Below are 57,671 nucleotides of genomic sequence, written 5' to 3' on the forward strand. Positions count from 1 at the left end.
AGATGATTCCAAAATACGTCCCTGGCGTTTTTATGATGACGCTTGTGATGAACGGTAGCCAGAAGGGTTGGCAACAACGTCTTATATGAGAATGAAAACAATTCGCCCTTTATTAGAGCATATCTATATAAAAAATCGCACTATCTGTTCCGGTTACGAATTCAGTAAACTGGTAAAAAATGAACAGCAACAAGAACATCCATGATGAAAAGCCTTTCTGATGTGAACACAGCGTTTGCCGAGTCCAGTGTTGACGACATCATTCAACATGCGCTGGAGCTGGCCCGCAAACCGGTGATCACCACCAACTTTGGCCCCCATGAAGCCGCGATACTGCACATGGTCGTGCAAAAGAAACCGGATATTCCGGTGATCTGGATTGACTCCGGCTATGGCACACCAGCGACGTATAAATTTGCTGATGAGCTGATTCGCAGACTGAACCTGAACGTTTACATCTATCACCCAAAGCACAGTCGCGCTTTTAGAGAAGCCGTCCATGGTGATATTCCTCAGGTAGACACCTCGGAACATGATGCCTTCACCCAGGAAGTGAAACTGGAGCCTTTCAACCGGGCCATGACTGAATTTGCTCCCGATGTCTGGTTCACGGCCATTCGTAAGGAACAGACCGCTTTCCGCAATAATCTGGATATTTTCACTGAAACCCAGGATGGTCTGCTGCGCGTTGCGCCACTGTTCCATTGGACTGAGCTGGATCTGGAAGAGTATCTGGTCGGCAATGATCTGCCGATCGAAGAGGACTACTTTGATCCGACCAAAGTACTGGGTAACCGGGAGTGTGGCCTGCACACCAGCCGCTGATTCTGATTATCTGAAGAGCCGGATAGCCAACCAATAAAAAACGGACGCGATGTCCGTTTTTTATTGGATTTGAAAACGTATTTACAACAAAGCGGTCAGGCGTTGCTGCCACCTTTGCAGTTCGGGCTGGCAGTCACTTTGCCACCCAGGCGATCCCACTCTTCACGGGTATGGGTGTGCAGTGCCAGTGCGTGAACGGCAGATTGCATTTCATCCGCCAGTACCTGGTAAACCTGCTGATGACGCTTGACCGGAAGCATGCCCTGGAAGGCATCACTGACCAGCACCACTTTGAAATGGGTTTCAGAGCCTTCCGGCACATGGTGCATATAGCTTTCATTATCGACGGTCAGCACTACCGGCTCAAAAGCTTCGGTGAGACGCTGTTCAATTCTGGCCTGTACTTCCATTGCTTGATACACCTCCACAGTCTTACCGGCAGATAATACCACACTTACAGCCCGTTGAGGCCATCAGACCAGCCGATCAGAAGCGCCAGCGCAGCCCTGCACCAATACTGTTTACCCGATTAATCAAACGCCCTTGAGCGCGCACAACCACATCTTCATCCGGTGTATTGGCATTCTCGGTTATATGCAGAGTCGTGGTCCAGGTATGTTGAACGGCCATATCGATGGCCAGATCTTCATTCAACTCCCAGGTTGCGCCCAGTGAGAGTGCCCGGTAATCATTAATGGCAAAGTCCAGAGTAGCGGTATGGTTGGGTATGGGTGTGTTGTCTTTTGCAATGCCTGCACGCAACAGCCAGGAAGGCGTCAGACGATATTCCGCCCCGATAGCAAAACGCCAAGTATTACTCCAGTCCATCACCTGCACTTCATCCTGAGTAAACACCTGACCATAAGTTTTAGGATGGAAACGCAATTCATCAATGCAGTCCCATCGGGTCCAGGTAGCATCAGCTTTGATCGTCCAATCTTCGTTGAGTTGATGGGCGGCACTTAAAGAGAAGGTTTCGGGAATTTTTAGCCCCAGGTCGGCTTTTACCTTTTCTGAGGAGGCCAGCGTCACAGCCTCGGGCACATCAATTTCCATATGCCCTTTCAAGGTATGACGAATAGCACTGCGGTAATGCACACCAAACTGCCAGTCCGGCAGAGGCTGATAGTGAACACCGGCTGTCCAGCCTACGGCAACATTATCCCCCTGACCTTTGAAGTGTCCATCATTCGCCGGATCAGGGGCTCCCAGCAAAACTGATTTTTTCATAACCCCATCAGCATACTGGGTGACCAGACCACCACCAATGGACCATTCATCGGATATTTTCCAGCCGAGCACCGTGAGCAAATTTACCGTCAGCAAACGGCTCTCCACCGACTGATAACGTCCTAGCCACTGCTTGTTAAATGTACTTCCCGAGCCCCAGGGGGAATTCATACCAGCTCCAAACCACAGCTGCTCGGTGAGCGGCAGCGCCACATAGACATCTGGCACCAGCTCGGTACCGGTCCAGTGCTTATTTCTGCCGGTTACCGGATGAATCGCCTCCTCATCCTGAACCAAATTCACCTCGCCTTTGAAGCGGGTGTCATGGGGAATGGCAATGGCGCCTGCGCTGAGTTGGGCCTTATTCAGATGTGTTAAAGCTGCCGGGTTGTACCAGACCACACTGGCATCGGTACTCTCTGCCGCGCCTCCGGAAAAAGCATCCCCCAGCCGACGTACAGACATTTCATCAATACCCAGACCTGCCGCCCAGACATCGGCAGCCCCACCCAGCAAAGCCCCGCTCAGCAAGCCAGTCGCACACAACCCTTTGGTAATAACTTTCACAGCCTTCCCCCATTCCCATAGCAGTGAATTGGCAGACCGGCGCTGGCCCGCGGCGCCAGTGATATAGATGGGAATCAGGCATTTCACAAGGGACTGTCTACACTTGCGCGGCCTCGCCAGATCAACAGTGAGAAGACATCATGGTTCAGAGATTAATAAACGCTGGTACTGATTTACTGCCCGGTTTACCAACGCGGATTCCGGTAATATCACGCACAATCGGCCTGCTGCTTGTCTGTATCAGCAGTTCGCTGGCCCTGGCCGGCCCCAAAGATATAACCGGTTACTGGGATGCTTTTACCAGTGACAAGGCGCTGGATACCACTTTGCGAATCAGCCCGACCAGTGAACCGGATGTTCTGGAAGCTCGCATCGCCAAACTGCATCTGGCAAAAGATCAGGGCGCGGTTTGTAACGTCTGCCCGGATTACCGCAAAGGCCAGCCATTACAGGATATGGTGATCGTCAGTGATCTGCGCTGGAATGACGGCAAGAAGGGCTGGTATGGGCAGGTATTGGATCCCGAATCAGGACGCACGGCTGATGTGCGCCTGCGCCGCATTGAAGGCAAGTCTGCTGAAAAGAACGGCATCGAGCTTTGTGCGTTCTTTGCCTCAGACTTCGTTTGTCTGTTCAAAGACACCTGGAAGCCAAGCCAGCTGACCGAGTAGATACTCTAGCCTTCCTGCTCCTGTGGGAGTCGGTCTTGGTAGTTTTTCTGCCACACCTCGGCTCCCATAGACGCAATCTGATGCTCAATCATGGACTCAAAAGCCTGCAGCATCTGCCGGCAGGCATTCTGGCTATGCCCTGCCTGTTCAAGGACAGCCACAACAGCTTCAACAGTTGAAAGAAAGCCCTGCCCGGGCACCTTGCGTAACCGATAACGGGAAGCCATTGGCTCGGAAAGAGAAATACGGGGCAACTCAGCCAGACGCGGAAACAGATACAACATCTTGCGGGACTTCTTCCAGGTCGCATCCAGAACAATCAGCAACTGTTCGTTGCTATCTGGGCTTTGCTCAGCTCTACGAACAGAGAGAACATCGGGTTCGTCGACCTGCTCACCTGGATACAACAACCAGCACCGTCCCTGATAGAGCTCTAACAGCTTTAACAATGCCTCATTACTGGAAAAATCTTCACCCTCAAGAATCTCACAATTGCTGACGGCAAGATCAACAATACCTCCGGTATTCAGAGCATGCTTTTTCTCTTTGCCCGGCCGGAGTATTACTATCCGAAAAGGTGCAGCACAGGTATCCAGCCCTGAACAATAACAGGCAGACACCGGTCGATGACAACGAGAGCACAGGGCTCGCTTGGATGAGGCAACAGTCACAGGGGCAAACACGCAAAATTATTTGCCCCGATTATAACCCGACTCAGCGTCGTTCCCGCGAGACAATAAACGGGTTGCTGTACCCCTGATAGGGCACATGTTCACCGGAGGCACTACGCCAGATGCCCTGATGCCCTATCCGATAAGAGCCTTCCGCAACACCTCTGGGAATATCCCAATCAATACAGGCTTCGCCATCCGTCGAGCCGGATACCCAGTTAGCCTGCCAGTGAAAGCGGGTATCCCAGCTGTCATCAGTGGCGACCGTAACCCACCCTCGATCCTGCTGCCAGTGCTCGATGGTTAATAATGTCTTCAGCTGTCGAACGGTCAGGTTGGGATGAGAGGCGGTAAAACAGGCCGTCACCGTCTGCCCGGCCAGCCACATACTGTGCACATCAGCCGTCACCTCACCATGTTGTTCCAGCGTACCGGAACAAGGCACACAATCCGGTTCCAGCTGTTGATAAAACTGATCCAGATTGTCGGGTTGCGCACTCTCCAACAGCCCGTCAGGCTGACCGATCAGCTCTGTGGCCAGAGAGGTAAAGATCTTCTGGTAAGCCGGCAGAGTGTTCGGGCCAAACAGCGTGGCACCGCCTTCATAAAGCTGTTCCTGATACTCTTCCGGCGTAGTGACATAAAGGCTGTAGTCATTACTGTAACCGGCCACCATCAGATGTCCGAACGTATTTCCGGTAAGAGCCCGAACTGTTTTTTTCAACCGGTCACCAGCGGTAATCGTGAACTCGGCAGGTACGGCTAATAAGCCCAACTGGCCGATTTTGAGAATGGAGACGGGCAGCACTTGCGGTGCCCAGCTGTAGGTCGCGATCTCCTTGGGAACCGCCCCACCCATAAAGGTGCTTACAACACGATTGATATAGTGAAAATCATGCTCGCCACCCAGGCCCAGCAGGCTGACCTTGGGCATCTGGCAATCTTTCATCTCCTCCGTGAGCCCGGTCAGCCAGATACTCCCCCAGTTAAAAGGCCAATAGTCCTGCTTCATATTGTCGTTAAAAAACCAGCGCCAGGGCTTGGGCCGGCCATCCACAGTGCCGGCCGCAAAACCATATCCGGCCACGGCTGGACAGGTATGGCGCTGAAGACTGTCGGCAGGCGCAGACTCGACGGCTACTTTTGATAGATCCACGTAATGATGCACATAGCTGAGCTCGCCCGTCACCTCCTCCGAAGCCTGCTGAAACAGCTGATAACCTTTGGCAAACTGCCGCCAGCCAATCATTCTTGCATTCAGTTCCGGGGTCATCTCCGGGCCCGTTCCATCAAGGAACAGATTCGGAGTCATATCACCAGCATTGGTCTGGGGAAATGCGGCAACGGCTCCCTCGCCCATCGCTTTCTCCATAAGCTGTGCGGCATAGGCTTTGTTATCACCGGAGATCAGGGTGTTGGTGATCGGGAATGACACTCCATGAGTGGCAAACCAACCCATCATGCCAATAGCTTTGCCATTCTGCTCAAAACGCAGCACCGTCATTTCAGGATCGATAGAAGGCCGGTCCGCAGCTTCCGGGTTACGTAAAAAAGCCTTAAGGGAACGGTTGGCACTGGCATTATTGAGCTGGCCAATATTCATCAGCACCCGTCCGGGCGCCAGGGATTCATGGGCCTGAACAATCGCCTCGACAATGCCATCCCGCATGGCGTTGTAAGCTAGTGACGAGTAGCCGTGAGTCGATAAGCTGAACAGGAGGTGACCACCCTGACCGCCATTACCACTGTGGGTATGATCGGCCATCAGCACAAGGTTGGCTTCACCATAAAGATCGCCGTAACGCTCCTGCAGCTTTTGGATAATCGCCCGGGTCACATCCCCAAAAATCACCGCCATGCTGGCAGAAACCATCACCACTCGCTGGCGGCTTTCAGGGTCAACAATAATAAAGGCGCGGGCCCAGAGCCGGTCATGGATACCGGTTCCCCGCTGACTGGCCTGCCCGTACCCCATAAACGGAATCCCCACAGGTGGGCCGGTGATATCACTCTTACCCACCCCAACCAGCCATTGCGCCGATTTATCCCCCAGACAATGCCCAGAACAAAGCAAAATAATTGGAAACAAAAGGAACGTTATTCTTTTTAGTTCCATCTGTATTACCACAGCTGCTGGAATCGGCGCACAGTATAGATGCACATCCCGGATATACATCCACCATGCTGCCGCCCGCCTGTAACACAGGATTATGAGCAGAAAAAATGAGTTGCTTACATAAGAGATGCGCCGAACAGGGAGCCATGAAAATAGACCAACAAGAACTTTAGTACCAAACCGATCCCTACAACGATCGCATCCCGCCAAATGAGAAGGCCAGACGGACCTCCGAAGGCTGGCTAAAAGCGAAAAGGCCATCCACCTGTGCATATAGCCAAAAGAAGCCCAAGAACAGAGCAAAGCTTCTCCGGCCATCGCATTGACTCCTCTCAGCAAACAGCGTCATCACAAAAGACAAGCGAACTACAGAATACAAGTACATCGTCGTCTTACACTTCTTGCTGATGCTTCTTGTTGTCCTGTCCAAATCCACCCTGAAGAACTGAAACAGTCAGCTATGCTTGTTTCCCCAACCTTCTGCTTCATCTATGCCAGGTGCTTACGGAAGCCCCAACATGGCAGCCATGGGAGTTCAAACCATGAAAGCAAACGACAGCAGCCAATTGGAACAGATAATCGCGGATGTCCAGCAGGCTCAGCTGCAATACGCCACATATACCCAGGAACAGGTGGATGCCATCTTCCGTAATGCCGCGCTGGCCGCTGCCGATGCCCGAATACGTCTGGCGCAGATGGCTGTCGAAGAGTCAGGTATGGGGGTGGTGGAAGACAAGGTGATCAAAAATCACTTCTCCTCCGAGTACATTTATAACAAGTACCGGGATGACAAAACCTGCGGCATTCTCGAACGAGATCCGGCCTTTGGTATTATCAAGGTTGCCGAACCCATAGGGGTAATTGCCGGAATTATTCCGACCACAAACCCGACCTCAACCGCCATCTTTAAGGCCTTGCTGGCCTTGAAGACCCGCAACGCTATTATCTTTTCGCCCCACCCACGCGCCAAAAACAGTACCTGTACCGCTGCACGTATTGTGCTCGAAGCGGCAGTGGAGGCTGGGGCTCCGCCTAACATAATTAACTGGATTGAGAACCCAAGTGTTGATGCTTCCAACGTGCTGATGAAGCATCCGGCAGTCAACCTGATTCTGGCAACCGGCGGCCCGGCGATGGTGAAAGCAGCCTACTCCTCCGGCAAACCGGCGATTGGTGTGGGAGCAGGTAATACCCCTGTCGTTATTGATGAAACGGCCGATTATAAGCAAGCCGTTAGTTCGATTCTGATGAGTAAGACCTTCGATAATGGTGTGGTCTGTGCTTCCGAACAGTCAGTCATTGTCGTTGACAGTGTGTACAAACAGGTCAAAGAACGCTTCACCAAACAGGGTGGTCTGGTGCTGAAAAAAGCCGATGCCACCAAAGTGGGTGCAATCCTGTTGAAGGACGGTCACTTGAATGCGGCCATTGTCGGACAGCCAGCGGTCAAGATTGCCAAACTTGCCGGCCTGACAGTTCCTCACGAAACCAAAGTGCTGATTGCGGAAGTCAACGATACTTCTGAGAAGGAACCCTTTGCCCACGAAAAACTCTCCCCTACTCTCGCACTTTATAAAGCCAAAGACTTTGAAGACGCCTGCAAAAAAGCGGCCGAGCTGGTAGCCCTTGGCGGCATTGGTCATACCTCTGTGCTTTACACCGATCAGGATGGTCAGAGCAATCGGGTAGAAGCCTATGGTCAGGCTATGAAAACCGCCCGTATTCTGGTCAATATGCCGGCTTCACAAGGCGCTATCGGTGATCTCTACAACTTCAAGCTGGCACCGTCTCTGACTCTGGGTTGTGGTTCCTGGGGCGGTAACTCCATCAGTGAAAACGTCGGCGTTAAACACCTTATCAATGTGAAGACAGTAGCCATGAAGCGCGAAAATATGTTGTGGCACAAATTGCCAGATTCCGTGTACTTCAAACGGGGCTGTCTGCCTATTGCTCTCGATGATCTGTCCGGCTGCAGCCGGGCGGCCATTATCACCGATGCCTACCTTGCCAGCAGCGGCATGGCCAGCCAGGTGACCAGCATTCTCCGTGAGCATGGTATACAGGTACGGGTATTCTCCGGGGTAGAGGCTGATCCGACGCTGAGTATCGTCAAGGAAGGCGCGGATATGCTGAATGAATTCCAGCCCGATGCCATTGTCGCCTTTGGCGGTGGATCACCGATGGATGCCGCCAAGATCATGTGGGTGATGTATGAGTATCCGGATGTGAAATTTGAGGAACTGGCTCTGCGGTTTATGGATATTCGCAAGCGGATCTATCCATTCCCGCATATGGGTATCAAGGCGAAGTTTGTCGCTATCCCAACATCTTCAGGAACCGGCTCCGAAGTCACACCGTTCGCAGTAGTGACCGATGAAAAAACCGGTATGAAGTACCCGCTGGCGGATTATGAGCTGACCCCGCACATTGCCATCGTTGATGCCGACCTGGTAATGAACATGCCGAAAACGCTCACTGCATGGGGCGGGATTGATGCTCTATCCCATGCAATGGAAGCCTATGTTTCCGTACTGGCAACTTCCTACACTGATGGCCACTGTCTGCAGGCGATTGCCATGATCTTCGAGTGGTTGCGTCCATCCTATGAAGAGGGTGCAGGTAATCCAAAAGCCCGGGAGAATATGCATAACGCCGCCACTATTGCCGGTATGGCCTTTGCCAATGCCTTCCTCGGCGTCTGCCATTCCATGGCGCATAAGATCGGCAGTGAATTCCATCTGGCTCACGGCCTGGCTAACGGTCTGCTGCTCAGCTATGTGATTCGCTATAACGCCACCGATAACCCGACTAAACAAGCGGCATTCCCGCAGTATGAACGTCCGATGGCCAAATGCCGCTATGCGGCAGTGGCCGACCATCTGGGCTTAAGCGGCAAGGATAATGAAGCGAAGGTTATCAGTCTGATCAATGCTCTCGAGGACTTGAAGCGTGATGTGGGTATTCCTGCCTCGATTCAGGAAGCCGGTATTCCGGAAGATCTGTTCCTGTCCAAACTGGATGAAGTTGCGGTCGATGCCTTTGACGACCAGTGCACCGGTGCCAACCCTCGCTACCCACTCATTACCGAGATCAAGGAGATCTTGCGTCGGGCTTACTATGGTGAGGACCCTCGCAAGCCGTTCTAAATAACCTGCAACCAATACACCCATACAAAAACGCTGGCCAGCATTTCGCAGACCAGCGTTTTTTAATAGATGGAACGATCAGGTTAACAAATGGCCATCATCGGTCAGGTTATTAATTAATGTGGTTGAGTCAGAGGTACCGTACTGGCTGGACAGGTCCACTCCATCAAGAACAATTTTCTGCACTGTATCGCCACCAGCCGTGGTCGAGATATTGATGGTAGTATCACCGTCTGCAAAATTAAACGACAAGTATTCTGTTAAATTACCCGCCGCGTTGTCAGGAAGCAGATCCCGCAAATCCAGCACATCCCCTTGATTCGCTTTATCAAAATCTGTCACGGTATCGATGGCAGGCGAGGCACCGGTTCCCACATCGGCAGCACGCCAGATAAAGAAATCTGCACCATTGTTGCCGGTTAGTGTGTCATTACCAGCGCCACCAATCAGTTCCTGATTATTCCCATCGGTATTGCCGGAGGAATTGGTGGCTGCAAGAGTATCATCGCCGTCGGTGCCGGTCAGAGTACCATCAATAGGCACCAGAGTGATTTCGATAGCCGTCAAGGTATCACGGCTGCCGATCAGATTACCGCTGTCGTCATACTCACTGACGGTCACGGTGACCTGCATCTCCTGTCCCATACTGGTGCTGCCGGTATTGTTGATGCCAGTCATGGTCAGGCCACTGGCACGGGCATCAAAGCTATCCAGCCCGGCATTATTTCCAGCATTAGCCGTCCATACCCAGTCTGCATAATTATTAGTCGCCGTGCCGATACTTGTTAGCGCATCCGGGGCATTCATGTCGGAGGAGTACATATTATCAATCCGTAGCCCGGTAATTTTTTCATTCACTGAATTGGTCGTGATATTGAAGTCGAGAATAAAGCTGTTATCCGAAGGACTTACATTATCAATGCGCTGGTAGGAGGTGAAAGTCGCTGGTGGTGCAACCGAGACCTCGTCGGAGCCATTCACGTAGAACGTTAATACGCTCTGACTCGATTCCCCATCGCCATTCAGAGCCGTGTATACAAAACGTTCATTGCCCGTCTGTGATCCAGTAAGGTTATTGGTGGCATCCCGGGTATTGTCCAACGCATAGCTATAGCTGCCATCAGCGCTGATGGTCAGTGTTCCATAGGTGCCCTGAACCACGGTATCGGTACCCACTGTCTGAGCGCTTCCACCATTGGCAGTTGCTATCTGGCTGACACTGGTAGCGGAGGTATCGTTGGTTAACAGATTTCCGGCCGTTTGTTCCGGCGTCACACTGGTCGCCGCCATACTGTGGTTTAGGGCTGTAAGTGTCGATTCCGATACAGAACCTGTTGTCGTATCAATCTGGTAGGCCGAAGTATCGTCCAGCCCATAGAGATTTCCCCCCAGTGAGACAAGCCCGCCAGAGACGTTACTCGGGAAATGCTGCTGACTGACCGTCGGAGTAAATGAACCATCGCTGACGTCAATTCCTACCAGAGCACTGAAGCTTTCTCCATTACCGCTCATGTAGGAGTAGGCGTACCCCACCGTATAGAGCTGACCGTCATGCCAGGCCAGATCACCGCCAAAACTGTCCAGCCCAGTAATATCTCCCAACAGCGTGGCCTCTCCTGTCGCAGGATCAACCGAACGTATTTCACCACTGGAGTGCAAAACGTAGAGCGTTCCATCGGGACCAAATGTGGTGCCTGAGGGTACCCCCTGCATTGAATGCGAACTGACTGCAGTAGCCTGAAGCGTAGAAGTATTGATCGTGTAAATCGTGTCATGGGTTACGGCATACAGTTCTCCGGAAGGCGACTGAGCCAGTGTATAAGCGGTATAACCAGAGGGTTGTACAAGCCCCTGAACATTGCCCAGCAGATGAACCTGTCCATTATCGAGGTTCACCATAGCCAAACGCCCCTGAGAGGTATCAAAACTGTAGGCGTAATTGCCTGGCATGGATGACTCATGGACAGTCGCAGAATCTAGCGTGGCAAAACCGGTGGCCAGTACATCCACGGTCAGTGTCGCCGTCCCGGTATTGGTGCCATCACTGACGGTATAGGTAAAGGTATCCGTTCCGCCTCCGGATGCAGAGTTCAGTGGCACATAGCTGTAAGTCCCATCCTGGGCGATCAGCAGGTTGCCATAAGTGCCCTGAATGGTGGTTGCGCCGGTCTTGGCAATTTCCGTACCACCCACATGACTGACCACCAGACTGGCGCCCTGCACAGTCGTAGAATCATTAGCCAGCAGCCCTTGGCTGGCCAGACTGTTGGTCACCGCCGATTGATTTGCCGCCACACTCAGCGTTTCCCCCTGAGCCGTTACCGGACCCGGTGGGGTTGTATCCGGCTGACTGGGAGTCTGCGCTGGTGGCGAAGCAGGTGCAGGAGTAGTTGGAGAGGAAGGGCTGCTATCAGAGATCTGCGAATCAGCTGCATTCGTGCTGGAAGTCGCTGGTTGAGTATTACTCGTACCAACAGCAGTCTGAGCCGAGTTTGGCGACAGTGACTGACCACTACTACCTGCTGGAGAGGTTGGCGTTGTCGCGGTTGTTCCAGCAGATGTTGGGCTGGATGCTGACACACTGCCCTGAGAATTATTCAGCGCAGCCTGAGTATTTAAGGTTCCATTTAAAACCGGTGTGGTGCTGCTATCACTGGCTAGCCCGGAGCTGGCTATAGCGGCACTGCCATTGCTTGCAGAGCCTCCGGATACAGAAACCGGAGCACTGATCACCGAACCAAAACTGCCGCCACTATAAGATAAATCTACCGGGCTGAGAGCTGGGGCGGAGAATGGCACACTGCCACTATCCAATGCAGATGAACGTTCCAGAGCAGGTGTCTGTCCGCCACGGCTTAGCTCACCACCACCAAGACCTCCGCCCTGAAAGCTGCTCTCGTTAACGATGGGAGCATTGCCGTTAGCTTGGGAAGGAGTAATTATCGGAGAAGAGTCAGGGCTCACATCCTGGGCAAGCTCAGACGCAAATAACGGAGCTGATGGATCAACCAGCCCCTCCTCAGAACTATCAGAAGTTTCCGACTCCTGCTCATCCGATGTCTGTGCCAGCGTTTCCGAAAGGCCTGAAAGCGCATCAGTGGGAAGTTGCAGAATCGTCCCATCAGCCAGTTGGACGATCAACTGTCCGTCAGGCCCAAGGGCAATCTTCTCACCGCCCTTCAGATCCGCTTCAATATCCAGAGGCTGAAGCGTGCCATCAGCCAGACGCAGCATCACGGCTCCGTTGACAATAACAGCCTGTCCTATAGCTGCGTAAGAATCTGCCACAACCCATCCTCCTGCAGATGTCCTTACCTTTAGGCTAATCAATGCCTCTGCCTTGGAAATAACCAAACGATATAATTTTGACCCACCTGATAACGCCAACCGTCAAATAGGCCACTTCACGCAGCACACCGGGCTTGGATACAATCACCCGCCCAGAAAACCCGAGGCAGGAGAGCACAATGGCTCTGGATAAACAGCAGCAGGATCAGTTGGATGCGGCGGTTTTTCGTCGTCTATTGAAGCATCTGGACGACAACAAGGATGTGCAGAATATTGATCTGATGATTCTGGCCAATTTTTGCCGGAATTGTCTGGGCAAGTGGTACAAGGCCGCCGCCGATGAAGCCGGTGTGGAAGTGTCCGATGACCAGGCCCGAGAGCGAATCTACGGGATGCCTTACAGCGAGTGGAAGAAGAACCATCAACAGCCAGCTACGCCCGAGCAGCTGGCCGCTTTTGAAGAACGACAGAAGAGCCGGGGTTAAATCCAAAACACCGGGTTGTCCAGAGACTCGACCAGCCGGGGCAGATCTGCTCCGGCCATAATGAAGGTTTTCTCGGGCAGCCCAGGCGTCCACAGCAACTCAGCATGGTCGGTCAGAGTTTTATCCACCACCAGCACGATGTCTTTATCCAGACCGAAGGGACAAACAGCCCCCGGCACACACCCGACTCGCTCTACCATCTCTTCATTACTGCAGATAGAGGGACGGCTGCCCAGCAAGTCCCGAATCGCTTTGCTATCCAGGCGGGTGTCCCGGTGGGTCAGGAAAATCACATAACGGCCATCTTTTAAACGCAAAAACAGACTCTTGGTCGGCTCTGCCGTCCAGCCCATGGCACTGGCCACCCGACTATCCGCTTCGTAATCCAGAATCGGCTCATGGTCAAAGCCCTGCCAGGCAATCCCGGCACTATCCAGCAGGGAAATATTATTTTGGTAAATCGCTTGAAGTTGCGTGTTCACAGGAAAGCCTTTCAATGTCTCAAGCCATGATTTTCACACAACAGAAGCTCTGTCAGCCAAAGAATCATTCTAGGGGTTAATCAGTTTGGCTAATACACCTGCCGGTAGGTGAGATTAATGCGCGGCCCGACCTTACGGGCCGTTTTGGTAATTTGATGCTGCCAGTGTTCCTGGATACCTGCCCCCATCAAAATCAGCGAACCATGGGGCAAGTCCAGGGTCAGTGTCTTTGTTTTATCGTCCACAGAACGCAGACGAAAACGACGTGTCTCCCCCAGACTGATGGAAGCGATAACTGGCCGCTCACCCAGCTCGGGTTCGTTATCGGCATGCCAGCCGTTGCTGTCCCGCCCATCCCGATACAGGTTTACCAAAACAGCATTAAATCTCTGCGCTGTCTGCTCTTGTAGCTGGTTCCGAATGCCCTTAAGTTCCGGTAACCAAGGCTGGGGCGATAGTGTCATACCGCTGTAACGATAGGAACACTGTGAATCGCCATACCAGGCCTGCAGCCGTGGCAGGGGATGTTCTTTCCCATAAATTTTGATCACGTCCTGCCGCCAGCCGACCACTTGCAAGAGCTGTGTATAAAGCTCATCGGCACTGGCGCTATCCAGCCACTCCGGCAGGAAATACAGCTGGCCGCCGGCCAACGGAATCACTTGAGCTGATGGGATTTCATTAATATTCATCAATCCGCTCTGGACAATCCGACAAAACAGAACTGTATTTTTATACAGTAGTTTGAAATAATGCAAATCGACCGTTGGGCTTTCGGGCCCATCGGACAACAAATTTACGGATAACAACGTATCAGAGGATCGCTAATGGCCGTAATCCCAATGTGGCAGTGCGACCGGGACGGAAGCATGTTTGCAGACAAGAAAGCCGCTGAAGAACACGATCGCATGCTTGAGCTGGCAGAGTGCCTGACCGGTTTCCTACAGAACCACCTGACTCTGGAAGATGATGCTGCCGAGGGTATCGGTCTGCTTCTGGCCCGCAACAAAGAACTGCTGGCAAAAGCTCTGAAGGGTAAGCCGGATGTTCTGCTGGAAAGTCAGCCGGAAGCAGAAGAAGCTTAAGGCTGAGGATTGAAGAGCAGCCTGATCACATCATCAGGCTGCAAATTCAGGCATCAATTACACGGTGCCGGCAAAGCGAAATTAAAGAAGTTAAAGTAGGTAATCGGTTCATAACCTGTACCATCATAGGTTCTGACCATCAGGGTTTCCCGGATCAGACAGTAGTCCTCACCGCTGACTTCCACCAGCAGCTCACCCTGAATCTGCTTCCGCAGTGGAATACCCAGGTCATTTTTAATAGTCGCCCAAGGTATATTCAAACGGGCTATCTTAACCAGCTCACTCCCCTCTTTCTCCATCAGCTGCTCGGCATAATCCTCAATTTCATCGGTGACCGAAGTAATATCGAGATTATCCCAGTCATTCCGCTCAACCGCGGTTTCCATAGCCGCTTCGGTGGCAGCTATAGCTTGCTCGAAGGCAGAGAATGATGGCACAGCAAGGTTGACAGCCTTGTGGCTTTGTATAACCAGAGAAGTCAATTCTTCCGCATAGTCCTCAATACCAGCAACATAACGAAGGTAATCGCTATGGTCGATTTTCCCTTCATTCTCCAGTCGAGCATTGATTCGCTGCACCTTCTCGGTGGCACGATTCAGGGCAACGGTATAGGTCGCAGCCGCAAAATGCCTGGCATATTCATCAGCATTCTCGGCCAGCTCACAGGTTTGCTGCTTCTCCGGCACCTGGGCAACGTAATCGGCGTATTTTCCCTTACAGTCCGCAGCAAAGCTTTTATACTGCGCCAGCCTTTTGTTAACGCTGTCCAGCTCATCGAGCTTTCCACCAGTACGCGCTTTGCCTTTTTCCAGAGCGTCCCAGAACCCTACCCGGTTAACCTGCTTGTTGAAGTCACCATGAACGGCTCTCCAGTTTGCCATGGCATTATGGTTCTGGGTAAAGGTCGCCTGAATAAATTCCGGCATGCCGCGCATCGCCTCATGGCGTGTAATCATCTCGGCAATCACCGGTTCACTGTGAAACTCCACAGGGATCGTGCCCTTGATCTTGTCCGCCTTGATCAGTTCCTGCTGGCACAGCCGACTATGGGTGGGCCTGTAGGCTTCCTGCTTTACACAGCTTCTGGTTTCCATATTCACCAGCTGCTTGTGATACATATTCGCAAATTTGTTGATTGAAGAGATACGCTCAGCAGCAGTGACCAATTCTTTCAATTGGTCGTGATGACTTTTCAAAGCGACAATAGCATCGGCAGATTTGATAGCCTCAGAGAACTTCTCATAACGCTTATCCAGACCTGCAACTTCTCTTTGACATCCCTTCAGTTTTAAAGCTTGAGGATTACAGTTTTTAGCAGCGGCCTTTCTGATGTACTTGTCGTAGGATTTCACAGCATTTTGAAGGGCACGCTCTTCTTTGGTTGCTGCGTTTGATTGTGTTGCCAGACCAGCGGTCGTCAGAGCCATAACACTGGACAATAGAAGATGGCGCCATTGTGTGGCGGATAGGATATTCAACGTGTAGTCCTTACATGTTGTCTGCGTGCATCATTGCACTTGTCAGAGTGCTACTGTTGAGTGGGTTACACATCACAGTAGATTTTTATTCGCACTTTGATGACTTAATCATCAAGCGGCGACAAGCGTAATAGCTCAACAGTACAAACTCAATCCAATATCCAATATCCACGCTGAAAGTTTTTAATAAAACCCGTAAGGGATTAAGTTTCTTTTATTCGGTGGAGATAAATCAGGCACAGTCGCAGCTAGGCAGAAACAGGGCGGATTTGGTCTGCACAATTGCCATGTTGCAGAATAGCACCACGGCATAGACTACGGCTGTCATCTAGAGATGCCTCCCACTCCAACATCTTTAGATTGTTCAGGTAAATCCCTGCTTAAGCCGGAAAGCACTATGCTTTCCGGCATTTTATTGCTTCTATTGTTTTCTAGCACCCCGCTCAAGAATCAAACGCTCAAGCTCACTCTTTATCACACCGATAGACTGATCCCGTGGCCCGTTATCATCCGGGTTCGGATTCACCAGCATATTCATACTGGCGTTCACCTCAAAAACCAGCAACTCGCCAGCCTCTGTCACGTGACAATCAATACCAAAGTAATCGAGCTGCATGGCCTCTTCTATCGCAGCCAGTTGTTCCTGTATCTGTGGCAACACTTGCTGCTGAAAGATCTGCAAGGTCTCAGCTTCTTCCCGGATCAAATCCTCTCTTTCGTTCATAAAAGTTCGGGACGAGGAGTGAATCATCCAGTGGTCGCTAATAATCATATGCCTGAGAAAGGCCTTGCCTCCCACCATGGCAATTCTGTACTTCCGGTAAAGCCCATCCGCCGAGCGATAATCAACGAAAGGGGTCAGGTAATACAGACTGCCATCCAGCGCATAGACATTCGCGGCCATCTGCACCTCCTGCTCATTACGCAGAAGAAACGTGCTTTTCCCGCCATGGTCACCGGCCTTACGTATAATGACCGGAAACTCCAGCCCCAGATGAGACATGGCAGCTAAAATACCGTCACTGCTCCGAGGCTGGATCAATGACGTCTCCGGCATAATCACCCTGTCAATGCCAACCAGTTTCTTGCTGACTTTATCTCTGCGGGAATTCAGTACCGCCACAGGATGATTGATCACCGGGCAATTCTGTTGCTGACACAGTCCAGCCGCCTTTTTCAACGCATTCACATGGGTGTCTGCATCGCTGATTTCATTAAAAATGACATCCGGCCAGAATGAGAATGTGTACTTCTGATCTTCTTGATGACCGGACAAATAAAACCGTTGGTACACGTCTTCCGGTTTCTGATTCAAAAATGGAAAGACATTCGCTGTTCCGCTGATCACCTGCTGCATCTTGCCTTTGTCATCAACAAAGGTCTGCAGCATTTGACTGTCTGGTAAACCACACAAAAAAAGCGCTTTCATAACGGCCTGCTGTTCTTGTTCTCATTAAAAAGCCCTGCCTTTCGGCAGGGCTTCATCATACTGACAGATGACGTTTATCAGAAGTCGTAACGAATCTTCGCCTGCAGCTTGTCAGACTTAAAGCCTGACGCCCAGCGGTGATCGTAGTTCAAAGACAGGCTGACATTGTTATCCATCCAGTAGGCGACCCCGACACCAGCTTCATAGTTAGTTCGCTCAGGATCAACACCACGGGTCTTGAAGTTGATTGGCAGACCAACAACCTCAGCGGAAACATCAGACGCTACCGCATTATTTTCAAAGTCGTGGTACACCATAAAGCTGGCTTCCGGCAGCAGAATACCGCTATCGACTTCGACCAGATGGCTGATGCGGACGCCGGCACCCAGCTCCAGTACCTTAAAGTCATCAACCTTCACCCGGGTAGGGGCACGGTTATCGCTGTACTTCTGGGTATAGGAACCGGTGTCCATCACGCTGTATTCCAGGCTGAGGCTTGGTTCAATCAGCGTGTCCTTGTTGTTGAACCAGAACTCACGGCCAGCAGCCACCCGGGCACCATACAGCTTGCTGTTGTAATCAGCAGTCGCCTTAACGGAGCCGTTATAGCTCGTGCTGTCGGTATCATTCACACCCAGGTTAATGATGGAATCAACAAACCAGTCATCACGCTGCCAGTTGCTGTACACACTAACCTGATAGCTCTTGATCTCCGTGCTGGCGGAAGACGCAGAAACATTCACATCAGCATCGGCATAACTAAGTGCTGCGCCCAATGTGTAAGAGTTGCTCAGATCCAGGTCGCCCCCCAGGGTAAAGCCGTTAAGATCACTACTGTACCCTTGGAAAGTCACACCATTATTGCGCTGACGATCCTGATCGGCTTCGGCACGAATAGCCTTGAACCAAACACCGCCACTTTGCAGCAGATCACCAGAGGAAACACCGGAGCGGCCGCCATCACGCTGATCAGCCAGATGCGCCAGAATGTTGGAGAACACTTCATTCTGAACCTGACCGGAAGCGGCCAGAGAAGCCTGCAGAGTATTCAGGTCCAGATCGGCAATAGCACGACGCAACTCTTCTTCAAGGTCGTCAGCATCCTCAACATCATCGAGGGAACCATCAGGACCAGTTTCATCTTCTGGCTCTGGCGTTGGTTCAGGTTCTGGAGTCGGCTCCGGCTCAGGGGTTGGCTCTGGAGTCGGTTCTGGTTCAGGCTCTGGCTCCGGTACATCCAGCGAAGCCACGAGCTGGTTAATGGTATTGGTATCCAGATAGTTATCAATCACATTGGCAGCAGCCTGCTGCTCAAGGCTTTCAATACTGTCCTGCAGAGCACCAGCAGCGGAAGCAACGTTCGCTTCTCCAGAGTTATCGAGAACAGCCTGCTCAAGATCATTGGTGCCGATAGTGACATCAATATTCTGATCATCAATTACAACATCATCGATCGTAAACAAGATCGAGCGTGAGCTGACGACAGGTTCGCCGGTGATACCATCTTCTGCCGTCAGTACTCGATACTCTTCGGTACCGCCGTACTCAAAATCACCCCGATAGTCCGGAGTCACGACCAGTTGAGCACCCTCTTCAAAGGTGGCGGCTGCGCCTGCAACCGTTACTTCACGAGCAGTCTCTTCTTCACCTACAACAGCGTTGAAGCTCTGCTGTTCCAGAGTAATACGGGCCTCGGTATTACTGGCCTGCAGATTATTGGAAGCATCCAGCATTACGGACAACGTACCCTGCTGGTTCAGGCTAGCCTCGTAGTAAATATTATCGCTGCCTGCGGGGGTATCCAGCCGACCGGATTCAGCAATATCCAACTGAGTCAGTGCGCTGACTTCCACAAAGGCATTCAACTGCTCTTCTGTTTCAAACATCAGAGGGCTGTCTTCACCATTATCGAATTCTGGTAACACGGCTCTTACTTCAGGAAGTGATTCTTCCTCAACCGGAGCACTAAAAATACGCTCTGGCGACAGGATATCTCCCGAGAACATTACGGTTCCGGTGATATCAATGGAGTTGGCGCCGGAAATATCACCATCGACGGAACCACCAGAAAGGATCAGAGTATTGCCTTCACCATTGGCTGGTTCAAAGCCATTCTCAAAATCCATTCCCTGGAAGAAGATCTCACCAGAGACAGTACCATTGGACGTGATGGTGTTGTTCTTTCCAAAAACTTCAACAGCGCGGGTAAATGACTCACGGCGATAGTCTTCGTTGAATTCACCATACTGCAGGCCGCCAATCAGTGAGCCGCTGTTAGTGATGGTGTTGCCTTCACCGACAACCTGAAGTGCGGCACTGCTTTCAGAGCTAATGGTGCCAGTGTTTACAAAGGTATTTTCGTTGGCTCGCTTCCCAAGGTTGAGAGAGCCAAGGCCAACACCGGAAGAGATACTATTAGCCTCATAGCCTGTACCATCGCCAATGACATAACCATAACGGCCACGTAAAAAACCTTCCTGATCATAGAGAACTTCAGCTTGAGCAAGATCGTCCAGCTGTTCTACAAAATCAAGTTCCGATGTTTGGTCCGATGTGAGAAATTCTGCTAAAGCTTCATCGCCCATCGAAGTACGGAAGAGTGTAACTTCAAAGACAGTACCGTCATCAAATTCATCAGCATCACCGATCAATACATAATCATCAGTGCCTGGCTTCCGCATCAATTGAGTAGTTTCATTATCAAATTCAACATCAACAGATTCGTATTGATAGAAATCAAAGTCATACTCTAATACTTCTATACGATCAGAGGGAGCCTCGGAAAAAATTTCGCCATTATTGATAATATTAACATTATCAGAGCTAAGTAAGAGAGCTGGAGTTTCTGATGCGTAGGTTCTTAAAACACCGGACTCATCATTCAATACATCCCCAATATTTTCACCATCAATACGCAGCGCAGCACGCGCTATAGATTCTACCGTTCCAGAGTTAGTGACAGATTCCACGGAGCCATCATTACTTTTGACCCGGAACGCAACAGACCACTGGGATGTAATATCTCCGGTATTGGTTATAGACCCAACTTGGGTATTTGCGCCGGTTTGCACAGATAGACCATAATCACGGGATTCTACTGTACCACTATTTAAAATGTCGCCGATGGACGCGTCTCGTCCACCGTCAACAATGATATTGATACCACTATCCTTTTGTGAGGAGATAGAGCCGATATTGGTTATATCTCCAGCCTGCGCCCCTTCATAAACTCGCACAATAAGGCCATCCCCTGCCGCCCTTATTGTGCCAGTATTCAAAACATCACCAACAAATGTGTCTTCATTGGCGGTCAGAACAGATATTCCAAACCCATAACCTTGTCCATCTTCAGTAACAACATCAACAAGACCGCTATTGGTGATATTACCCACGGAACTACGGTTCATTACTTCCGCAGATATTCCCCTATTTCTGGCATAGATATCACCAGCATTATCCAGCTCTTCAACAACACCACCGTTAAGGTTGATATCTATTCCTGTTGAACCACGGAAAACAGTTTCCTGACCTGTTTCATCATTCCGTTCTTTTTTTCCTATAGTGGCCCCTTCAAGATTGCGTATAGCTTCAGTTGTGCCACCATAGACTTGTGCCCAGATCGAAGCACCATTCGCGAGTATCTCACCACCATTTTCAATAGCGCGGATTGAGCTATCACTATTGTTTGAGTAAATACCGATTGAACTTGCATTGATCTCTCCGGAATTCTTTACAACCCCTGTTTGAGAGCCATCATTAATTTGAATAGATACACCTTGAGACCTTGCTTCAACCTTACCGCGATTATCAACCTCACCGATAGCAGCGTCACTTGCTTCAACGAAAACACCATAACCATCTGCATCAATAGTGCCGGTATTAATTACCTCACGAACATTTAGAACTTCACTATCAAATGCACCTGTGGTTTTAACATGAAGACCATTCTCATAAGGAGATGCCGTAGCAACAATATCGCCTTCATTAACAACGGACCCCAGAGAATTTCCGACTTCTTCATTAGCATCAGTTTCTATATAAACTGATCCGCAGCTATTCTCACCCTCTGAAGTCACAACATAATCTTCCCCTTCACCAGGCAATGAATTCGGTTCACTGCATGCCAATGCGGTATTCTGATAACTGGAAAGTGCCGTAACGATAGCTGCACTCAGCAGCGATCTTTTGAATACATCCATTTTTTTCATATTTGTTTTTCTTTTTAATTAAGAGAGACAACAAAAGACAACGCTGCAAGTATATTTGCCAGCTCCGAGGACGTCGCCTGTCCAGAAAGGACACCACCTGTCGCTTAAAGACAACTTCACAGTGAGAGGCAGTTCACACAAAAAGACCGACAAAAGCTGACAGCAAAAACAAGAAGCCTGACAAATGCTGACAATAAGAATTGTAGTTTCTTTGCAGTGATACAATTGCCACCAAAGTCTCTACATGTCGTGTGAATGTCGTATATTAAAAATAAGAAAAATCATTTTATTTCTTCCTACTGTCTAGGCGAACTGATCAAGAGCATTAATAATATTCTCCCTGAGCACACTCGTTACGGCTTAAAGAATAAAGAAGACCTGTCCGTCCAGGAGATAGAACATTTGCTTCTTCAAGCACGATCATCGGGAGTTTCCGAAGCAATTTTCTTGCAGAGTGGAGCTCAACTTAACTTTGGGACATTAGGATTTCCTGCCGATATCGCACGACTGGCAGACAGTCCTTATCATGCCTACAGTCTTTTTATTCATTATTCTCCCCTGCTGACCAATCTGATTAATATCCAAGTAAAGTCAAAACAAGGTCAACTGGTGGTGTCTCTGGATAATAACAACCTCTCCGATGATCTTTTCCGCAATCTGGCTGAATATTTTATCTGTGCACATAACACAGCCATTATGAAGGCATCACCTGATGCCAAAATCATCACACGGCTGGCTTGGGATAAACCTCCACAGACTTCTCTTGCACTATACCAAAACCTGCTAGGCCAGGAGGTCACCTTTGGTTGCCAAACGACTGAGATCTGTTTTCCAGAAAATGTAATCAAACTGCAAATGCCCCTCCATCGCATCAGGATGCGTAATGCTTTAATGCTGGAAGCAAATAGTCTTATGGAAGGGAATACGGATGAACAAGGTATTGTAGAAAAAACCCGCTCGACTATTTCTGAACTCCTGGGAAACCGGGCCCTATCTCTTTCCAGCGTTGCCGAAAGCTTCAATCTTACGACCAAGACTTTTCAACGCCGTCTGGCCGCAGAAGGAACCGTATTTAATGATGAGGTGAATGATATCCGTCGTGAAATGATGGAAGAGCTGATCGCGGACAAACAGCTCCCGTTAAAACAAATTGCAGTCAACCTGGGCTTCAAAGAACCCCGCTCATTCAACCGCTGGGTTCACCAGAACTATGGCAAGGCCCCGGCTGAGCTGAGAGCGCAATAGCAACAGGCTGATTAGGCCATCAATTCACCACAACCAGCGGCATTTTCTCATCGTCATCCGCCACCTGTACAGGTAATGAATAGGAGGCCTGCACCGGGCGCACCATCTTCTGCCCCTTGCGCGCCAGTTTGACCGCAGCCGCTGCCACAGCATCCACTATCACCTGCAGTTCATGCCCCATCCGAGCCGTTGCCACCAGCATGGTCAGTGAACCGGCCAGAGTCAGCAGGAGTCCGGCGACATGCGCCCGCTCCAGTACAATATCTTCCCCGGCATTACTATTAATCGCTCCGGCAAAACTCAGGGCATAACAGATGCTGGACAGAACGCCCACCAGCATCACGGTTTTGCGACAGCCGCTCTTCAAAAGCTGTTGAACACTTCCACACTGCCACAAAGCCTCACAATAACTGCGCATATCGCGCATAACCGCACGAGGCCCCTGCTGCATTTTACGTCCCAGTTTCTTCAGGCTGTCACCAAATACCTTCAGGTTGTCCTTAACCAATGCCGCCTGTCCCAGGCTGCGCCCGGCCATAAAGGCGGCAAAGATAACCTGCCAGCCGATATATATACCGGCAACGGCTAATGGAGATGCTCCAACAGAGGTAAAGGCAATCAACGGATTGATAACAGTTGCTGCCTCGCCCCAACTGGAGATACCAGTCAGCACAGCCAGGCCGACAAAACTCGCTGTTAACCAGGGCCATGACCACTGACTGCGGCTCAGCCTGGCATCGCTGGCCAGCTGTCGTATGCCTTTATCATTCAATCCGGCCTGACGAATTTCACGAATGGTATTTTTGGCTTTATCCCCCGGTGCCGCCAGACAGGTCCAGCGCAACAACTTCTGGAAGCGGGTTTCACTATCCGGTTCCAGCTTCAATACCTTGCGATACGCCAGCTTGCGACTTTCAGCGCCCTCATCGGCCAGACTGACATCTTTGCCCAGTTGCTCCAGAGCTTCTTTTAACAGATGCACTGATCGCTCTACCCGCTCCTCTTTGGCCTGATCCATTCCCATCCAGCCATAGGTACTGCGGTTAGCGAGAATATGGTAGAACGGAAAACTGCCAACCAGCTTCATCGCACCCACCACCAGTGCTCCGGTATAACCGAGTGGCTGAATCATTCCCCTGTACGCCATACCGGCAATGGCACTTGTTGAACAGAAGGCCAGAATGCCGGAAGCATAGAACCCCGGATGAGTACCTGGCCCTTCCAGACGCAAACGGTTCACACCAAACGCACCCTGCAGACCATCGGAGATATAAGCCAGACCGGTAATAGCGATAGACAACGGCATCTTGGCAAAAGGCGGGATAGGCAGAAAGGCGGCCAGTCCAGCAAGCCCAAACCAGCGATTGGAGCCATTGCCAAATAGAGCAATCGCACCCAACACGCCTCTGTGTACCCGGTGGTGGTTCAGCTGCTCATCCTTGGGTTCATTCACCATCTCCTGATGCACCTTATCCAGAGCCGACCAGATAGCTTCATCGTCAGCCTCGACTCCAAGCTCCCGGATCAGCGGGGTCAGATGCTTCTCTTTAAGCCCCTGTCGTTCAAACTGGTATTTCAAGCCGGCATTTAAGCCTTCAAAAAAACGCGCTGTGCGGGCTTCAGGAGTTTCCGGTATGAGTGAAGGGCTGCCTGTTGATGACAGCTCAACACTGCGCTCCATTAAAGATTCATTAGCAGGGCCATTAGCCTGATGCCGGTCCGGTTCCGGGCTCTGACGGGATGAAGATGAGACCGGAGAGACACCTTCCCGCTCACCGGAAGGAGAGGAGGAAGCGGATGACATTCCTCCACCACCGTTATTAATAAGCGGTGATGCCGCCATGTCCGATATCAGTCTTGATTCTGTATTCATCTCGCCCTCTGCACGTCAGCCTTATCTTGATCAGATATTGAGACTGACTCGCAGGGCTTTTTCTTCTTAATCCAAACATAACCGACAGCTGAACTAACAGCCCATCAATGCTTACCTTCTGCAAAAGGTGTCCCGGAAAACAGCAGAGCGGCGGGGTCGAAATTATCACTGGAACGTCGGGAACTGGATAAAGATACCGGTTCAGAATGAGATTGACGCTGCCCTCGTCTAGAACGGCCGTGGGCTGGTGCCGTTTGTGGTCGATTGCTACGGCTTTGCAAATACCTTTTCCGGATTGCCTGAACAACAGTATTACCGGCAAGCATCTCCTGCTCAGCCTCCAGCTGCAGCTCCTCCTGAGCGGCCTCATCAGCCTGAAAGTCATACTGGTAACGATCCACCCTCACGGCTCCATAACCACGTTGGGTGTAATCCTGAGACTCATAACAGTGATAAAAAGATTCAATGATGGATGAGTTGCTGCAATCATCATCGAGCCAGTTCACATGCACAACCTCTGGAATTTTCAAACGCTGATAAAGCTCCATATCTGTCCAGGCATCACCATAGGCAGCCACCACCTCAAAAGAATCGCGAATCCTGGTAATGGCCTCTTCCTTGCTGTTCATCATATTTTGACTAACCAGATCGTCATCCTCCCAGGCCTGAACCATCACATCAGCAAGCCTGTCGCGCATAAACAGCGGCCCGGGTGGCAAGCCCTGCTGCCTTAACCAGGCCTGACTGACCTCACGACCAGCGCCAGTGCGGGCGGTTACGTAAAAGATCGCAATACCTTCCGCTCGGTAACGAAGCACTTCTTCAATCATGGGAGGAAAGGGCGGATAGTCCCTCATAGGCACACTATCAGCGTGCATTTGGGTCAGAGTCTGATCAAGATCAAAAACCACAGCCTTGGGTTTTGGGCCTGCCTCTTTCAACGCAGGGTTGGTAAACGCCACCAGACTGACCGATTGATAGAGCGAACGACTGCCACCGTTATTGGTCATAATTTCCAGTCTGACCGGCGTAAAGCTAAAAGCGTCCTTAGCCTTCTGTCCCGGCACCAGCTGCCCTACCAGTTCAAAGACTTCTTCATTACCACACTGGAATCCATCTCTGCGATTGGTCAACACCCACTCCTGCTGCTCAAAATCAAAGACGGAAATACGTAATGAGAGGTCGTGCTGCTCCCGCTGATGGACCGGAGTCTCCTCTGTCCAGCCGCATAGAATAGCCAGACGATGCACTCCCGGCCCGGGCTTAATCAAAGTATCGCGGATATAAGCCTTTATCAGACCCGCGTCATAGGAAGAACTCTCATTGGGGGCAAAAGGAAATATTTTCGCCGCATACCTTTCCAGATTTTCGTAAGGGCTTGCCTGAAGGATGCCGCAGGGAACAAGAAAGAGGATCCAGAAGTACCGTCCCCAATTCAACCACCTTCTGCTTATCTCACGACTTTTCTTGTTATTGGCTCTTTTTTTCTTTGGAACAACACAATCCATAACAGCGGTTTCTCCCCGACCAACAGTTTTTTTGGTGTGACACAGTTATAGACAACGCTGACTCCTCATTCGCATTCATTCAGGCATTTTGTTGGCAGAACACTTACACTAGCTCCCAAAATAAGAAGGACATTCTCCTCGTCATGCCCGCAGATTTTCTGATTACCCTTTTGTTGGCCGCACCGGCTCTGGCAGTGTGGCTATGTATTCGCTTTCCTTTATTGGATCGTTTAGGCGCTGCACCGCTCTGTTTCGCTCTGGGTTTTAGCCTGGGGCAGATTCTTGAAGCCTTGACGGGTACAACCTCATTTCGCCCACTGGCCGGCGAAGCCTTGGGTATTGTTATAGCCTTCGCTCTGCCGATGTTGCTGTTCTCTTCCGACCTGCGTGCCTGGGTCAGGCTAGCCCGTACCACTCTGCTGTCCATGGCGTTGGCTATGCTTTCCGTAGCCACTCTCGCGGTGGTTCTGTCGTTACTGTTTCCCCATATCGTTGATGAGCTTCCTGCCGTTGCCAGTATGGCCGTGGGTAACTTCACCGGTTCTCTGGTCAATGGGGCAACTATTAAAACCGCTATCAATGCCAGCCACGAAAGCTTTACTCTGGTTTACGGATACGATGTGCTGATCTCCAGCTTCTATCTGCTGTTCCTGATTACTTTTGCCCATCGCTTTTGCCAATGGCTGCTGCCACGTTTTCAGGGTGTCGCCAACATGCCGGATAACGAAGACGACTCCTCGCTGTTTGAAAAACCAGGCATGCTGTTAGATAAAAAAGTCTGGAAAGGACTGTCTCTGCCATTGGTTGTTAATCTGGGCATTATTGGCCTGACGCTGGTGATCACTCAGCCTTTGAAGGGAGAGGTCAGCTCGGCTGTTGCCGTGGTTGCCCTGACAGTCTTTAGCCTGGTGGCCTCACTGAACACCCGACTACGTACGACCAAAGGCACCTATGCACTGGGCAATTATTTGATTCTGGCTTTCCTGGCATTGTCCGGTGCCATGCTTAACGAAGAGATACTGGAAAAAGCGACACTGGCTCTATTGCTGTTCTTTATTGCCCTGGCCGGCGGTGCCTTTCTGCTGCATCTGTTGCTGTGTCGTTTACTGAAAATTGATGCTGACACCTTTCTGATTACTTCCGTTGCCTCCATACTGTCTCCCCCGTTTGTGCCGCTGGCCGCCAGCGTAATGAAAAACAAAACCCTGCTATTAAGTGGTATCAGTGCGGGGGTTTTGGGCTATGCTTGCGGCAACCTGCTGGGTTTAATGACTTTCTGGATCATTCAACGGGCGATAACGCTGTAAGACACTGTGAGACGCTGTAAAAAGTTGTAAATAAACTGCTGCTGAGAACATGCGCCAGGCTCATTCCGGTAAGGAAATGGGCAGACTCTTGGGAAAAAGCCGCAATTTGTGGTCACACCTATATTGTCCTTTCAGTAAATTTCGCTAACATACCGGCCTTTTTGATTGATGGAGCAGGCAGAACAGATGGCATCTTTCGTCCCGGGACAACGCTGGATCAGTGATACCGAGATCGAACAGGGGCTGGGCACAGTTCTAACATTTGACGCCCGAACAATTACCCTGCTCTACCCCGCGACCGGTGAAACCCGGGTATACCGACTGGAAAACAGCCCGCTGACCCGCGTGCAGTTTGAACCAGGCGATTCCGTTGCCAGCCACGAAGGCTGGATTCTGACTGTCACAAGTGTTGAAGAAAAAAACGGTCTGCTGGTTTACACCGGTACCGATGAAACCGGTGAAGTCCGTGAGCTCCCGGAAGCCGGGCTCGATAATTTTATTGAATTCAACAAGCCGCAGGATCGTATGCTGGCGGGTCAGATCGACCTGAACAGCAACTTCTCCCTGCGCTACCAGACCCTGAGTCATTACAACCACCTGTGTCAGTCCCCATGGCTGGGCCTGTCCGGTGCCCGTGCCAGCCTGATTCCTCATCAGCTACATATCGCCCATGAGGTGGCTGATCGTTACGCACCACGGGTTCTGCTGGCCGACGAAGTGGGCCTGGGTAAAACCATTGAAGCCGGTCTGATCATCAACCGTCAGCTGCTCACTGGTCGCGCCTCCCGCGTACTGATTCTGGTACCGGAACCACTGGTGCATCAGTGGCTGGTGGAAATGCTGCGCCGCTTTAACCTGCGCTTCAGCGTATTTGATGAAGAACGCTGCCGTAATGCGGATGGCGATAACCCATTCTCCAGTGAGCAGCTGGTACTGGCCAGCATCAGCTTCCTGCGTAACAGCCCGGAACATCAGCAGCAATTGATTGAAGCTGGCTGGGATCTGCTGGTTGTCGATGAGGCCCACCACCTGGAATGGACTGTGGAGAACGGTGCCGGCCCCGATTACACGCTGGTTGAAAAGCTGGGTGAAGACACCCCGGGCATTTTGCTGCTGACCGCAACCCCGGAACAGCTGGGCCATGCCGGTCACTTTGCCCGTCTGCGTCTGCTTGATCCTGATCGTTTCCACAGTCTGGAAGCCTTCCGGGAAGAAGAAGCCCGTTACGAGCCAATCGCTGAAGCCGCCCGAGAGCTGCTCGATACCGGTCGTATCTCCGAACAGGCTGCAGATAACCTGCGCACTCTGCTGGGTACCGAGGCTGATGGCCTGATCGCTATTGTGAACGATCCGGACCAGACCGAAGAAACCCACACCAAGGCCCGTGAACAAATTATTCGCACCCTGCTGGATCGTCACGGCACTGGTCGCATCCTGTTCCGTAACACTCGTGCTGCCGTTCCAGGCTTCCCTGGTCGTGCGGTTCAGTCTTACCCTCAGGAACTGCCAGAGCTGTACAGCATTGCGCTGGAAGAAAATGCAGCCTCAGACCAACCGGTACTTAACCAGCAGGTCTTCCCGGAACTGGCCTACTCCGCCCATATCAAGGTGGAAGATATGGATCCGTGGTGGAAGGTTGATCCACGTACCGATTGGCTGGTGAACCTGCTCAAGCTGCTGCGCAAAGAAAAGGTTCTGGTGATCTGTGCCAATGCCAGCACCGCTATGGATCTGGAAAGCGCCCTGCGCATCACGGCCGGCACTCAGGCCTCCGTTTTCCATGAAGGTATGAGCATTGTTGAGCGTGACCGTGCAGCCGCCTGGTTCGCGGAGAAAGAGCACGGTGCTCAGGTTCTGATCTGTTCCGAGATCGGCTCTGAAGGTCGTAACTTCCAGTTTGCTCATCATCTGGTGCTGTTCGATATGCCGGTGAACCCGGACCTGCTGGAACAGCGTATTGGCCGTCTGGATCGTATCGGCCAGAAAGAGACCATTCGTATCCACGTACCTTATATAAAGGGCACCGGTCAGGAGCGCCTGTTCCACTGGTACAACGAAGGTCTGAATGCCTTTGCTGACACTTGCCCGGCCGGCAGCTTTGTATACTCCAACCTGCAGGGCGAACTGCAAGCCTGGCTGCTGGATGCCATGCCAATGGGTGAAGATGGCGAGCGTGAACAACCACCTGCGGACTGGAACTTCGACACCATCATCGCACGTTCCCACGCTATGAATGAAGAAGTCGCGCAGCATCTGCGTCGGGGTCGTGACCGTCTGCTGGAACTGAACTCCCGTGGCGCGGGCAGCAACCGTGACCTGGTGGGTGAAATCCGCAGTGAAGACACTCCGAAGACCCTGTCCAAGTACGCTGAAAAGCTGTTTGAAAGCTTTGGTCTGGACACTGAAGATCATTCCAAGAATGCTCTGATTGTCCGCCCGGGCAGCCAGATGAGCGTGACCAGCTATCCGGCTCTTCCTGAAGATGGCACTACTATCACCTTTGATCGTGATACCGCCCTCTCCCGTGAAGATATGCAGTTCGTGACCTGGGAACACCCCATGATTCGCGAAGCCATGGATATGCTGCTGACCAGCGAAACCGGTAACACCGCCTGTTGCGTGATCAAGAGCAAGGGCCTGAAGCCGGGTCTTATGCTGATGGAAGCGATCTTTGTGATTGAAGCCAGCGGCAGCAAGAACCTGCAGCTGCAGCGCTTCCTGCCGCCAACGGTTCTGCGTACCCTGATTGATCCTGCGTTGAACAATCTGGATGCCAAGGTACCGTTTGCCAGTCTGGATGCCCAGCTGCAGAAGCTGAAGACCAGCACCGCCCGCAAGGTGGTGAAGTCCCAGCGCGAAGCAGTGATCAAGATGACTAAAGCGGCAGAGAACCACGCCAAGGGACAGGTGGCGGATATCGTCAATACCGCCTGCCAGAACCTGATGAACAGCATCACCCAGGAGATTCGTCGTCTAGCCGCCCTCAAAGCGGTTAACCCGAATATCCGTGATGAAGAAATCGAGTTCCTGAAGCAACAGGCGGCGATGGGTTATCAGCAACTGCAGAAAGCCCAGCTGCGACTGGATGCGATTCGTCTGATCTTCACCACCTGAGATCAAACGGCTCTTTGCAGATAAAACAAATCCCGTTGCAGATAAAACAATCCCGGCTCAAGCCGGGATTGTTTTATCTGTATTCTCTTAGTGCCTAAGCCCCGTTGTTCGCAGCCGGATAACAAGCTCCCTATCCAGCTCCGCAATCACACTGTCCAGCTTATGCTCTCCATCCAGCTCAATACCGGCCTCTTTAAGAGCCAGAGCATAATTGACGTCTATTTTCAGAGTTCCTGTCGCAGCTGTGATAAATGACCGATCAGAGCTGGAACCCTGCTCAATCTTGGTGGCTACATACTCGATTATGCCCTTCATCTTCCCCAGAGTCGGCACTGTCAATGCCTTTTTCATATAGTCACTCAGACTACGACCGGCCGCTATCTCATCACAACTCATTTCACCGCCGTCACTATACCGCCTTGCTGGCATCATTGGTTTTTTGGGCTGGCCGGTGTCTATCTTTTTCACCGTGACGCTGGCACCTCGATAGGAACCTTTGGCTGGGAGCGGGTTATTCTTGGCCAAGCGAGCCTGACGGCTCTGAGAGCGGGTGACAACCTTCGGCATAATCTCTTCTCCTGCAATCTAACTAAGAACCGGTGAGAGAAATATTCCAACACCCGAGAAACTCTGCCATGCCGCATGACAGAGATGACACAAAGTAAAAATAAGTGGACGTCTGTTAACTATCCTTTCCCTTTCGAGTTCGGGTAACCAGCTCAAGAACAATAGCCGTTTTAATATCCAAAAGGCTGTGGGAACCATCCAGTGTTGCCCCCCACTCCTGAAGTCGTTCACAGTAATTCAGCAACATCTTCAAGCGCGCAGTCTGAACCCAACTAAAAGGCCTCAGTTCAAAACCGACATCTCGCATATGCACCTCTGCGGCACCCCGCAATTCCGCACACATCTCAGATGCAGTTTTCGATCCCAGAAGCATTTGCTGACCACTGTCCAGCGCCTTAAGCTTTCTGACTTCTGTAAGCGTTATAGGTCGATCATTGAACGTTTCAACAGGAATCCCTTCCACATACGACGCCTTGCCATCAGCAGTTTTCTTAACACCACGACCTTGATGAGTTCCTTTTTTGGGTGGTACGGGATTAATTTCAGCTTTTCGTGCCGCACGGGCAGCAGAGCGGGTAACAGCCTTGGGCATAACGTCTTCTCCTGATGAAACAATGGACAACTACAAAAGAGAGACGTTTTTTAGGGAAGGTTCCGCCGTCAGAAGACGTTGTTATTCTTTCTGACGGCTTTGGTAGAGGACTCAACGGAAAAGAGACAGTTAACCGAAAGGCTTGGGGACGTTTACATCAGGCTACGGGAATCCAGCGCCCAAACCTCATAAGCTGGTGTTTCATAAGGGTGGGCTGTTTTCAGTGCGGTGATGGCTGCCTCAAGGGCGTGTTCTTCACAGACCAGCTCCACCTTGTACTCAACCACCTGCTCCACTTCACCATGGCTGCCGATATGAGGATCACTGCCAGCCAATGGACGGAACTGCCCGACACCTTTCGTCTGCCAGCAACAATTATCATAGTCGCCTATATGCCCAGCACCGGCAGAGAATACAGCCGCTTTGACGTTCTCGAGATTCTCTTCCGGTACAAAGAAGCACATTTTGTACAGTGTCGTTTGGGAGGCAAGCGACATCAGACTACCACCTGCTGATTAAACACCGGGTTGGCGTATATTTTCAGGAACCAGCTACGGGCCTCTTCGGGGCATTGCTCCAGACGCTCCCGAAACAGAGCTTCCTGCTTTGCCAGATCAGCACCATCAAACTGATCACGCCAGCCATCATGCTGTTCGCGGCCTTCGAGAATATCCCTGGCCAGCCAGTTAGACGGCCACAGGCGATAAAGACTGTGCATCTGTCGGTCGATCTCTTCCGCCACCGTAACCGGGGTTTCCAGTTCCGGGTTAATGGGCGTGCCAAAAGCGACATGCACCCGCCCTTTAAAACCTTCAATACCGGTGACGATACTGTTCAGGTCTTCGTTTTCTTCTTTGTTGTAGCTGCCATTGGTGGTGCGGGCAACCAGCTCACGGGCCTTGGCCACATCGCAGGGGTCATACTCGTAAGAGATCGACACCGGCACAATATTCAGGTGATTCAGCATATCGGAGAAGCTGAGTTGATCCGCCCGGAAGCCCATATGCAGCATCTTCAGGATGGCAGTATCGGTGCGGTCATTCCCATCCTTTGCCCGCCCTTCACGCTGGGCAATCCAGACATTCTCCTGCTCCCCCAAGGAGTGCCGGATATAAGCCGAGAGCTGCAGCAAAGCCTGCAGTTTTTCACGGCGACCGGTGATGGAACGACGAACAATAAAGCTTTTATTCAAACGCATCAGATCACTGATGTAGGGGCGACTGAGCAGGTTGTCGCCAATAGCAATCCTGGCGGTGTTTCTGCCGGTCTCATGCAGCACATAGTTGACCAGCGCCGGGTCCATAACAATATCCCTATGATTGCTTAACAGAAGACAGGGTTTGTCTTTAGGAAGGTGTTCAATACCCGACCATGTCAGTTCATCGGTGGTGCGGTCTATCACTTTTTCCAGCATCGACTTGATGCTTTGCTGCAGGGCGTGAACATTATCCACACCAGCCACCAGCTTGCGCAGCTTTCTTTCCACTAGCGGGCGCATCAGGTTGCGGGCAAACTCCGGCATCTCACCAAACTGGAAATGACCAACAGCATTGAGCAACTGTTTGTTTCTGACAAGTTCGTGGAGAACCGGAGCCACCTCTGCATCATGATAGGGGCGAATATCGTCAAATGATTCCATAGTTCGAGGTGGACTATCGCTGTTTATAACCAGTGCGCATTATATGGCGGCACTCTGACAAGTTCTGTTTCAACCCGTAGCCTTTCATAGCTGGATTGTAAGCAACATTATCCTGAACCAGACAAACCTACAAACCTTATACATTCGCACAAACATTAACACTTACTAATATTGCGGTATTTACGCGAACCGGGTAAGCGTTATAATCCCTCTCGAAAAAGCAGCCTTTGCCTCAGAATTAATAAACAGGGCAACCAAGATATGAAAGCATTTATCGAACACTACCTCTTTCCTGCCAGTGCACTGCGAAATGCTGCAGGTATAGTTGCCTGCACGCTGATGCTGGCACCTTCGCTTTCTGCTGCAGTGAATGTAGCGGATACCGAAACCGCTTTGCAGGCAGGCGGCTCTCAGGCGACACAAGCCATCGAAAACCTGAAGCAGGCCTACAATCAGAATGATCCAGTCGCTACCCGTCTGCTCGGTGATGCTTACCTGCAAGGTTTAGGTGTAACCAAAAACTCCCAGACCGCATTCGACTATTTTTCCGAAGCTGCCCGCAAGGGTGACAAGCTGGCCCAGCTGCGCATGGGAGAGAGCTATCATAAGGGTCAGGGAACCGATGCCAACCAGATCACTGCCTGGGTATGGCTGACACTGGCCAGTGAAGATGAATCACCGGTTAAAGAACAGGCGATCTCTTTGCGCGATACGGTTAGTCAGTCCCTGAATGAAGCCCAGCAGGATCGTGCAGAACTGCTGACCAGCACCATCCGCCAGGTGGTGGCACTGGAAACAAAATAATTCTTCTTGAGGGTCCGGATCATGATCAAGGTCTATAGCCCACAAAATACCATGGAGGCCGAGTGCCTCCATGACATGCTGACCAGCCACCATATTCATTCCCATATTGGTGGCGCCTTTTTACAGGGAGCGACCGGCGAGCTGCCGGCTCACGATCTGATTGGTCTGTATACCGACATTGCCGATGCCGACCGGGCTAAAGAGTTAATCGATACCTGGCTGAAAGCTGAGCCGGTTATTGAGGATGAGTAAACTCACACCTCAACCTTCAGGGCTTCCCGAATCAGATTGCGACTGCTGAAGTTATAACCGGTCAGCTTGCTGACCAGGCTCTCCTTACCCAGCAGACGTCGGGTAATCTCCACCAGCCCCAACCCTTGAGCATCTAGCGCCTGTGCGTCACGGCACAGCGTCAGCAGGTTTTCCAGCTTGGCCGCCATGGATTCCTTCCCCTGCTCCACAATCCCACGATGCGGGCAGAGCAACACTTCAAAGTCGAGCGCCAGTACTTTGCGAATACTGTCGATCAGTTGTTGCAGGTTTTCATCGCTGCGCAACAGCTTGATGGACTTGGACACATACAGATCACCGCTGAACAACCATTTCTGCTCTGGTAAAAAGAAGACGGTCAGGTCCTTGGCATGCCCGGGCGTGTGTACCGAAATAATCGGACTGCCATCGGAGAGATGCAGGGTTTCAGGAAGAGGACGGGTTTCCACTGGGATGGGTGTTCCCCAGATCATCTTCTGCAAAGGCGGGACTTTATAACCCGAGGCCAGCTTGGCTCGTCCAAGTTCAGGTGCAAACGGAACAATGCCCGCCAGTTTGGCAATACGTGCGCCATTACCGCTGTGATCCTCATGGTGATGGGTAATCAACAGCTGCTCGACCGGCTCACTCTCAATAAACGGCTTAACTTCCCGCCACTGGTTGGGTGGGCCGCAGTCGATCACCGTGCCGCCAATACGATAGACAATAAACATCGTATTGATACCGCCATTCACCTTGCCTACATGAAGACCTTTGGCTGTCACCCCTGTGCGAGGACAGGTGAGACTGTACTTCCCTCTAACCGACATACTTTTACCCGGCCACGATCGGCCTGTTAAAAACTGATTCTCTTTATTCTATGGCCAGTGCGCTCAGAGCCAATGACCAAAACGCTCTTAACGAATGGCGAAGCTCTCATTCAACCAAGCGCCTCATCGCATTCGACCAATCCTCTGTTACCGACTATCCATTAAATCAGCCTGGTGAAAAAACGCTTTACTTAAACTTAACTTCAAGTTTTATCCTTAAGCCTGTAGACAAAAATAAGTGGGAGGAAACAATGATTCATCTTGAACATATCAATCTGGTGGTCAGCGATATCCCCCGGGCTCTGACGTTCTATCAGGCGGCCTTTCCCCATTGGTCCGTTCGCGGAAGTGGTAAAGGTGATTGGTACGGTGCTCCTCGCAACTGGATACACTTTGGCGATGATTATAACTATCTTGCCTTCAGTGATCATGGCCGTGGCGAAAACCGGGATTTGAAAGGGTCTCAGGTGGGGCTGGCGCATCTGGCTTTTGTGACGGACAACCTGGATCGCCTGATCGACAGACTCTCCCAGGCCGGCTTTCAGCCCCATAACGAGGGTGCTGAAGATCCTCACCGCAAAAACACCTACTATCTGGACCCGGATGGTTTTGAGGTGGAGTTTGTGGAATATCTCAGCGATCTGCCCAAAGAACGCAACTGCTATCGGGAAGAGCCTTCAGATTTGAAGCTGACCAATTAACTGGCCAGCTTCAACCTGCCCATTCAAACCGGCATCAGGCTGCGCGCTTTTTGGCCTGCTGCCAGGCCTTGCGCATATAGAAGGAGTATTCGGGGCAATCGACCTGCAGGGTATGACTGGGAGACGGGGTGTAATCGTCTTTCATCATCCGGTCGAAATCCTGCATCTCTTTCTGCATGGTGGCAGAGCTTGGCAAATTCGCTTCGCCCGCCAGTACATCCGCGAGAAACTCCGACTGCAGCTGGGCGATCGGCATCAGAGAGCAGATCGGCTGCACCAGCCCGATAAAGGCAATATTATCAATCTCCGGATCAAACACCCGCTGCCAGAGTGGGAAGCTGTTATCCGGCGCATCAATAAAGTTTTTATCAAAGAACGGGAAGGCTACATCGTAACCCGTGGCATAGATAATGGCATCAACCTCTTCCTCCGAGCCATCCTCAAAGCGCACCTTATTCCCCAGCTTCTCAACAATATTGCCCTTGGCCTTGATATTGCCGTGAATCAGACGGTTATAAATTTCCTGGGAAACCGTGGGATGACGGCTGCTCATCGGATCCTTCGGTGGCTTCAAGCCCATCCGGGCCGGGTCACCGGCCAGCAGTTTAATCATAGTCTGCTGGAACAGATCTTTCAGGTTCTTGCGCAGGTTGCGGGGGATCAGCGTTCGGCTCAGGGTTTCAAACAGTGAAGGTTTGACCATCGGATGACGAACAAACTTATCCTGGGCAAAGTTGCCAATCACTTTTGGAATAATCCACACCCCGGAACGCTGGGCCAGATAAACAGTCTTTGCCCCCTGTCCGGTACGCGACAGCTCACAGGCAATATCCATAGCCGAGTTACCTACACCTACGACAACAACCTTCTTGTCCCGCAGATCAACCGGACTGCTGACATCGATATAGTGGTGCGCGTGAATCTCCAGGCCATCGAAAGAACCTGGCAGCTCAGGTGTCCGAGGCTTCCAATGGTGACCATTAGCCACCACCAGATAGTCGTAGGTTTCCGTACGCTGCTCACCCTGATGATTCAGAGTCACCTGCCATTTCCCACCCGCATCTTTTTCGCAATGCTCGACAGCGGTGTTGAACTGGATATGCGGACGAACATTAAAGTGATCGGTATAACGTTCAAACTCGGAAAGGATTTCCCAGTGTGGCGGGTACTCTGCAATCTCATCCCGGAATTTAAAGTCCGAGAGTTCCATCATTCGCTTGGAGGTATTGATATGCAGCGAGCGATAACAGGTGGACTGACCATTGTCGTTTTCAAAACGCCAGACACCACCGATACCACTGCCCTTCTCAAAAATATCGACCGTAATCCCTTTCTCCAGCAGACTCTTGGCACTGATCAGCCCGCTGACACCGGCACCAATAATGGCGACTTTCTGACCCTGTTCAATTTTCATCGATACTTCACTCTTATTGTTTTTTTGTGCTGTTCGTCTCATCGCCAGCCGAAGCAGTCGGGAGGGTGTTTGATTTTTCAAAGGCCATGGATGGCCTGCTAGCTCTGCAGGGCAGGACAGCCCATCAGAGCGGAAAAATCAAATTCCCTGCCGGCATGCGGAAACCGGAGGGCCGCAAAACCATCAAAAACCATTCAGTTTTGCCATCACAAACCGTGTCAGCCGTTTCGGCAGAAACCCTTCAATAGCGACCAGAAAACGGAAATCCAGTGTCATCGGATAATGCACCTTTTTTCCATGGGCAGCTTTCCAGATCTGTGGTGCAATATCTTCGGCGGTCAGCTTGATACCCAAGATATCCATGGACTTCAGACGGTTAGCGTTCTGCACCATCGGGGTATTCACAAATGGCGGCATAATATCGCAGCAACGGATGCCGTGATCACGCCACTCAATCTCCAATGCCTCAGTAAATCCCTTAACCCAGAACTTGCTTGCGGAATACACCGCTTCATGGGGAGTACCGTAAACGGCAGAGGCCGAGGACATATTAATCACTACCGGCTGGTAAGCTCTGGCTGCTGCTTCCTTTAACAGCGGCAGCGCTGTATAGGTACATTGCATCATGCCGGAGTTATTCACCGCCAACATGCGCTGATAGAAATCAAGGGAAGGTTCTTCAAAGGGGCCATTCCACAACAGCCCGGCACAGTTAAACAGCACATGCAGCGAACCGCCGCTGGCAACAGCCATCAGCTCAAACGCTTTTTCAATGGATTGTTGATCGGTAACATCAAGCAGGCCACCGACACAGCGATCGCCCAACTCTGCCTTAAGGGATTCAATACCGGTCGTATCAATATCAAAGATACCAACCAGATAGCCCCGTGCGTGGAAATACTTTGCGGTTTCCCGACCGATGCCCGATGCAGCACCGGTAATGAAAATGCTGGGAGTCGACATAGAAATACATTCTTTTTATTTTTTTCGTCTCGCGATTCTAATGCGGACTCCCCGGCTCTGACAAAGTAATTTACCAATTAGACGACATTTGCCTCATCCAGCCAGAGCAGAAAAGTCTCTGGTTCTGGTCGCACACGGTAATTATCAGTCTGATCAGCTGCAATCACTCGACCGTTGCCGTCTGCCAGAATCACCGTTGGCAGAGTGGTGTCACTGTCATAGCCCAGCGCCTGCAAACCTCCCGGCAATCCATCTTTATGGGCAATACCGAGAATCTGTGCAGCCTGATTACCCTTATCCACAAGAAAGGTCATGGGGGCATCGAAACGGCTTGCCAGCTTTGCAGTTTCGGCATGCGGTTGTGAAGAGATCATCAACAGCTGCACGCCACGATCCTTCAAGGCCTGATAACCTTTGGCGATCTCCTTAATCTGCGCCATACACAGCGGGCACCAATTGCCCCGGTAGAACAGCATCAATACCGGCTGTCCGGCAAACTGCTGCAGAGTCACCGCCGCACCTTCACTATCCACAAAAGCCAAATCGGGAAGCCGTTTCCCTTTGAGCAGCTGCTCTGACTCTTCCCGTCCCAGACGGGAATACCAGAACACATAAGCCAGCAGCCCTGTCCCAGCGACAAGCGCCCCAATTTGAACCCAAATGTCACCGAAGATCAGTGCCGCAATAACTCCAGCCCAAGTTGGTAACTGAACGGGCAGCAGCAAAGAACTGGTTCGAGCTTTAGGCGACAGGAACAGTTGAACAAAGAACAGCAGCCCGGGCAGTGCAGCAAGCAATAGTCCGACATAGCCGACACTGGCGGTCTGCCATAATCCATATCCGGCCCATAGCGTTAAAAGCGACAGTACAGTTATATATGCACTGATAAAAACGGATTTGATCAAGTTCATAACGGGGTCTTTCTTGTTTTGGTTAGTGATTCCGTTAGCGATACGCGCAGGGTCTCAGTTTGGTTTCACAATTTACGGGCAACCAGATGATAAGTATGCCAATGCTTCTCTTCCCCCAGTGCCGTCATACCTGCTTCATCTCGTTCCTTAAACCGTAACAGCTCATAACCGGTGAACAATGCCCTCACTTCATTCTCTGTCAATGGATTCAGAATATGACTGGGGTCTTTCAACCATTCATCGTTATATCCGATAAAATCACCCGCAAAGATGCCGCCAGAATCAAGAGAGGCATCGATTCGCGCCCAAGTCTGGGGAAACTGTTCGGGGTCTGCAAAATAGAGACTGTTATTCGCCACAATCAGATCAGCTTTCGGATAGCCATAATTTTCGAAATCAGCTTGCTGCAAATGCAACCCTTCCTGATCGGCAAAACGCTGCTGACACACGGCTATGGATTGCTCGTGGCAGTCAAAGGCATGAACCTGAAAACCCTGTTCCAACAGATAGTGAATATCAGCACCGGTGCCACAGCCACAATCAATCGCAACAGGGTCTGGTGGATTTATTAATGACACAGCAAACTCGGTGCGCTTTTTATGTGGGAACTTCAATACCTTCTGGTAGTAGTCATTCCACAATTGATCATTGGTTTTTTGGGACATGTTGACTTCTTATTATTGTGTTATGACAAAAAGCGCCCCGGAAGGCGCTTTCAATAAATATAGTTTCAGGCAATCTCGCGCTTATAGGGCGGCAACGAATTCAGCAGCGCATGACCATAACGACGAGTGACCAGACGACGGTCCAGAATAGTAATCCGTCCTTTATCCTGTTCTGTTCGCAACAGACGACCACTAGCCTGTACCAGCCTGACCGCTGCATCCGGCACAGAGATATCCATAAATGGATTGCCACCTCGGGCTTCCACCCACTCAGCCAGTGATGCTTCGACGGGATCATCAGGAACGGCAAAAGGAATCTTGGCGATCACCACGTGCTCACAATACTCTCCGGGCAAATCGATACCTTCAGCAAGACTGGCGAGACCGAAGATCGTGCTCTCCTTGCCAGCATCAATTCGCTCCCGGTGTAGCCGCAGCAGTTCCTGCTTGGAATAATCATCCTGCAGCAGAATCTTTTCCCGCTGATCACGGTCCAGACCAAAGAACACATCTTTCATCTGCCGGCGGGATGAGAACAACACCAACGTACCCCGGGCGATATCCATCAGCCCCGGCAAGGTTTCGATCAGTTCATCGGTATGCTCATCGGCACGGCTGGGATCAGAACTCATGAGCGGAATCACCACCGTACCGGCATCACCATGGCGGAACGGGCTGGGCACACTTTCACAACGGCTGTCGTAAGGCACACCGGAACGAATCTTGAACCGTTCAAAGGAACCGAGAGCGGTAAGCGTTGCAGAGGTGACCACGGCACCCCAGGCGGTATTCCACAAGTAGTAGCGCAACAAGCCACCCGCCAGAATCAGGCTGGAGGCCACCGTTAAATCCTGGCTTCCATTGTATTCAGTAAACTCCATCCAGCGGGCGGAAGGCGGTTCGCCTTCCGCATCCGGCTTGCTCCAGGACATCCACAACTCATGGTTACCCTGCAGACGGGCAGCCAGCGTACCAATAGACGGCAGTATCTGTTCCGCCACCAGCGAATCGACGCCGGGAATATCTCCATCCAGCGCTGACTTAAGTTCACTTACAATACGGTCGGTCAGGTCACAGGTCATACTAAAACCGGCTTTCATCCGACCAGCCATCTCCCTGATCTCATCCGGTACCACACCATCCGGTAGACGGTAAACCATGGTGCGTCCGGTTTCGCTCTCAGTCTTTTTGCTGAAGTCGGCAATGGAGAGCAGCGCCTCGCGCATAATCGCTTGCTCGTCTTTCAACTCCTGGAATTTCTTTTCCAGCTGTTCAAACCACTCGCCAATCTTTCCTGGCAGAGAGTGCGCACTCAGAATCCGGCCCAGCAGCTTGGCTGATTGATCCAGCCAGCGGGCGGTATCATTCAGGCGGGTTTCGTGGGCAAAGTGACTGATGGCCTTGTCCGGCAGATGGTGACCTTCATCAAAGATATACAGGCAGTCTTTGGGAGCTGGCAGAATCGCGCCACCGCCCAGCATCAGATCAGACAACACCAGATCATGGTTGGTGACAATCACATCGACTTTATCGAGGCTGTCACGGGCCCGATAGAACGGGCAGCCCCGGAAGTGGGCACACTTGGGACCGGTACACTGAGCGTGTGTGGATGTCAGGCCATGCCAGTCCTGCTCATCAATGGTATCCGGCCAACTGTCCCGATCGCCATTCCAGCTGCCGGAGGCCAGCCGGGTAAGCATCACTTCGTAAAACTCTTTGGCCTTATCATCCAGATCGATATTAAAGCCTTCCTCGGCAAACAAGGTCATAGTCGCGGAGTTGGCCTGACTGCTTTGCAGCAGAGTATCGAGTTTTTGGGTACAGAGATAACGACGACGACCTTTGGCCAGAGCAACAGTAAACTTCAGACCACTGTGTTTCTGAATCTCCGGCAGATCCTTGTTAAGAATCTGCTCCTGCAACGCCACAGTTGCAGTAGAGATCACCAGCGTTTTATCTGCCGCCTGTGCCAGTGGAATACCAGCCAAGGTATAACCGACAGTTTTACCAGTACCGGTTCCCGCCTCAATCACACAGACAGCCGGATCAGACTCACGCTTACCTTCGCTATCCATATCGATCACGCCAATAGTCTTGGCGATCTCGGCGATCATAATTTTTTGTCCCAGACGCGGCTTCAGCTCCTTCTTTTCAAGGAACTGGCTATAGGCTTTCTGGATTGTCTGGCGCAACGCCGGAGCGACCTGGGACATGTATCGAACCGCAAACAGAAATTAATAGTGAGAGTATACCGCTACTGTATAAATATGCAGTTGTTAAATGCCGTTTATTTATCAGCTTTCAACCCGGGAAGCCTGCTGTTGAGCATTCCACTCCAGCGATAGCTGAGCCATATGGAATGCACCAAAAATCAGCACCATCAGGTTATCTTTCATCAAGTTATTGCTGACCATACGAATCTTCTTCTGCCAGACCAGCACCTCAAAACCATGCACAGCCAGAATAGAAGCTCCCAGCCAGGGAATCATCTGATTCAGCGGCGCCGGCCACTCCAGAGCAAACGTCGAGAGCACACCCAGCCAGAATACAGCGGTCAGCAGACGGGCAATAATCAGGGCGGTTTTTAACATGCCTTCGTTCCTTAGTTATTTTTTTTAAGAGCGTAGGGTCTGTTGACGTTTTGTGATCGCGCTCAGCTTTCCCGAGAGTTTTCAGGGCTAGGCACAGCGATGCAGGAATGCTTGTTGCCTTTCAAATCGCTGTAACGACGCCATGGAAGCTCTCGGGAAAGCCCTCCGGGTGAGGCTGGAAGCCGCCCCTCGCTGCGTCAGGCTTGCTTAATGTAGGGCAACTACGATTTTCACCAGCCTTTCTAACGATGAACGGCTTCCAGACTCACTGAGCCGCATCACAAAACGTCAACAGACCCTATCGGGAACTATACAGGCAGAGCGTTCACAGCCACAATGAAACAAATTGACCTCTGTTACTTTTGATTTATGCCTCAAACGATTTCTCCAGACGCCTCCTGCCTTTGCGGTTCCCAAAAGACCTATGCCGAATGCTGTCAGCCGTTTCATCATGGCTTTCACAACAAGGAAGCGCTGCCACAAACCGCCAAGCAGCTGATGCGCTCCCGCTACTGCGCCTGGGCGCTGGGAATGGTGGATTATATTTTTGATACCACCTGGCCCAAGCAGCAGGCCGGCCTAAGCCGCAAGGATCTTCAGGACTGGGCTGACCGTACCGCCTGGCAGGAGCTGATTATTGTCGATACCGCTGCCGGACAGGCGGGAGATAAAGAAGGTGAGGTGGAATTCAAGGCCCGCTTCCGCCTGCCGCCGGTCGAGAAGATCCACGAGCACCACGAACGCTCCCGCTTTGTTCACGAAGACGACAGATGGTTCTTTGTTGATCCCACCCTTCCTGTGCGTTCAGCGACGACTGTCGGCCGTAACGATCCCTGCCCGTGTGGCAGCGGCAAAAAATACAAGAAGTGCTGTGGCTAAAATGATTTTGTAACTATTTGAACTAGCCTCTAGCCAGGTCAGTTACAAAGAGTGCAAAAGAATGAAGCGGTTCGCCGTACTCACGATCATTTTCTTCGCTTCAACTTATATATGGGGAGGGTTGGTGAAGTCCGGCTCTCCGGGCTTCTGGGGCGGAGGGCTCCTGATTGGCTCTCTGAAAAACACCGGTGAATACGGATGCATTATTCCCAGCAAGGAAATTACGCTTTATACCGGCCACTACCACCGAGATTTGCAGAAAAGAAGAGCAACAGCAGATCTTTCAACCTACTCCCGAGATCTGTTTCGACGACTTTCAGAACAGGCTCAAACCCATGCGTCAGCCGAGCCTAACAACAAGGAAAGGCTGATATTATATTACGATCAAGCCTTTCCGTTAAATCCATTCCACAGGAATTCAACCAGCTACTGGGTTAAAGACTACCGCAACCTGGAAGGAGACTTTTCGCAAACCCGCACAGGAGCAACCCGCCAGAAGTTTGAGGAAGATGAACCTCCCCCCTGCAACGTCCACAAAGGTGTAGTCACCGGAAAAATTTATGGCGTCTCCCGCTGGGGCTGGAACAGGTCTGTCTGCACAATCTACCTTGAAGAAGAAAAAATCACCCAGATAGAAGTGTCTGTTCCAGAAACAATCGACACAACAACACATGGGATCGCCCTGAACACTTCAAAAGATGGGCCAAGTCTTACACCATCAATAAATTACTCCAGCTCCACCTACCAGAGAATAGAGAAGGATACGATTCACAAGCGCAAAGCCATCAATACCTATTCCGAGGAGGCTTGCCAGTTTGCCGAAGATGCCGCAATCACTGCAACACTCGTCACAATCAACTACTCCACAGATCTCTTGCCGAGTTGGAATATATATATGAGAAGGCTTAACGCTATAGAAGTTATGTCATCACACAAAAAAGAAGACTGAAGCGTTTTTATTTTTGTTAACTCACAAAACACCCTTGTATTTTTGAGTCTGCTTTAATGACTTTTATCAAAAAAAGCATCAGAAGTTGCCACACATCAACAAACCACTTCCCAAACAACAACAAAATCCAACATTCAGAAATCTCGATGTTTTGTGAAGTGCGACACAACGCTGACAAAACCTGAACGGACTCTGAACACAATCGACTTTTATCTGGACAGGCGTCCGGTCATTTTACACAGCCAGACTATCCCCTCGGATTCCCGCTTGCAGCTCCCCATGAGCTGACGCCTCTGGCTGCCCCTGTTTGACCTGAGAGTTCACTGTATGAGTATCAAAACCACGTCAACGGTCTGTCCGTTCTGCGGAACAGGCTGTGGCATCGGTCTGCGCACGGAGAACGGGCAACTGCTCGGTGTTGAGCCGATTCGCAACCACCCGGTCAGCAAAGGCCGCCTCTGCTCCAAGGGTTGGAACAGTGCCTACGGTGTTGAACGGCAGAACCGAATCACCACACCGCTGATCAAGGAAAACGGCGCCTTTCGCCCGGCCTCATGGGAAGAGGCTATTGAACTGATCCACGAGCAATTCAGCTATCACCTTGAAGAACACGGCCCAACCTCTGTAGGCGCCATCAGCTGTGCTCGTGCCACCAACGAAGATAATTACGCCATCCAAAAATTTACCCGGGTGGTATTGCAGACCAACAACATTGATCACTGTGCCCGTATCTGCCACAGCCCATCGGTAGCGGGCCTGGCCCGTACTGTGGGTGAAGGTGCAATGACTAACAGCATCGGCGATGTTTCCAAGGCCGATGTGGTTGTTGTGTTTGGCTGCGACCCGACCGAGAGCCACTGCATAATCGGCAGTGAAATTATTCAGGCCAAAGAGCGTGGCGCGCTGCTGATCGTCGTTGATCCACGTAAGACTCGTCTGGCCAAGATGGCGGATGTGCACCTGCAGCTGAAAGTGGGTTCCAACATCGCACTGGTCAACGGCCTGCTGAACATTATTTTTGCCAACGGCTGGGAAAACAAAGCCTTCCTGGAAGAGCACTGCCTCTACCTGGATCAGCTCAAGGCCAGCGTCGAAGAGTACACACTGGAAGAAGTCAGCAAGCGTACCGGTGTTCCAGCGGATCAGCTGATTCAGGCTGCTCGCATTTATAGCCATGCCCGTGCAGCGTTCCTGGCTTACGGTATGGGTGTGACTCAGTTCGTCAGCGGTACCAACAACGTTATCGCTATCTCCAACCTGGTACTGAGCTGCGGTCAGATTGGTCGTCCGGGCACCGGCATCAACCCGTTGCGTGGTCAGAACAATGTACAGGGCGCCTGCGATATGGGCGCACTGCCGGGTAATTACCCGGGCTACCAGTTCACCAATGATCCGGTCGCGCAGGAGAAATTCAGCAAGGCCTGGGGGTATCAGGTACCGACGCATCCGGGCATGACCTCTCTGGGTATGAACGAAGCGACTCTGCAGGGCCAGTTCCACGCCATGATGATCTTTGGCGAAGATCCGGTGGTCACCGACCCGGACCAGAACCAGGTGGCCAAGGTACTGAAAAAGCTGGACTTCCTGGTGGTGGTGGAAATGTCCATGACCGATACCGCCAGCTTTGCCGATGTGATTCTTCCGGCCGCCAGCTTTGCTGAAAAGCACGGTACCTTTACCAACTGCGAGCGTCGTGTACAGCGTGTGCGCAAGGCCATCGAACCATTGGGCGAATGTATGGCCGACTGGCAGATGATTGGTCACCTGGCCCGTCGCTTTGGTTACACCGGCTTTGACTGGGAAACCTCCGAAGAGGTCTTCAACGAACTCGCGGCCCTGATGCCCATCTACAGCGGCATGAGCTATCCGCGTATAGAGCAGCACGGTGGCCTCCAGTGGCCATGCAACGCTCATGCACCGGATGGCACGCCGATTCTGCACCGCAAGGGTTTCCCGAACGGCAAGGCGCGTCTGATCCCGCTGCACCATCTGCCGCCGGCTGAAACTCCGGATGCTGACTTCCCGTACTACCTGACAACCATCCGTCTGCACTTCCATTACGGTTGTGGTTCGATGACCCGTAAGTCACCGATTCTGGAACGGGAAACCCCATCCGGCCTGCTGTTTATGAACGAGCAGGATGCCCGCAATCAGGGACTGTTTAACAACGCGCCCGTGGGTGTGCGCTCCCGTCGTGGTTATCTGGAAACCCGTGTCGTGTTCTCCGAGCAGATGCCTCCGGGTCTGGTGAGTATGCCGTACCACTTTGACGACATCCCATCCAACCAGCTGACCAACGATGCCCAGGATCCGGTTACCCGCATGCCGGAACTGAAAGCCTGTGCGATTCGGATTGAGCCTTTGGCACCAACCGCCCGCCCACGCTCGATCAAGGAACTCAGGGAACAGGGAGAGTGCGATGCCCACCTCTAATCTGCTGAACAATACCCGCGGGCAGGCTCTGCACGCTTACGAACTGGAGCGCCCGGAACACCTGCGCGACTGGCTGCAGAACCGTTACAAGGTCCTGCAACCGGTTCACGACCAGACCGGTAACGGCAGCTGGGAAGAAGTGCACGCCGGTGATGTTGTGCCATTTGATCCAGCCCTGCGCCCGGTGATGTCACCCAAGAGCCTGTTCTTTGCCGAGCGTGAACAGATGTTCACCTTTGATGGTGAAATGTTCCGCACCACCACACCAAAGACCGAACACCAGGTGCTGTTTGGTGTGAAGGCCTGTGACTTAATGGCGATCAGCTACCAGGATCATCACTTCCGTGATGACCCTTACTATCAGGCGCGCCGCAAAGACACTCTGCTGGTGGGTATCGACTGCTCTTCCCCTTGTGAAAACGGCTTCTGCTCCACGGTTGATGCCGGCCCACAGGTACATCAGCAGAATGCCGATCTGATCCTGACCCCGATGCCGAGCATCAACGGCCACAGCCATGGCTGGTGGCTGATCTGCACCAGCGATCACGGCGCTCAGGCTATCAACGGCATGGATCTGCCACCGGCTGACAGCCACTGGCGTTACTGGCGCGATATGAGCAACGAACACGCGCTGGCTGATTTCGCAGACGACACCTACATCATTAACGGCATCCAGCGTATCAACGCCCGTGCGGTGCCGGATGAAGTCTGGGACACCCTGGGTCACCAGTGCCTGAGCTGCTCCGGCTGCAGCCAGACCTGCCCGACCTGCAGCTGCTATGCAGTGCGTGATATCCCAAAAGACGGCGGCTTTGTGCGTGAACGTTTCCACGACTCCTGTCTGATGGTGGGTTTCCAGAAGGAAGCCAGCGGTGCCAACCCGACCGCACAGGCCGGCCGTCGTGTTGCCCGTTACTGGTATCACAAGTTCTCCAGCGACTTTAAAGCCGCCAACGGTCGTATTGGCTGCGTTGGCTGTGGCCGCTGCGATATCACCTGCCCTGGCGCGATCGGCGTGCACTCTGTGATGGAAAAAATTGCCCATGCTTGAAATGACCCCAACTGCCGTCCGCCTGATCGAACGTTACGATGACGGTGAAGACATCATCCACTTCACCTTTGAGCCTGTTTCTATCGAAGCTGGCCTGCCGGATGTGGCGGACCCTAAAAAAGTCAGCCCGGGCCAGTTCTTTATGCTGTCCGTACCTGGCAAAGGTGAAGCAGCCTTTACCTATGCCGCCACTCCGGATGAGCGCGGTCACTTCTGTGCCCTGATCCGCGAAGTTGGCCAACTGACCGAAAGTCTGTTTGACTGCAAGCCGGGAGACATCCTTGGTGCACGTGGTCCATTCGGTAAAGGCTGGCCAGAGTTTGGTCAGCGTAAGGTGCTGGTCATTGCCGGAGGCTGTGGTCTGGCACCGGTAGCTGCTGAAATTGATGCCCTGATCGCCAACAATGCGAATCCGGTCGTTTACTTCAGTGCCCGCAGCGAAGCCATGCTGGTGATGAAGAACGAGCGGGAACGCTGGCATGATGCCATCACTCTTTACGAAGCGGTGGATAATCAGGATGGCGCCAGCAAGACCTACCTGAAAGGTCGTGAGCTGATGACCAACCTGGACACCATCATGGCGGAACACGGTGGTTTTGATGAAGTGATCTGCTGTGGCCCGGAAGGGATGATGGAAGCGGTTTGTCACTACCTGACCGACCGGGGCTTCCCTGCTGATCATATCTGGTTGTCTCTTGAGCGTCGTATGCACTGCGGTGTTGGCCTGTGCGGCCACTGCTATGTCGCCCATGATCTGGTGTGCGTCGATGGCCCGACCTACCGCTGGGATCAGCTGGGTGAACTGGTGGTGAAAGAGAAGTTCGTACAACCGCCACGGGAACTGGCCAGCATGGGTCACGCTGAAGAAGTCAGTGACGGCTGCTGCTCATCCGAAGGTGGCGGCGGTTGCGGCTGCAGCGGTTTTTGATCGTAACGGTTCAAACTGTCCTGAATAAAATTTAACCTCAAGGAACAGCCCATGCGGCTGTTCCTGTTTATGGCTGCCTTGATCTCGCCCTTGCCTTTACCATTGCACTTAATGCGGCCAATCTGACACCGAAAAAAGATGACTGACACATTGACAATTGTCAGTATTTTCCGAAAGAACACATCATACAATCCCTACTAAAGTTTGCATCGTGCCCCGCGTTGCGTTTACGATGCACTAAAACAGGTCAAAAAAATCTTACTAGAAGTCACACGCGTGGCTGGCAACCAGGGAAAGGTTGTAGAACACCCAAAATATGTGCAGTGCCTGAACAGCTTCGGCCGTAAGCGACACTGGTCAGATATAAAACTATAACGAAACTGTCTTCCTGAACATCATCAGCGCCTGACGCCCGATGATGTGACCGACCCAATATTGCTGATAAAGCAGGGATTTCAGGAAGAATAATAACGAGCAGAAACGGGGGACTTTATGTCTTTTCTAAAAAAAGCATCCATGGCAGCCATTGGCGCCGGTATGGCGATTGCCGCCAGCTCCGCAAGTGCAGCGACTCCATCCCAGCAGTTTGTCACCATCGGCACCGGCGGTGTGACCGGCGTTTACTACCCAACAGGTGGTGCTATCTGTCGTCTGGTGAACAAGGGTCGTAAAGAGCACGGCGTACGTTGCTCCGTAGAGAGTACCGGCGGTTCCGTTTACAACCTAAACACCATCCGTGAAGGTGAAATGGATATGGGTATTGCCCAGTCCGACTGGCAGTTCCACGCATTCAACGGCACCAGCAAGTTTGAATCTCTTGGCGCCAACAAGGAACTGCGTGCTGTCTTCTCCGTTCACGCCGAGCCATTCACCGTTGTCGCCCGTAAGGATTCCGGCATCAAGTCTTTCTCTGATCTGAAAGGCAAGCGCGTTAACATCGGTAACCCGGGTTCCGGCCAGCGTGGTACCATGGAAGTGCTGATGGCAGCTTCCGGCATGACCACCGAAGACTTCAAACTGGCCACCGAGCTGAAAGCAGCTGAGCAGTCCAAAGCCCTGTGCGACAACAAGATCGATGCCATGGTTTACGTCGTTGGTCATCCAAACGGTTCCATCAAGGAAGCTACCACCTCCTGTGACACCACTCTGGTGAACGTGACTGGTGACGCTGTATCCAAACTGATCTCTGACAATCCTTACTACCGTGTTGCCTCCATCCCGGGCGGCATGTATCAGGGTAACGCTGACGACACCACCACCTTCGGTGTAGGTGCAACCTTCGTTTCTTCTACCAACACTTCTCCAGAAGTGATCTATCAGGTGGTTAAGGGCGTTTTCGAGAACTTCGATGACTTCCGCAAACTGCACCCTGCATTTGCCAACCTGAAGAAAGAAGAGATGGTAGCTGACGGCCTGTCCGCTCCGCTGCACGAAGGCGCCATGCGCTACTACAAGGAAGCTGGCCTGATCAAATAATGTCCGGCTCCGGTTCGGTCTGCTCTGCAGGCCGAACCAACTTCCCTCCGTGTTTTAGATCGCGCTTAACAGACCCAGAACCCACCGGCTCGTAACGGTCTGTCGATATGTAAACAGGATCGTTATCCGCGTTCTGTTTACCTGCTCAACCAGGTGAATGAGTATGTCCCATTCAATCAAGGAAGACTCCGCCGTGCTTCCCCGCGAGGATCAGGCATCTGCCGCGCAGAGCGCAGCTGATATTGTCAATGATGCCGACGCCGGAGCCCGTAACCCTCACGGCCTGGCAGGAAAAGTCCTTATCGCGACAGCACTGTGCTGGAGCTTGTTTCAGTTATGGTATGCCTCACCGCTGCCGTTTCTGTTCAATACCTTTATTCTTAACGACACCGAAGCCCGTGCCATCCATCTGGCATTTGCTGTTTTTCTGTCGTTTACCGCATTCCCGGCCCTGAAACGTTCCCCAAGGGATCGCATTCCGGTTCAGGACTGGATCTTCGCCCTCGCCGGAAGTTTCTGTGCCAGCTATCTCTATCTGTTTTATGCCGAGCTGGCCACACGACCAGGCGCACCTTCACAGTTTGATATTGTTGCTTCAGTCGCCGGTATTGTTCTGCTGCTGGAAGCCACCCGCCGGGCGCTGGGTCCACCCTTGATGGTGGTTGCCGCCACCTTCCTGCTATACACCTTCGCCGGTCCTTATATGCCGGAAGTGATTTCCCATAAAGGTTTCAGCCTGAACCGGGCCATGTCTCACTTCTGGCTGACGACAGAAGGCGTGTTTGGTGTGGCGCTGGGTGTTTCCACCGGCTTCGTGTTTTTGTTTGTGCTGTTTGGTGCACTGCTGGATAAGGCGGGAGCCGGACAATACTTTATCCGTCTGTCGTTCTCACTGCTTGGCCACCTTCGTGGCGGTCCGGCAAAAGCAGCGGTGGTCTCTTCCGGCCTGAGCGGCATTATTTCAGGCTCCAGTATCGCCAACGTGGTGACCACCGGCACCTTCACCATTCCACTGATGAAGCGTGTGGGCTTCTCGGCGCCGAAAGCCGGTGCGATCGAAGTTGCCGCATCGACCAACGGTCAGCTGACTCCGCCGATTATGGGCGCCGCAGCCTTCCTGATGGTGGAGTATGTTGGCATTCCTTATATCGAGGTGATCAAGCACGCAATACTGCCGGCGGCAATTTCCTACATTGCACTGTTCTACATCGTGCATCTGGAAGCGGTGAAAGCCAATATGCAGGGCATGCCCCGCGATCGCGAGCTGAGCCGGGCAGAATGGCTGCTGGTCTTTATTGGCGGCTTCCTGACCATGTGTCTGGTCGGTGCACTGGTGTACTTCGGTATTGGCTGGATCAAGGATGTGGCCGGTGACTCGTCACTGTATGTGATTGGTGCACTGGTGGCTGCGACCTATCTAGGTCTGCTCTGGCTGGCGGCACACTTCCCGGATCACCACGAAGATCACAATATCGACAGTGCTCCACGTATTCGTCGTACAGCATTAAGCGGCCTGCACTTCCTGCTGCCGGTTATTGTGCTGGTGTGGTGTATCGGTAAGGAAGGTATGTCCCCGGGGCTGTCAGCCTTCTGGGCCACTGTCTTTATGCTGATCATTATGATCACCCAGCATCCACTGCTGCGCCTCTTTAGTGGCAACAGCGATTTTGGTGCAGCCTTTGCCCACGGTGCACGGGAAATCTTTGAAGGCATGATCTCCGGTGCCCGAAATATGATCGGTATCGGCGTTGCGACTGCGGCGGCCGGTATTGTGGTGGGCACCGTGACCCTGACCGGTATTGGCCAGGTGATGGCAGAGTTTGTTGAGCTGATCTCCGGCGGCAACGTTCTGCTGATGCTGATCTTTACCGCTGTGATCAGTCTGATCCTGGGTATGGGTCTGCCAACAACCGCTAACTATATCGTGGTCTCCAGCCTGATGGCGCCGGTGATCGTCAGTCTGGGCGCAAGCCACGGCCTAATCGTACCGCTGATCGCCGTCCACCTGTTTGTGTTCTACTTCGGCATATTGGCAGATGACACACCTCCGGTAGGTCTGGCGGCCTATGCCGCTGCTGCCATCGCAAAAGGTGATCCAATCAAGACTGGTATCCAGGGCTTTACCTACGATATCCGGACCGCGGTTCTGCCCTTTATGTTCATCTTCAACACCCAGCTGCTGCTGATTGATATCGGCTCTATCTGGGAGCTGATGCTGACCACCTTCAGCGCTTTGGCGGCCATGCTGGTGTTTGCTGCGGCCACCCAGGGCTTCTGGCTAACCAAAACCAAATGGTACGAAACTGTTGGCCTGCTGGTGATCGCCTTTACCCTGTTCCGCCCGGGTTTCTGGTGGGATATGGCCTGGCCGGAATACCTTGAACATGCCGGCACAACAGTCGAGCAGCGGGTAATGGAAGTGAAGCCGGGTGAACGCCTGCGCATCCGGGTCGGCGGTGAAGACTTTACCGGCAAGCAGATAGAAAAGACTATTCTCCTGCCTGTTAGTGAAGGCGCAACCGGCAATGATCGCCTGTACGACATGGGTCTTGAGCTGCTTCAGGACGGTGACCGGATGGTTGTGGATAACATTGGCTTTGACAGCCCTGCTGAGAAGGCTGGTATCGATTTTGACTGGGAAATCATTCATATCGAAACCACCAACGAACGGCCACCTCGTCAGCTGATGTTTATCCCTGCGCTGCTGCTACTGGCCCTGCTGGCCTTTAATCAGAACCGCAGACGAAAGCGTGAACAGCTTTCCGGCTAACCTGCAAACAAGAGGCCCCGCATTTATGCGGAGCCTCTCTTTAGACAACTGCAATATCAATTCACTTCGGCAGCGGTAATATTCAGCCGGCACACACCTTTATCACCCTCAACCTGCAGAGTGGGCGAAATCACCACCGATTGCGACAACACACCCTGCCCCATCAGCAACCGATGTTCGTTCTGGTAAGTCTTACAGCGCCAGCTGGTGCCCACCTGAATCACATCGATGGCCACCCACTCACCCGGCAATACATCCAGCACCCCAATCCCGCCCTGAAAGACCCGTAGATTGGTTGTGGAACGATGATCGAGTGGATTCTTGTATACCAGGACATAACCGTACATTTCGTATTCCTGGATATTCTTCATATTCAGATAGACCTGACGGGGTTCCTGGGCCACGGCCAGATTGCCGGCAAACATAATACAAAGGACAAACCCGCAGAGGGTAAAAAGAAACGGGTGGCGCACTTCCCTGTTCATGGCAACTCCCTGACGTCTTTCTGCCACGTTTTACTTTGCCACCGGGACTGCACAACACCGGAGAATGGATTTTATGACAACCCCAATACAGCGGGCTTATCACTAATCTAGACAGCTTTTCTCACAGGTAAACCGACACCTCAGCGGCACTCTTATGGAGTACCGGCAAGCTGTTGTCTATACAGCAGTTTTTATCTTGCGCTCTGTTGGCACGGCGGTATCCTGAGCAAATACGCTTTGATATAACAACCGGTACAACAAGATGAGCATGATTGCCGTACGTCAGCATCAACATGGCGATATTGATCAACTGCATCCGGAGCAGGTTGATATTCCCCAGCCCGGCCCCGGTCAGGTTCTGATACGCCTGCACGCCGCCGGTGTTAACCCTGTCGATACCTATATTCGCGCCGGCACCAATGGCTACAGTGCTGCAATGCCCCACACACCGGGCCTTGATGGCGCCGGTATCATTGAAGCTTTAGGCGACGACCAGCATCATTTTCAAAAAGGCGACAGGGTTTATGTTGCTGGAACCATCACCGGCACATCAGCACAGTATGCGCTGGCCCGTATCGATCAGGTTCACCCACTGCCGGATAATGTCAGCTTTGAGCAGGGTGCCTGCCTGGGCATTCCCTGCGCCACAGCCTGGCGAGCCCTGTTCCAGCGTGGACAGGCCAAAGCGGGCGAGACAGTCCTGATTCATGGCGCCAGTGGTGCTGTTGGTCTGGCTGCTGTGCAACTGGCTTTGGCTGCGGGCCTAACCGTAATTGGCACAGCCGGCACCGAGCAGGGGCGGGAACTGATTCGCCAGCAGGGTGCTCATCTGGTGCTTGACCATCATGACGATACCCATCTGGAAGAGCTGTTGGCCTGGACACATGGCAAAGGCGTAAATCTGACTCTGGAAATGCTGGCCAATATCAACCTGGGCCATGACCTCAGTGCGCTGGCTTTTGGCGGTCGGGTGGTCGTGATTGGCAGCCGGGGAACGGTGACCATCAACCCTCGAGATTTGATGAAGCGTGATGCCAGTATCGTCGGTATGTCTCTGTTCAACGCCTCGGCAGACGAGATGAACTCTATCCACGCCGCCCTGTACGCGGCCCTTGCCAGCAAGACACTGCAGCCGGTCATCAGCAAAAGTTTCCCGCTGGGTCGTCTGGGAGAAGCTCACACCGCAGTGCTGGAGCCCGGTGCCCAGGGCAATATTGTTGTGACGATCGAATAGACCCGGCTCTATTTCTGCTCAAACAGCTCCAGCTGGGTCACGCTGTCCCTCGCCTTCAGATCATGAAGGCGAACCCCAGCTCCCAGCAGGCGCACTGTCTTTTCTCCCCGCTCCCAGGCCTTTTGCATCAACCGCCGATAAGGCTCCACCGCAAAAGGCTCCTTTTCACTCAATGCACACAGCTCTTCCATGGTGGTCTGGGTAAAATCGCCAAACTTCACCTTCACAAATCGTTTGGTGATCGCATATTCGTTGCGGATTTTCTGATAACGACCGGACAGTTCCTCCAGAAGCTCAGGCACCTGAGCCAGCACTGCATCTTCATCCGGAAGATCACTGTCAAAGGTATGTTCGACGGACAGCGACTTACGGCGATGGCTGGTTACCACTGGCCGGTTATCGATTCCCCGGGCCAGCTGATAGAGACGCTCACCAAAGCTGCCAAAGCGCTTATTGAGGCTGACCAGATCCCAGCTGCGTAGATCACTGCAGGTTTCTATGCCCAGCTTGGACATACGCTCAGCAGTCCGCTTCCCAACCCCGAACAACCGCTTGACCGGCAGCTCACGCACAAAATCATCAATCTCATCCGGGGTGATCACCTTTAACCCATCCGGCTTGTTCCAGTCGGAAGCGATCTTGGCCAGAAACTTGTTGGGAGCAACACCGGCGGAGACGGTAATACCAGTCAGCTCTTTGGCTCGCTGGCGGATCTCCCGGGCCATCAGGGTGGCGCTGCCACGGCAGTTATCGCTGTCAGTGACATCCAGAAAAGCTTCATCCAGGGAGAGCGGTTCGATCTGGTCGGTGTAATCAGCAAAAATGCTGTGCAGCTGCCGGGAAACCTCCCGGTACAACTCAAAGCGCGGCTTGATAATAATGAGCTGAGGGCAGATTCTCTGGGCATAGGCGGACGCCATGGCCGAACGCACACCATACTCACGCGCCTCGTAGTTACACGTAGCAATCACACCGCGCTTTTCGGGCGTACCACCTACCGCCACAGGAAACCCCTGCAACCTTGGATTTTCCCTTATTTCAACGGCTGCATAGAAACAGTCACAATCCACGTGAATGATCTTTCGCGATAACGACTGCTCTCGATCCGGCTGCGCGGGTGTCGCTTGTGGCGATGCTGACTGAGACGATTGGTGCGGCATAATTCCTGACCGTGACGCAGTGGATCCCTCAAAACTGTGTAAAGAATCATTCTACTCGACTCGCAAAGACAAAGCCCATGTGGCTTTTCCTGATCCGGCACCCAGTTCCGGACCACTTTCAATTCAACGATTTCGGACGCAAAAGGCACCTCCTTTTATGCGCTTAACTGTCTTTAACACACCGGTGCTTTGCTTACTGCTGGGCTGGCTCGCCAGATTGATGATGAAAATCTGCGGCTGGAAGATCGAAGGCCAGAGACCCTGCTGCCGCAGTTTCGTGATGGTCGCCGGTCCACATACCAGTAACTGGGACTTTGTGGTGTTTATGGCTGTTGCTCTGACCATGCGGGTACCACTGCACTGGCTGGGCAAAAGCTCCCTGTTCTGGGGGCCATTTGGCCCAATCATGCGCTATCTCGGTGGTATCCCGGTGAATCGTCAGCAGAAAAACAATCTGGTGGATAAGGCTGTAGCAGCTTTTAACTGCCACCAGCGCTTTGTGCTGGCCCTGTCTCCGGAAGGCACTCGCTCTACTGTCAGCAAGTGGAAAACCGGCTTCTGGCATATTGCCAACCAGGCCAAGGTTCCGGTGATCCCGGGCTATGCGGATTTCTCCCGCAAGGTGGCTGGCATAGGTCCGATTTACCGACTGACCGGCAATAAAGACAAGGATATCGCCAATCTGCAGGCGTTTTTTGCTCCCTTCCGTGGCTGCCGCCAGGAAGAACAGTCCCGTCTGGTCACTAATACCCCGGCTGACCTGCCCTGATCGACCTTCAGGCTATAGTGCTTACATACCATTGCCACACCATTGTATGGGCCGGACGGAGTTTCGGCTGGCTAACCCAGGGATGTAAGCACTATGGAAAACCATATCATCGTTGCCGAAGACCATCCGCTCTTCCGCGCAGCCCTGCAGACCGCTCTGCAACAAGCCCTCAATACTCCTGAAGTCACCGAAGCCGACACCATTGCTGCCCTGCAGGGTGCACTGGAATCCGATGCCAATCCCGATCTGGTGCTTCTGGATCTCAATATGCCCGGCGCCCACGGCTTCTCAGGCCTGCTGTATGTGGTTGGCCAACACCCAAAAGTACCGGTTGTGGTGATTTCCGCTCAGGACGATGAAGCGGTGATTCGCAAAGCTATCAATTATGGTGCCTCCGGCTTTATTCCCAAATCCTCATCCATGGACGTGATCAAGAGCGCGATTCAGGGGATTATCAATGGTGAAAAGTGGATTCCCGACAATGTCGATATGTCCAAAGAAGCCGGGCAGGAAAAGAGTGAGATTGAAGAGAAGATCGCAACCCTTACCCCTCAGCAGTTCCGGGTACTGGGCATGATCAGTGAGGGGATGCTGAACAAGCAGATTGCCTGGGAACTGAACATCTCCGAAGCCACCATCAAGGCCCATGTTACCGCCATCTTCCGCAAGCTGGGCGTACGCAGCCGCACCCAGGCCGTTATTGCCCTGCAACAACTGGAGCTGGAAGGATCGGATAACAGCCAGAACAATCAGCAGCCGCCCATTTCCAACAGCTGAAGCTCTGCTCATCACTGACATTCAGTGATACTATGCCTCAAAACAGGGATCGTCATCCTGGGGTCTGTGGACGTTTGGTGATGGGATCCCCACAATAAAGACCGGG

47 protein-coding genes (1 of these 47 only partly in view) are annotated in these 57,671 nt (G+C 52.1%); 21 read left to right on the forward strand and 26 right to left on the reverse strand.

Annotated elements, in window-relative coordinates:
* Window positions 1-12 carry the 5' portion of an ABC transporter ATP-binding protein gene (locus EHSB41UT_RS21715; protein ID WP_278248170.1) on the reverse strand. The gene continues 1,860 nt to the left of window position 1, outside the view, so 12 of the gene's 1,872 nt are visible here — the first part of the coding sequence; its start codon is at window positions 10-12; its stop codon lies beyond the left edge, outside the window.
* Between the two features lie 189 nt (window positions 13-201).
* On the opposite strand from EHSB41UT_RS21715, the gene EHSB41UT_RS21720 reads away from it, so the two are divergent.
* Window positions 202-825, forward strand: a complete 624-nt coding sequence (locus tag EHSB41UT_RS21720) for a phosphoadenosine phosphosulfate reductase domain-containing protein (protein WP_087112965.1) — start codon at window positions 202-204, stop codon at window positions 823-825.
* Between the two features lie 95 nt (window positions 826-920).
* Here the strand turns inward: EHSB41UT_RS21720 and EHSB41UT_RS21725 are convergent, their stop codons facing one another.
* Window positions 921-1,235 (reverse strand): BolA family protein, encoded by a 315-nt coding sequence (locus tag EHSB41UT_RS21725; protein ID WP_087112966.1) that lies wholly within the window; start codon window positions 1,233-1,235, stop codon window positions 921-923.
* Between the two features lie 76 nt (window positions 1,236-1,311).
* Entirely contained in the window at window positions 1,312-2,622 is a 1,311-nt protein-coding gene (locus EHSB41UT_RS21730) for an OmpP1/FadL family transporter (protein WP_133060615.1), read from the reverse strand.
* A 140-nt stretch (window positions 2,623-2,762) separates the two neighbouring features.
* Here EHSB41UT_RS21730 and EHSB41UT_RS21735 point away from each other — a divergent pair, with 140 nt between their 5' ends.
* A complete protein-coding gene (locus EHSB41UT_RS21735) occupies window positions 2,763-3,293 on the forward strand; it encodes a DUF2147 domain-containing protein (protein WP_087112968.1) in 531 nt (176 codons plus the stop codon).
* A gap of 5 nt (window positions 3,294-3,298) precedes the next feature.
* Here EHSB41UT_RS21735 and EHSB41UT_RS21740 read toward each other — a convergent pair whose 3' ends face one another.
* Together EHSB41UT_RS21740 and EHSB41UT_RS21745 are read right to left on the reverse strand one after the other, a co-directional pair.
* Complete coding sequence (locus tag EHSB41UT_RS21740) at window positions 3,299-3,964, reverse strand: tRNA-uridine aminocarboxypropyltransferase (RefSeq protein ID WP_165767371.1); 666 nt, start codon at window positions 3,962-3,964, stop codon at window positions 3,299-3,301.
* Window positions 3,965-4,007: 43 nt separating this feature from the next.
* On the reverse strand, window positions 4,008-6,053 hold the full coding sequence (locus tag EHSB41UT_RS21745; protein WP_165767372.1) for a neutral/alkaline non-lysosomal ceramidase N-terminal domain-containing protein: 2,046 nt from the start codon (window positions 6,051-6,053) through the stop codon (window positions 4,008-4,010).
* A 569-nt stretch (window positions 6,054-6,622) separates the two neighbouring features.
* Between EHSB41UT_RS21745 and adhE the strand changes: the two genes are divergently transcribed.
* The gene (gene adhE / locus EHSB41UT_RS21750; RefSeq protein WP_087113027.1) at window positions 6,623-9,226 is read left to right on the forward strand and encodes a bifunctional acetaldehyde-CoA/alcohol dehydrogenase; all 2,604 of its coding nucleotides are present in this window, start codon (window positions 6,623-6,625) and stop codon (window positions 9,224-9,226) included.
* A gap of 78 nt (window positions 9,227-9,304) precedes the next feature.
* Here the strand turns inward: adhE and EHSB41UT_RS21755 are convergent, their stop codons facing one another.
* Window positions 9,305-12,514, reverse strand: a complete 3,210-nt coding sequence (locus EHSB41UT_RS21755) for a type I secretion C-terminal target domain-containing protein (RefSeq protein WP_087112971.1) — start codon at window positions 12,512-12,514, stop codon at window positions 9,305-9,307.
* A gap of 179 nt (window positions 12,515-12,693) precedes the next feature.
* On the opposite strand from EHSB41UT_RS21755, the gene EHSB41UT_RS21760 reads away from it, so the two are divergent.
* Window positions 12,694-12,999 (forward strand): DUF1244 domain-containing protein, encoded by a 306-nt coding sequence (locus EHSB41UT_RS21760; protein ID WP_087112972.1) that lies wholly within the window; start codon window positions 12,694-12,696, stop codon window positions 12,997-12,999.
* On the opposite strand, the gene EHSB41UT_RS21765 is transcribed toward EHSB41UT_RS21760, so the two are convergent.
* Window positions 12,996-13,481 carry a YbaK/EbsC family protein gene (locus tag EHSB41UT_RS21765; protein WP_087113028.1) on the reverse strand — a complete coding sequence of 162 codons (486 nt, stop codon included), beginning with the start codon at window positions 13,479-13,481 and terminating at the stop codon, window positions 12,996-12,998. The two genes, EHSB41UT_RS21760 and EHSB41UT_RS21765, sit on opposite strands and share 4 nt — an antisense overlap.
* Window positions 13,482-13,570: 89 nt before the next feature.
* Window positions 13,571-14,173 (reverse strand): alpha-ketoglutarate-dependent dioxygenase AlkB family protein, encoded by a 603-nt coding sequence (locus EHSB41UT_RS21770; RefSeq protein ID WP_087112973.1) that lies wholly within the window; start codon window positions 14,171-14,173, stop codon window positions 13,571-13,573.
* Between the two features lie 135 nt (window positions 14,174-14,308).
* On the opposite strand from EHSB41UT_RS21770, the gene EHSB41UT_RS21775 reads away from it, so the two are divergent.
* A complete protein-coding gene (locus EHSB41UT_RS21775; protein WP_087112974.1) occupies window positions 14,309-14,566 on the forward strand; it encodes a YebG family protein in 258 nt (85 codons plus the stop codon).
* Window positions 14,567-14,619: 53 nt separating this feature from the next.
* On the opposite strand, the gene EHSB41UT_RS21780 is transcribed toward EHSB41UT_RS21775, so the two are convergent.
* The 3 genes from EHSB41UT_RS21780 to EHSB41UT_RS21790 all read right to left on the reverse strand — a co-directional run bounded on the left by EHSB41UT_RS21780 (window position 14,620) and on the right by EHSB41UT_RS21790 (window position 21,681).
* Window positions 14,620-16,044, reverse strand: coding sequence for a hypothetical protein (locus EHSB41UT_RS21780; RefSeq protein ID WP_133060616.1), 1,425 nt, complete (start codon window positions 16,042-16,044; stop codon window positions 14,620-14,622).
* Between the two features lie 421 nt (window positions 16,045-16,465).
* On the reverse strand, window positions 16,466-17,473 hold the full coding sequence (locus tag EHSB41UT_RS21785) for an ATP-grasp domain-containing protein (protein WP_087112976.1): 1,008 nt from the start codon (window positions 17,471-17,473) through the stop codon (window positions 16,466-16,468).
* Window positions 17,474-17,550: 77 nt separating this feature from the next.
* Window positions 17,551-21,681 carry an autotransporter outer membrane beta-barrel domain-containing protein gene (locus tag EHSB41UT_RS21790; protein ID WP_087112977.1) on the reverse strand — a complete coding sequence of 1,377 codons (4,131 nt, stop codon included), beginning with the start codon at window positions 21,679-21,681 and terminating at the stop codon, window positions 17,551-17,553.
* A 255-nt stretch (window positions 21,682-21,936) separates the two neighbouring features.
* On the opposite strand from EHSB41UT_RS21790, the gene EHSB41UT_RS21795 reads away from it, so the two are divergent.
* The gene (locus tag EHSB41UT_RS21795; RefSeq protein WP_087112978.1) at window positions 21,937-22,926 is read left to right on the forward strand and encodes a helix-turn-helix domain-containing protein; all 990 of its coding nucleotides are present in this window, start codon (window positions 21,937-21,939) and stop codon (window positions 22,924-22,926) included.
* 19 nt (window positions 22,927-22,945) lie between these two features.
* Here EHSB41UT_RS21795 and EHSB41UT_RS21800 read toward each other — a convergent pair whose 3' ends face one another.
* Together EHSB41UT_RS21800 and EHSB41UT_RS21805 are read right to left on the reverse strand one after the other, a co-directional pair.
* A complete protein-coding gene (locus EHSB41UT_RS21800) occupies window positions 22,946-24,799 on the reverse strand; it encodes a hypothetical protein (protein ID WP_133060617.1) in 1,854 nt (617 codons plus the stop codon).
* 104 nt (window positions 24,800-24,903) lie between these two features.
* Entirely contained in the window at window positions 24,904-26,238 is a 1,335-nt protein-coding gene (locus tag EHSB41UT_RS21805) for an LNS2 domain-containing protein (RefSeq protein ID WP_087112980.1), read from the reverse strand.
* Between the two features lie 212 nt (window positions 26,239-26,450).
* Between EHSB41UT_RS21805 and EHSB41UT_RS21810 the strand changes: the two genes are divergently transcribed.
* Together EHSB41UT_RS21810 and rapA are read left to right on the forward strand one after the other, a co-directional pair.
* Window positions 26,451-27,614 (forward strand): DUF819 family protein, encoded by a 1,164-nt coding sequence (locus EHSB41UT_RS21810; protein WP_087112981.1) that lies wholly within the window; start codon window positions 26,451-26,453, stop codon window positions 27,612-27,614.
* Window positions 27,615-27,800: 186 nt separating this feature from the next.
* Window positions 27,801-30,728 carry an RNA polymerase-associated protein RapA gene (rapA, locus tag EHSB41UT_RS21815; protein ID WP_087113029.1) on the forward strand — a complete coding sequence of 976 codons (2,928 nt, stop codon included), beginning with the start codon at window positions 27,801-27,803 and terminating at the stop codon, window positions 30,726-30,728.
* A gap of 87 nt (window positions 30,729-30,815) precedes the next feature.
* On the opposite strand, the gene EHSB41UT_RS21820 is transcribed toward rapA, so the two are convergent.
* The 4 genes from EHSB41UT_RS21820 to EHSB41UT_RS21835 all read right to left on the reverse strand — a co-directional run bounded on the left by EHSB41UT_RS21820 (window position 30,816) and on the right by EHSB41UT_RS21835 (window position 33,526).
* Window positions 30,816-31,295: a hypothetical protein gene (locus tag EHSB41UT_RS21820; RefSeq protein WP_087112982.1), complete on the reverse strand. Its 480-nt coding sequence runs from the start codon at window positions 31,293-31,295 to the stop codon at window positions 30,816-30,818.
* 115 nt (window positions 31,296-31,410) lie between these two features.
* On the reverse strand, window positions 31,411-31,887 hold the full coding sequence (locus EHSB41UT_RS21825) for a hypothetical protein (protein WP_087112983.1): 477 nt from the start codon (window positions 31,885-31,887) through the stop codon (window positions 31,411-31,413).
* Between the two features lie 152 nt (window positions 31,888-32,039).
* Window positions 32,040-32,360, reverse strand: coding sequence for a YqfO family protein (locus EHSB41UT_RS21830; RefSeq protein ID WP_087113030.1), 321 nt, complete (start codon window positions 32,358-32,360; stop codon window positions 32,040-32,042).
* A gap of 23 nt (window positions 32,361-32,383) precedes the next feature.
* Entirely contained in the window at window positions 32,384-33,526 is a 1,143-nt protein-coding gene (locus EHSB41UT_RS21835) for a 1-acyl-sn-glycerol-3-phosphate acyltransferase (RefSeq protein ID WP_087112984.1), read from the reverse strand.
* A 261-nt stretch (window positions 33,527-33,787) separates the two neighbouring features.
* On the opposite strand from EHSB41UT_RS21835, the gene EHSB41UT_RS21840 reads away from it, so the two are divergent.
* Both EHSB41UT_RS21840 and EHSB41UT_RS21845 read left to right on the forward strand, forming a co-directional pair.
* On the forward strand, window positions 33,788-34,330 hold the full coding sequence (locus EHSB41UT_RS21840; protein ID WP_087112985.1) for a tetratricopeptide repeat protein: 543 nt from the start codon (window positions 33,788-33,790) through the stop codon (window positions 34,328-34,330).
* 21 nt (window positions 34,331-34,351) lie between these two features.
* The gene (locus EHSB41UT_RS21845) at window positions 34,352-34,582 is read left to right on the forward strand and encodes a putative signal transducing protein (RefSeq protein ID WP_087112986.1); all 231 of its coding nucleotides are present in this window, start codon (window positions 34,352-34,354) and stop codon (window positions 34,580-34,582) included.
* Between the two features lie 2 nt (window positions 34,583-34,584).
* On the opposite strand, the gene EHSB41UT_RS21850 is transcribed toward EHSB41UT_RS21845, so the two are convergent.
* Window positions 34,585-35,409, reverse strand: coding sequence for an MBL fold metallo-hydrolase (locus EHSB41UT_RS21850; protein WP_087112987.1), 825 nt, complete (start codon window positions 35,407-35,409; stop codon window positions 34,585-34,587).
* 251 nt (window positions 35,410-35,660) lie between these two features.
* Between EHSB41UT_RS21850 and EHSB41UT_RS21855 the strand changes: the two genes are divergently transcribed.
* On the forward strand, window positions 35,661-36,110 hold the full coding sequence (locus tag EHSB41UT_RS21855; RefSeq protein ID WP_087113031.1) for a VOC family protein: 450 nt from the start codon (window positions 35,661-35,663) through the stop codon (window positions 36,108-36,110).
* A 34-nt stretch (window positions 36,111-36,144) separates the two neighbouring features.
* Here the strand turns inward: EHSB41UT_RS21855 and EHSB41UT_RS21860 are convergent, their stop codons facing one another.
* The 6 genes from EHSB41UT_RS21860 to EHSB41UT_RS21885 all read right to left on the reverse strand — a co-directional run bounded on the left by EHSB41UT_RS21860 (window position 36,145) and on the right by EHSB41UT_RS21885 (window position 42,654).
* Window positions 36,145-37,524, reverse strand: coding sequence for a flavin-containing monooxygenase (locus EHSB41UT_RS21860; RefSeq protein ID WP_165767373.1), 1,380 nt, complete (start codon window positions 37,522-37,524; stop codon window positions 36,145-36,147).
* Window positions 37,525-37,707: 183 nt separating this feature from the next.
* Window positions 37,708-38,487: an SDR family oxidoreductase gene (locus tag EHSB41UT_RS21865; RefSeq protein ID WP_087112989.1), complete on the reverse strand. Its 780-nt coding sequence runs from the start codon at window positions 38,485-38,487 to the stop codon at window positions 37,708-37,710.
* Between the two features lie 77 nt (window positions 38,488-38,564).
* The gene (locus EHSB41UT_RS21870; RefSeq protein WP_087112990.1) at window positions 38,565-39,398 is read right to left on the reverse strand and encodes a peroxiredoxin family protein; all 834 of its coding nucleotides are present in this window, start codon (window positions 39,396-39,398) and stop codon (window positions 38,565-38,567) included.
* Between the two features lie 65 nt (window positions 39,399-39,463).
* Window positions 39,464-40,063: a class I SAM-dependent methyltransferase gene (locus EHSB41UT_RS21875; RefSeq protein ID WP_087112991.1), complete on the reverse strand. Its 600-nt coding sequence runs from the start codon at window positions 40,061-40,063 to the stop codon at window positions 39,464-39,466.
* Between the two features lie 65 nt (window positions 40,064-40,128).
* On the reverse strand, window positions 40,129-42,276 hold the full coding sequence (gene dinG, locus EHSB41UT_RS21880) for an ATP-dependent DNA helicase DinG (protein WP_087112992.1): 2,148 nt from the start codon (window positions 42,274-42,276) through the stop codon (window positions 40,129-40,131).
* A gap of 81 nt (window positions 42,277-42,357) precedes the next feature.
* Window positions 42,358-42,654 carry a DUF1145 domain-containing protein gene (locus tag EHSB41UT_RS21885; protein ID WP_087112993.1) on the reverse strand — a complete coding sequence of 99 codons (297 nt, stop codon included), beginning with the start codon at window positions 42,652-42,654 and terminating at the stop codon, window positions 42,358-42,360.
* 369 nt (window positions 42,655-43,023) lie between these two features.
* Here EHSB41UT_RS21885 and EHSB41UT_RS21890 point away from each other — a divergent pair, with 369 nt between their 5' ends.
* The 7 genes from EHSB41UT_RS21890 (at window position 43,024) to EHSB41UT_RS21920 (ending at window position 53,140) form a co-directional block, all read left to right on the forward strand.
* Window positions 43,024-43,533 carry a YchJ family protein gene (locus tag EHSB41UT_RS21890; protein WP_087112994.1) on the forward strand — a complete coding sequence of 170 codons (510 nt, stop codon included), beginning with the start codon at window positions 43,024-43,026 and terminating at the stop codon, window positions 43,531-43,533.
* A gap of 61 nt (window positions 43,534-43,594) precedes the next feature.
* Complete coding sequence (locus EHSB41UT_RS21895; RefSeq protein ID WP_087112995.1) at window positions 43,595-44,482, forward strand: hypothetical protein; 888 nt, start codon at window positions 43,595-43,597, stop codon at window positions 44,480-44,482.
* 327 nt (window positions 44,483-44,809) lie between these two features.
* Window positions 44,810-46,915 carry a formate dehydrogenase subunit alpha gene (gene fdhF, locus EHSB41UT_RS21900; RefSeq protein WP_087112996.1) on the forward strand — a complete coding sequence of 702 codons (2,106 nt, stop codon included), beginning with the start codon at window positions 44,810-44,812 and terminating at the stop codon, window positions 46,913-46,915.
* A complete protein-coding gene (locus EHSB41UT_RS21905) occupies window positions 46,902-47,966 on the forward strand; it encodes a 4Fe-4S dicluster domain-containing protein (RefSeq protein WP_087112997.1) in 1,065 nt (354 codons plus the stop codon). The genes fdhF and EHSB41UT_RS21905 overlap by 14 nt, the downstream gene beginning before the upstream one ends.
* Window positions 47,959-48,894: an iron-sulfur cluster-binding protein gene (locus EHSB41UT_RS21910; RefSeq protein ID WP_087112998.1), complete on the forward strand. Its 936-nt coding sequence runs from the start codon at window positions 47,959-47,961 to the stop codon at window positions 48,892-48,894. Before EHSB41UT_RS21905 ends, EHSB41UT_RS21910 begins: the two co-directional genes overlap by 8 nt.
* Before the next feature lie 492 nt (window positions 48,895-49,386).
* Window positions 49,387-50,370: a TAXI family TRAP transporter solute-binding subunit gene (locus EHSB41UT_RS21915; protein ID WP_087112999.1), complete on the forward strand. Its 984-nt coding sequence runs from the start codon at window positions 49,387-49,389 to the stop codon at window positions 50,368-50,370.
* Window positions 50,371-50,533: 163 nt separating this feature from the next.
* Window positions 50,534-53,140 carry a TRAP transporter permease gene (locus EHSB41UT_RS21920; protein WP_087113000.1) on the forward strand — a complete coding sequence of 869 codons (2,607 nt, stop codon included), beginning with the start codon at window positions 50,534-50,536 and terminating at the stop codon, window positions 53,138-53,140.
* A 56-nt stretch (window positions 53,141-53,196) separates the two neighbouring features.
* Here the strand turns inward: EHSB41UT_RS21920 and EHSB41UT_RS21925 are convergent, their stop codons facing one another.
* Complete coding sequence (locus tag EHSB41UT_RS21925) at window positions 53,197-53,625, reverse strand: hypothetical protein (protein ID WP_087113001.1); 429 nt, start codon at window positions 53,623-53,625, stop codon at window positions 53,197-53,199.
* A gap of 262 nt (window positions 53,626-53,887) precedes the next feature.
* Here EHSB41UT_RS21925 and EHSB41UT_RS21930 point away from each other — a divergent pair, with 262 nt between their 5' ends.
* Complete coding sequence (locus tag EHSB41UT_RS21930; protein WP_207626726.1) at window positions 53,888-54,859, forward strand: NADPH:quinone reductase; 972 nt, start codon at window positions 53,888-53,890, stop codon at window positions 54,857-54,859.
* Window positions 54,860-54,867: 8 nt separating this feature from the next.
* On the opposite strand, the gene dinB is transcribed toward EHSB41UT_RS21930, so the two are convergent.
* Window positions 54,868-56,019, reverse strand: coding sequence for a DNA polymerase IV (gene dinB / locus EHSB41UT_RS21935; protein WP_087113002.1), 1,152 nt, complete (start codon window positions 56,017-56,019; stop codon window positions 54,868-54,870).
* Between the two features lie 157 nt (window positions 56,020-56,176).
* Between dinB and EHSB41UT_RS21940 the strand changes: the two genes are divergently transcribed.
* Entirely contained in the window at window positions 56,177-56,788 is a 612-nt protein-coding gene (locus tag EHSB41UT_RS21940) for a lysophospholipid acyltransferase family protein (protein ID WP_087113003.1), read from the forward strand.
* Window positions 56,789-56,881: 93 nt separating this feature from the next.
* Window positions 56,882-57,565, forward strand: coding sequence for a response regulator transcription factor (locus EHSB41UT_RS21945; protein ID WP_087113004.1), 684 nt, complete (start codon window positions 56,882-56,884; stop codon window positions 57,563-57,565).
* The last annotated feature ends 106 nt before the right edge of the window (window positions 57,566-57,671 follow it).

The sequence above is a fragment of the Parendozoicomonas haliclonae genome (genome assembly GCF_900174585.1).
GTDB lineage: Bacteria > Pseudomonadota > Gammaproteobacteria > Pseudomonadales > Endozoicomonadaceae > Sansalvadorimonas > Sansalvadorimonas haliclonae.

Bases quoted from the DNA above. Each gene is read 5' to 3' on its own strand.
- rapA (WP_087113029.1), top strand. From the start codon at position 27,801: ATGGCATCTTTCGTCCCGGGACAACGCTGGATCAGTGATACCGAGATC.
- EHSB41UT_RS21840 (WP_087112985.1), top strand. From the start codon at position 33,788: ATGAAAGCATTTATCGAACACTACCTCTTTCCTGCCAGTGCACTGCGA.
- EHSB41UT_RS21775 (WP_087112974.1), top strand. From the start codon at position 14,309: ATGGCCGTAATCCCAATGTGGCAGTGCGACCGGGACGGAAGCATGTTT.
- EHSB41UT_RS21850 (WP_087112987.1), bottom strand. From the start codon at position 35,409: ATGTCGGTTAGAGGGAAGTACAGTCTCACCTGTCCTCGCACAGGGGTG.
- EHSB41UT_RS21785 (WP_087112976.1), bottom strand. From the start codon at position 17,473: ATGAAAGCGCTTTTTTTGTGTGGTTTACCAGACAGTCAAATGCTGCAG.
- EHSB41UT_RS21820 (WP_087112982.1), bottom strand. From the start codon at position 31,295: ATGCCGAAGGTTGTCACCCGCTCTCAGAGCCGTCAGGCTCGCTTGGCC.
- EHSB41UT_RS21870 (WP_087112990.1), bottom strand. From the start codon at position 39,398: ATGAACTTGATCAAATCCGTTTTTATCAGTGCATATATAACTGTACTG.
- EHSB41UT_RS21835 (WP_087112984.1), bottom strand. From the start codon at position 33,526: ATGGAATCATTTGACGATATTCGCCCCTATCATGATGCAGAGGTGGCT.
- EHSB41UT_RS21895 (WP_087112995.1), top strand. From the start codon at position 43,595: ATGAAGCGGTTCGCCGTACTCACGATCATTTTCTTCGCTTCAACTTAT.
- EHSB41UT_RS21940 (WP_087113003.1), top strand. From the start codon at position 56,177: ATGCGCTTAACTGTCTTTAACACACCGGTGCTTTGCTTACTGCTGGGC.
- EHSB41UT_RS21825 (WP_087112983.1), bottom strand. From the start codon at position 31,887: ATGCCCAAGGCTGTTACCCGCTCTGCTGCCCGTGCGGCACGAAAAGCT.
- EHSB41UT_RS21905 (WP_087112997.1), top strand. From the start codon at position 46,902: ATGCCCACCTCTAATCTGCTGAACAATACCCGCGGGCAGGCTCTGCAC.
- EHSB41UT_RS21800 (WP_133060617.1), bottom strand. From the start codon at position 24,799: ATGAATACAGAATCAAGACTGATATCGGACATGGCGGCATCACCGCTT.
- dinB (WP_087113002.1), bottom strand. From the start codon at position 56,019: ATGCCGCACCAATCGTCTCAGTCAGCATCGCCACAAGCGACACCCGCG.
- EHSB41UT_RS21915 (WP_087112999.1), top strand. From the start codon at position 49,387: ATGTCTTTTCTAAAAAAAGCATCCATGGCAGCCATTGGCGCCGGTATG.
- EHSB41UT_RS21725 (WP_087112966.1), bottom strand. From the start codon at position 1,235: ATGGAAGTACAGGCCAGAATTGAACAGCGTCTCACCGAAGCTTTTGAG.
- EHSB41UT_RS21885 (WP_087112993.1), bottom strand. From the start codon at position 42,654: ATGTTAAAAACCGCCCTGATTATTGCCCGTCTGCTGACCGCTGTATTC.
- dinG (WP_087112992.1), bottom strand. From the start codon at position 42,276: ATGTCCCAGGTCGCTCCGGCGTTGCGCCAGACAATCCAGAAAGCCTAT.
- EHSB41UT_RS21910 (WP_087112998.1), top strand. From the start codon at position 47,959: ATGCTTGAAATGACCCCAACTGCCGTCCGCCTGATCGAACGTTACGAT.
- fdhF (WP_087112996.1), top strand. From the start codon at position 44,810: ATGAGTATCAAAACCACGTCAACGGTCTGTCCGTTCTGCGGAACAGGC.
- EHSB41UT_RS21795 (WP_087112978.1), top strand. From the start codon at position 21,937: ATGTCGTATATTAAAAATAAGAAAAATCATTTTATTTCTTCCTACTGT.
- EHSB41UT_RS21845 (WP_087112986.1), top strand. From the start codon at position 34,352: ATGATCAAGGTCTATAGCCCACAAAATACCATGGAGGCCGAGTGCCTC.
- EHSB41UT_RS21865 (WP_087112989.1), bottom strand. From the start codon at position 38,487: ATGTCGACTCCCAGCATTTTCATTACCGGTGCTGCATCGGGCATCGGT.
- EHSB41UT_RS21810 (WP_087112981.1), top strand. From the start codon at position 26,451: ATGCCCGCAGATTTTCTGATTACCCTTTTGTTGGCCGCACCGGCTCTG.
- EHSB41UT_RS21735 (WP_087112968.1), top strand. From the start codon at position 2,763: ATGGTTCAGAGATTAATAAACGCTGGTACTGATTTACTGCCCGGTTTA.
- EHSB41UT_RS21855 (WP_087113031.1), top strand. From the start codon at position 35,661: ATGATTCATCTTGAACATATCAATCTGGTGGTCAGCGATATCCCCCGG.
- EHSB41UT_RS21770 (WP_087112973.1), bottom strand. From the start codon at position 14,173: ATGAATATTAATGAAATCCCATCAGCTCAAGTGATTCCGTTGGCCGGC.
- EHSB41UT_RS21890 (WP_087112994.1), top strand. From the start codon at position 43,024: ATGCCTCAAACGATTTCTCCAGACGCCTCCTGCCTTTGCGGTTCCCAA.
- EHSB41UT_RS21720 (WP_087112965.1), top strand. From the start codon at position 202: ATGATGAAAAGCCTTTCTGATGTGAACACAGCGTTTGCCGAGTCCAGT.
- EHSB41UT_RS21760 (WP_087112972.1), top strand. From the start codon at position 12,694: ATGGCTCTGGATAAACAGCAGCAGGATCAGTTGGATGCGGCGGTTTTT.
- EHSB41UT_RS21790 (WP_087112977.1), bottom strand. From the start codon at position 21,681: ATGAAAAAAATGGATGTATTCAAAAGATCGCTGCTGAGTGCAGCTATC.
- adhE (WP_087113027.1), top strand. From the start codon at position 6,623: ATGAAAGCAAACGACAGCAGCCAATTGGAACAGATAATCGCGGATGTC.
- EHSB41UT_RS21860 (WP_165767373.1), bottom strand. From the start codon at position 37,524: ATGAAAATTGAACAGGGTCAGAAAGTCGCCATTATTGGTGCCGGTGTC.
- EHSB41UT_RS21925 (WP_087113001.1), bottom strand. From the start codon at position 53,625: ATGAACAGGGAAGTGCGCCACCCGTTTCTTTTTACCCTCTGCGGGTTT.
- EHSB41UT_RS21930 (WP_207626726.1), top strand. From the start codon at position 53,888: ATGAGCATGATTGCCGTACGTCAGCATCAACATGGCGATATTGATCAA.
- EHSB41UT_RS21875 (WP_087112991.1), bottom strand. From the start codon at position 40,063: ATGTCCCAAAAAACCAATGATCAATTGTGGAATGACTACTACCAGAAG.
- EHSB41UT_RS21945 (WP_087113004.1), top strand. From the start codon at position 56,882: ATGGAAAACCATATCATCGTTGCCGAAGACCATCCGCTCTTCCGCGCA.
- EHSB41UT_RS21920 (WP_087113000.1), top strand. From the start codon at position 50,534: ATGTCCCATTCAATCAAGGAAGACTCCGCCGTGCTTCCCCGCGAGGAT.